Origin of the sequence: Streptomyces sp. NPDC005574 (assembly GCF_040605435.1) — a bacterium.
Taxonomy (GTDB): domain Bacteria; phylum Actinomycetota; class Actinomycetes; order Streptomycetales; family Streptomycetaceae; genus Streptomyces.
In genome coordinates this window covers 1-48,230 of sequence record NZ_JBEXCW010000011.1, presented here as the reverse complement: position 1 = coordinate 48,230, position 48,230 = coordinate 1, and the positions used below count along the sequence as shown (strand labels likewise).

Sequence of the window (48,230 nt, the reverse complement as noted above, 5' to 3'; positions counted from 1 at the left end):
GGTCCGCCGGGGGACCCAGGCCCGGCTGAACGGGACTGAGGTCCGCCGGGGGACCCAGGCCCGGCTGAACGGGACTGAGGTCCGCCGGGGGACCCAGGCCCGGCTGAACGGGACTGAGGTCCGCCGGGGGACCCTGGCCCCGCCTTATGGGAGAGCTGAGCGGCGCCGCTGAATCCGCCCGCCCGTGCCGACCCCGGTGCGCGGGGCGCCCCGACCCCGCCGTGCTCCACGTCACATGCGCAAGTCCCCGGAACCAGAAACTCCGGTGGGCGGCTACTGGCATGCTCATGCGCAGTTACCCGCCGGTAATACCGGGGGGTAACTCTCTGCCACCCCCACCTCCCTGGACCGACCTTGCGCAGACGCGAGGGGCACACGCGTGCCCTGTTGCCCACCCTGTCCGTGACCGCCCTCCTCCTCGCCGCGGGCTGCGCCTCGCCCGCCGCGCAGGCCGACCGCTCCACCGCGCAGCCCAGCCGGACCCACGCCACCGAGACGTCCGCGGCGGCCGTACACCAGCTCGCCGTCGCGGCCGCCCCCGCCGGAACCAGGACCGCCACCGCGAGCCCCCGTGGCTCCGCAGGCTCCGGGGGCCGGGCCCACCCGGCGGCGCTCTCCGTCAGCTCCTACGACAGCAAGACCCGGCGCGCGGTCATCTCCCCCGCGTCCGGGGCGAGTTCATCACCGACTCCCGGCGCCACCCGGGCTCCGGGCCGGACGGCCGTCGGGGACGTCATCGCCAGCGCCCCCGCCCCCGGCGCCCCCCGCGGACTGCTCGCCAAGGTGACGAAGGTGGTCGGCGAGACCGGCGCCGGCACCGAGGTGCAGACCGCACCCGCCACCCTGGACGCCGTGCTCGGCGACGAGTCCGCGCGCGGCACCGTGCCCGTGGAGCCCGCCGCTTTCGACGTGGACAAGCTGCTGCCCGACGTCGACGTCTCCTGGACGAAGACGGGCGACGTCTACGTCGGGCCCGAGGGAGCCGAGGTGCCGCTGGGCAGCCTGCGGCTCGACGTACGGGCCGACGTGCCCACCGCCCCCGGCTCCCCCGCCTCCGCCGACGCGTCCGTGTCCGGCTACGTCCAGGTCGCCCCGCAGGTCGACTTCCGCTACGGCGGCGGGGCCACCGGCGCCGCGCCCGACAGGGCCTACCTGGGCGTGTCCGGCGACTGGACCTCCGGCTGGACCCTGAAGGGACGGGCGGCCGCCTCCACGACGGCCCCGCTGCGCATTCCGTTCGCCAAGCTGCACGCCGACCCGGTGCTCCAGGTCGGACCGGTACCCGTCGTGGTGAACCTGGACCTGACCTGCTACTTCCAGGTCAGCGCCGACGGCGTCGTGACGGTCGACGTCGAACAGGACCTCAAGGGCGACTTCGCCGCGGGCGGCACCTTCGCCCCCGCCAGGGGCTGGACCCCGGTCAGCAGCGCGGACATGACGAGTACACCGGTGCGGACCTCGCTGACCGCCGCCGGCACGGTGAAGGCGGCGCTCGGCGCGGAGGCGTCCGTCGGTCTGTACGGCGCCGTGGGCGTCACCGCCGACCTGGCGCCGTACGTGCGTGCCGACGCCTCGGGCACGGTGACGGCCACCGGCGCGACGTCCGGCACGGGCACCGCCGCCTGGGCCGTCTACGGAGGCGTGGACCTGAGCGGCACCCTGCGCCTGCAGCTGTCCGTGTTCGGCACACCGGTGTTCCAGCGGAGCATCCCGCTCGGTGCGCTGAACCGCGAGTGGAAGCTCGCGGCCGGCGGCACACCGCCGACGTAGGTCCGGAGCGGGCCGCGTCGCGCCAGCGGTACGACGGGGAACAGGCCCCGGCCCGGCGGACCCCACGTCCACCGGGCCCGGGGCCGGCCGGCTGCATGCCCCGGGGTCCCAGCCGGTCGGTACAGCCCGCACGGGCCCGGCGGCCCGCCCGCGATCCCGGCTGGTCAGTACGGCCCGCACGGGCCGTGTGGCGTCCACAGAACCGGCGGGCATCGGGCCCCGCCCCTGACCTTGCGGATCCCGCACCCACCAGGCCCGCGCGCACCCGGCGGCATCCCCCCGGGCTCCCAGCCTGGCCGACACGCCCCGAACACGCGGTGTCACGCCCGCAGAACCGGCGGGCATCAGAACCCCGACCCGACGGACCCCACGTCCACCGGCCCCGAACCGACCCAGCGGACCCGGACGCACCGGGCGGTATCCCCCGAGGACCCGGCCTGGTGGTCAGCACAGCGCCCGCACGGGCCGTGTCACGCCCGCAGAACGGGCGCCCCCAAGCCCGCCGACCCGGGTCCGGCGGCCCCCGCGTCCACCGCGCCCGGACCCACCCGCCGGCATCCCCCGGGGTCCCGGCCTGGTCAGTACCGCCCAGGGGCTGGCAGGATCGCCCGCATGTCCAAGCTGTTCCCCCGTGCCGGCAGGCGGCGCGCTCTGCAGGGCTCGGCCGTCGGCCTCGTCGTCCTCGGCCTGCTGCTGTGGTGGCTGCTGCCCCTGGGCGAGGACCCGCCGAGCGGCACGATCACGTTCAGCACGGGGTCGGAGGCCGGGGTCTACCAGGAGTACGGCAAGCGGCTGAAGACCGAGCTCGCCAAGGACATGCCGGATCTGACGCTGAAGCTGGCTACCAGCAACGGCTCGCAGGCGAACGTACGGCGGGTGGCGACCGGCGAGGCCGACTTCACGATCGCCGCGGCCGACGCGGTGGAGACGTACGAACTGAGCCACCCGGCGGCCGCCGACCGGCTGCGCGGGGTCGCCCGGCTCTACGACGACTACGTCCAGCTCGTCATCCCGCCGGGCTCGGACATCCACTCCGTCGCCGACCTGCGGGGCAAGCGGGTGGCGATCGGCCTGCCGGACTCGGGGGTCCGGCTGATCGCCGAGCGGGTGCTGCGCGCGGCGGGCATCGACCCGGCGAAGGACATCACCCCCTCGTCGGACGGCATCGACACCGGTCCCCGGCGGGTGGGCCACGGGATCGACGCGTTCTTCTGGTCGGGCGGCCTGCCGACCGAGGGCCTGAAGTCGCTCGCCGAGACCACCGCCTTCCGGTTCGTCCCGATCGACGCCGCCCTGGTCGCGAAGGTGCACACCGAGGGCGCCGCCACCCACTACTACCGCGCCACGAACATGCCGGAGTCGGCCTACCCGACCGTGCAGAACGGGGAGACGGTCCCGACGATGGCCGTGTCGAACCTGCTGGTCACGCGCAAGGACATGGACCCCCGGCTCACCGAGTGGATCACCCGGACGGTGATCAAGAGCCGGGACGGCATCGGCGCCCACGTGCACTCCGCGCAGCTGGTCGACCTCCGTACGGCGATCTACACCGACCCGCTCCCCCTCCACGAGGGCGCCCGGCGCTACTACCGCTCCGTCAAGCCGTAGCGGGGCCCCCGGCCGGCGTCACGGCCTGGACCTGGGCACCGACACCGTCACCCGCAGCCCGCGCGGCTCGTGGTGGCCGTAGGCGATCGAGCCGCCGCCCGCCGCCAGCAGCGACCTGGAGATGGCCAGCCCGAGCCCGGAGCCCTTGATGTTCTGGTGGCGCCCGCTGCGCCAGAAGCGGTCCCCGACGCGGCTGAGTTCCTCGTCCGTCAGGCCCGGGCCGTGGTCGGTGACCACCACGGTCGAGGTGGTGCCGTTGGAGGCGACCGTGACCGCGACCTCCTCGCCGTCCGGCGTGAACTTCACCGCGTTGTCGATCACCGCGTCCAGGGCGCTGGACAGGGTGACCGGGTCGGCCCAGGCGGTGGTGGGCGGGCAGGTGCCCACCAGCCGGACCCCCTTGGCCGCCGCGGTCGGCGCCCACGCGGCGACACGCTCGGCGGTCAGCGCGCCGATGTCGGTCACCGTGAGGTCCGCCTCGGTGTGCTCGGCCAGGGCCAGATCGAGCAGGTCGTCGAGGACCTCCGCCAGGCGCTTGCCCTCGGTGCGGACGGAGGCGATCTCCTCGTTGTCCTCGGGCAGTTCGAGGGCGAGCAGCTCGATCCGCAGCAGAAGCGCCGAGAGGGGGTTGCGCAGTTGGTGCGAGGCGTCGGCGACGAAGGCGCGCTGCTGCTCCAGCACGTCCTCGACGTTGTCCGCCATCTCGTTGAACGACCGGGCCAGGCGCCTGAGTTCCGGCGGTCCGCCGGCGGCGGCGACCCGGGACTTGAGCCGCCCGGTGGCGATGTCGTGGGTGGTGGCGTCCAGGACGCGCACGGGCCTGAGCACCCAGCCGGTCAGCCGCAGGGCGGCGCCGACGGCCAGCAGCATCGCGGCGATCTCACCGGCGCCGACCACCAGCCAGCCGTGCAGGGTCCGTGAACGCATCGGCCCGGTGGGCGAGTCGGTCACCACGACCGCGACGACGTCACCGTCCCTGATGACCGGCGAGGCGACCACCAGACGGTGGCGCTGCCAGGGCCAGACCTGCTTCGGGTCCTGGCTGCGGCGGCTGAGCAGCGCCTCCTCGAAGGCGTCGCGGACCTCGCCCGTCCGGGGGAGGAACCAGGTGGCCGGTGCGTTCGCCATGGGGGTGTCGCCGGCGTAGAAGACACCGGCGCGGATGCCGTAGACCTCGTAGTAACTGGACAGTTCGTTGGTGAGCGTCTTCAGGCGCTCGGTGCCGCCCGGAGTGTCGTCGACGAACTGGGCGAGCGCGGCGAAGAACGCCGTGTCGTCGATCCGGTCGACGACCACCTTCTGCTGCTGGGCCGCGGCCACGCTCACCGCGAGCGGGACCCCGAGAGCGAGCAGCACGGCAGCCATCAGCACGATGAGCAGCGGGAGAAGACGTGTGCGCACCTGTGCCCGCTACGCCGCCGGGGCGACGAGCCGGTAGCCGACGCCGCGCACGGTCTCGATCAGGGCCGGCATCCGCAGCTTCGCGCGCAGCGACGCGACGTGCACCTCCAGGGTGCGTCCGGTCCCCTCCCAGCTGGTGCGCCACACCTCGCTGATGATCTGCTCCCGGCGGAAGACCACACCGGGGCGCTGGGCGAGGAGGGCGAGGAGGTCGAACTCCTTGCGGGTGAGCTGGACCACCGCCCCGTCCACACTGACCTGGCGGGTGGGCAGTTCGATGGTGACGGGACCCAGGCGCAGCGCCGTATCCGCGCCCGCGCCGGCCTCCTCGTGGACGGTGCGCCGGCTGACGGCGTGGATCCGGGCGAGCAGTTCCCCGGTGTCGTACGGCTTCACGACGTAGTCGTCGGCCCCGAGGTTCAGGCCGTGGATGCGGGAGCGCACGTCGGAGCGCGCGGTGACCATGATCACCGGGGTGCCGGTGCGCTTGCGGATCTTGCCGCAGACCTCGTATCCGTCCTGGTCGGGCAGGCCGAGGTCGAGGAGGACGACACCGAAGCCGGCGCCTTCGGGGACCAGTGCCTGGAGTGCTTCCTCGCCGCTGCGGGCGTGCGTGACGTCGAACCCGTGTCGCGCGAGGACAGCGGACAGCGCGGCGGCGACGTGGTTGTCGTCCTCGACGAGGAGGAGTCTCATCCCGGCCCCCTTCGGTTCATCGGTCGTACGCTGGTCATGGGTACACCTCGGGTGCACGCGCGCGTGCACCAAGGCAGTCACGCGGATGGACGCCGACGAGTCAAGTGGGTTCCGGTCGCGCCGGAGTACCGTTACCCGGCCGATACGCGCCCCGGCGGGAAGTGCTACCACACGTGTCCGATTGCTATCGGATCGTGATGCTCAGATCTCCCTCAGATGTGATGACCTGGTCCGACGGGCTCACTAGTGTCCTCCGCAACCGAGGAGGACGGAGCCCCAGAGCGATGACCGAAGTATCGGTGGCCAAGGAAGACATGGCCGCGACCGGCGATCTGGTCGTCCTGAAGAGCGTCAACAAGCACTTCGGCGCGTTGCACGTACTCCAGGACATCGATCTGACGATCTCCCGCGGCGAGGTCGTCGTGGTCATCGGGCCCTCCGGGTCCGGCAAGTCCACCCTGTGCCGCACCATCAACCGCCTCGAGACGACCGACTCGGGGACGATCACGATCGACGGCAAGCCGCTGCCCCAGGAGGGCAAGGCGCTGGCCAGGCTGCGTGCCGACGTCGGAATGGTCTTCCAGTCCTTCAACCTCTTCGCGCACAAGACCGTGCTCGAGAACGTGATGCTGGGCCAGGTCAAGGTCCGCAGGACCGACAAGAAGAAGGCCGAGGAGAAGGCCCGCGCCCTGCTCGACCGGGTCGGGGTGGGCACGCAGGCCGACAAGTACCCGGCGCAGCTCTCCGGCGGCCAGCAGCAGCGCGTCGCCATCGCGCGGGCGCTGGCCATGGATCCGAAGGTCATGCTCTTCGACGAGCCGACCTCGGCCCTCGACCCGGAGATGATCAACGAGGTGCTGGAGGTCATGCAGCAGCTCGCCCGCGACGGCATGACGATGATCGTCGTCACCCACGAGATGGGTTTCGCCCGTTCGGCTGCCAACCGGGTGGTCTTCATGGCCGACGGTCGCATCGTCGAAGAGGCTGTGCCGGACCAGTTCTTCAGCAACCCGCGCAGTGACCGTGCGAAGGACTTCCTGTCGAAGATCCTGCACCACTGACCGCCTCCCCCGCCCCTTCCGTCTTTGAGGGCCCGCATCCCTTCATCACCCAAAGGATGTCCAACATGAAGCTCCGCAAGGTCACCGCCGTCTCCGCCGCCGTGCTCGCCCTCGCCCTGTCCGCGACCGCGTGCGGTGGCAGCGACAACAAGGACTCCGGCTCGGGCTCCAGCGGTGGCGGCAAGATCAAGGTCGGCATCAAGTTCGACCAGCCCGGCCTCGGCCTGAAGCAGCCGGACGGCTCGTTCGCCGGCTTCGACGTGGACGTGGCGACCTACGTGGCCAAGCAGCTCGGCTACAAGCCCGACCAGATCGAGTGGGTCGAGACCAAGAGCGCCGACCGTGAGAACGCGCTCGCCCGTGGCGACGTGAAGTTCATCGCGGCCACCTACTCGATCAACGACGAGCGCAAGCAGAAGGTCGACTTCGCCGGCCCGTACCTGCTGGCCCACCAGGACCTGCTGATCAAGAACAACTCGGACATCACCAAGGCCACGGACCTCAACGGCAAGAAGCTGTGTTCCGTGACCGGCTCCACCTCGGCGCAGAACATCCACGACAAGATCGCCCCGAAGGCTCAGCTGAAGGAGTACAGCGGCTACTCGGAGTGCATCGCCGCTCTGCAGAGCGGCGCCGTGGACGCGGTGACCACGGACGACTCGATCCTCGCGGGCTTCGCCGCGCAGGACAAGTACAAGGGCCAGTTCAAGCTCGCCGGCCTCAAGCTGAGCAACGAGAACTACGGCGTCGGCGTGAAGAAGGGCGACACCGCGACCGTCAACAAGATCAACTCCGCGCTGACGAAGATGGTCAGTGACGGCTCGTGGCAGAAGGCGGTCGACGCCAACTTCGGCCCCGCGCACTACAAGAACGAGCCCGCGCCGAAGATCGGCAACATCGTCTCGTAACGCGGGGCTCCGGCCAAGCAAGCGCAGGATTCCATGGGGCGCCGCCGCCCGCCGCGACCGGGGGCGGCGGCGCCCCATGCCCTCCACGTACGCCTCACACCCGGAAGCGCGGGAGATCGTGTTCGACTTTCTAGATGGTTACGACGTCCTCGGGGCGTTCTGGATGACGGTGAAGCTCACCGCCCTCTCCGCCCTGGGCTCCCTGGTCTGGGGCACCCTGCTGGCCGCGATGCGCGTCAGTCCGGTCCCGCTGCTGCGCGGGTTCGGCACCGCCTATGTGAACATCGTCCGGAACATCCCCCTGACCGTCATCATCGTCTTCTCCTCGCTCGGTCTGGCCGACATCTTCGGCGTGACGATGGGCGCGGCCGACGACTTCAAGGTGCAGGGCTTCCGGCTCGCGGTGCTCGGATTCGTCGGCTACACCGCCGCCTTCGTGTGCGAGGCGGTGCGCTCCGGCATCAACACCGTGCCCGTCGGCCAGGCCGAGGCGGCCCGCGCCATCGGGCTGAGCTTCGGTCAGGTCCTGCGGCTGGTCATCCTCCCGCAGGCGTTCCGGGCCGTCATCGGCCCGCTGGCGAACGTCCTGATCGCGCTGACCAAGAACACCACGGTGGCGGCCGCGATCGGTGTCGCCGAGGCCGCCACCCTGATGAAGACGATGATCGAGAACGAGGCCCAGACGCTCGCCATCGGCGCGGTCTTCGCCCTCGGGTTCGTGGTACTGACCCTCCCCACCGGGCTGTTCCTCGGCTGGCTGGGCAAGCGACTGGCGGTGAAGCGATGAGCTCGGTCCTCTACGACACTCCCGGGCCCCGCGCCAAACGGCGCTACGTGCTCTTCTCGGTGGTCTTCGGCCTCCTGTTCGCCCTGCTGCTGTGGTGGATCTGGCAGACCATGGACGACAAGGGCCAGCTGAAGTGGAACCTGTGGGAGCCTTTCACCACCTCGCAGGCCTGGACGACCTACCTGCTGCCGGGCCTCGGCGACACGCTCAAGGCCGCGGCGATCTCCATGGTCATCGCCCTGCCGCTGGGCGCCGTCTTCGGCATCGCCCGGCTCTCCGACCACCGCTGGGTGCGGGGGATCGCCGGCACCGTCGTCGAGTTCTTCCGCTCGATCCCGGTCCTGCTGCTGATGCTGTTCGCCAACGAGTTCTACGTCCGCTCCACCAACGTCGGCAGCGAGGAGCGGCCGCTGTACGCGGTCGTCACAGGCCTGGTCCTCTACAACGCCTCGGTCCTGGCCGAGATCGTGCGCGCCGGCATCCTCTCCCTGCCCAAGGGACAGTCGGAGGCCGCGATGGCGGTCGGGCTGCGCAAGGGTCAGACGATGAGCAGCATCCTGCTGCCGCAGGCCGTCACGGCGATGCTGCCGGCCATCGTGAGCCAGCTCGTCGTCATCGTGAAGGACACCGCGCTGGGCGGCGTGATGCTCGGCTACACCGAGCTGCTCAACGCCCGCAGCACGCTGGCCGCCAACTACGCCAACGTCGTACCCAGCTTCATCGTGGTGGGGATCATCTTCATCATCGTGAACTTCGCCCTGACCACTTTCGCGGCCTGGCTGGAGGCCCGGCTGCGGCGCAGCAAGAAGGGCACGGGCACGGTGCTCGGCGAGGACATGGTGGAAGTCAACCCCGCGGCGGTGGGCGGCGCCTTCGGGACCGGTGCCGGCGAAGGCGTCTGACGGGCAGTCACCCGAGGTGACCGACACGGAGGCGGTGGCATGATCGCCACTGCCTCCGTCACTTGACGCAAGCACCGGCAATAGGTTGCATACGTTCTGTGATCGTGCACCCTGCTCCGACGTCCTGTTCACCCACGTCCCCCGGGACGTCACCGTGAGCGGGGGGCACCGCGCCGTGGACCCGGTGATCATCGTCGGCGCGGGGCCCGTCGGGCTCACCCTCGCCCTCGCGCTGGCCCGCCAGGAGGTGCCGTGCGTCGTCCTCGACGAGGGCCCCGGCAAGGACGAACCCCGCCCGGCCCGGACCGTCGTACTCCGCGAGGACACCGCCGCCCTCGTCGAACGGCTCACCGGCGCCCCCCTCGCCGAGGCCGGCTCCCGCTGGGCCGGATGGCGGTCGATGCGCCGCAAACAGGTGACGCGCGAGGTCACGTTCGACGTCACGGAACCCGGCGCACCGCACACCGACCCCCTCTCCTCCCCGCCCGCCGACCCCGCGCCCCTGCACATCGCCCAGCACGTGCTGACCGGCGTCCTGCGGGATGCCCTGGCCGCCGAGCGGCTCGTCAAGGTCGCCGTGAACAGCCGGCTCGACGCCGTCGAACAGGAGCCGTCCGGCGTCACCGCCCACACCCGCGGCCCGGGCGGCACCTGGTGGCGCGGCAGCTACCTGGTCGGCTGCGACGGCCCGCGCTCGACCGTCCGCAAACTCCAGGACATCCGCTTCCCGGGACGTACGGCGGTGGAACGGCACGCCGTCGCCGCCCTGCGCACCGAACTCCCCCGGCCCGACCACGCACTGCTGCACCGCATGCCGCCGTGGCGGACGGCCGGCCCGTCGGCCGGGGAGGTCACCGCGCGCCCGCTGCCCGACGGGGTCTGGCGCCTGGACTGGCTGCTGCCGCCCGGCAAGGACCTGGTCACACCCGAACTGCTGGTGTCCCGCATCCGCGAGACGCTGGCCGGCTGGAGCGGCGGGACCACGCCGCCGTACGAACTCCTCGACACCGGCGTCCACACCGTGCACCACCGGCTGGCCCGGCGCTGGCGCGTGGGCCGGATCTTCCTCGCCGGGGACGCGGCCCACCTGCTCGGCGCGCTCGGCACCCAGGGCCTGGACGAGGGGCTGCGGGACGCCGACAACCTCGCCTGGAAGCTGGCCCTGGCCTGGCACCACGGGCCGCACGAGGCCCTTCTCGACAGTTACCAGACGGAGCGCCGCACGGTCGTCGCCGCCCGGCTGCGCGCCGCCGACCAGGCACTTCCCCTGCTGCGCGGCAGCGGAGGCCCGCTGTCGTACGTCCGCGGCTCCGCCAAGGGCAGCGACGCGCTGTTCACGGACGGCCACCTGGGGCGCGGAGTGCTCGGCACACCGGGCTCGTACGCCGACTCGCCGCTCGCGCCCCCGCCCCTGGAGGGCGAGGCCCCCGTGGCCACCCTGCCCGGCGCCCCGGTCACGGACGTGCGGGTCACCGCGGAGGACGGTTCGTTCGTACCTCTGCGCGACCGGCTCGGCCGTGGCGCCCTGCTGGTGCTGCTGATCGCACCGGGCACCGGCGTGTGGGAACGCAAGCACTGGGTGACCGCCGGCATCATGCCCCGGCTGGCGGCCGCGGTCACCGCCCTGCCGCACCCCGCCGAGCTGCTCGTCGCCGAGACCTACCCCGGCGCCGCCCCGCACACCGTCCTGCTGATCCGTCCCGACGGCCACCTCGTCACCGCGCTGGCCGGCGTCCGCCCGGCCGACCTGTACGCGGCGGCCGAGGCCACCCTCGGCGGCCCGGCCAAAGCCGGGGCGGAGGCGACGGCCGGCTCGCACTGACACCCTCCGGCCCACCGTCCCGGCCGCGTTGTCCACATGGTGACGGTCAGTTGACCGGTATCCACCACCATGGTGTACTCCGGAACGTGACCGACACCTGTGTACGCCTGTGGCGGAGGGTCCATATGGACCTCGTCCGCTATGCGGGCTGCGTGTGTCGCCCGTCCTGCTGACTTCGCATCCCCCTTCTTTCTTGGCCCGCGCGCTGCTTCCCGCTGCCGCGCGCGCCCGCGAACGCTCCTCAGGACGGTGCCCGTGTCTTCCTCCCCCGCTGTGTCCGTCGCGCTCTCCGCGCCGACCCAGGCCGACCTCCTCGACTTCGTCCGGCGTACGGCCGCCGACCACGAACTCATCGCCTCCCTCCCCCTCGACCCCGAGGGCCGCACCTGGGTGCGGCTGGAGGGGCCCGGCGGCAGCGAGGCGTGGCTGATCGGCTGGCCCCCGGGCACGGGAACCGGCTGGCACGACCACGCCGAGTCGGTCGGCGCCTTCATCACCGCGACCGGTGAGCTCAAGGAGAACTCGCTCGCCGCCCGGCTGCCCGCCGACGGCTGGAAGACCCTGGAGCTCAGTGACGACGTCGACCGGGAACGCCGGCTGCCGTCCGGCACGGGACGCGCCTTCGGCCGTCACCATGTGCACGAGGTGCTGAACGAGTCCCCCGACCGGCACGCCGTCTCCGTCCACGCCTACTATCCGCCCCTGCCGCAGATCCGCCGCTACAGCCGCAGCGGCCAGACCCTGCGCCTCGAACAGGTCGAACGCCCGGAGGACTGGCAGTGAGCGGCACGGACGGGAGTGACGCGGACGTGAGTGACGTGGACGTGAACGGCGTGGACGGGCGAGGGGTGGACGGGCGAGGGGTGGCCTCGGCGAACCCTGGGAACGAGCAGCGGGTGGGCAGGCCTGCCGCGACCACCGGCGCGGCCGAACCCCCGCAGGGCATCGACGACTTGCTGGACCGGGTGCGCGCGGGCTACGAACGGATCGAACCGCGTGAGGCGTACGCGGCCGCGGAGCGCGGCGACGCACTCCTGGTCGACATCCGTTACGCGGCCCTGCGCGAGCGCGACGGCCTCGTTCCCGGCGCTCTCGTCGTCGAGCGCAACGAACTGGAGTGGCGCCTTGACCCGAGGGGCAGCCACCGCGCCCCGGAGGCGACCGGCCACGACCTGCGGGTGGTCGTGATCTGCAACGAGGGCTACGCCTCCAGCCTGGCCGCCGCCTCCCTTCACCAACTGGGGCTGCACCGGGCCACCGACCTGGTCGGCGGCTTCCAGGCGTGGAGGGCGGCGGGACTACCGGTCACGCCGTAGGGGGCTGCGGCGCCGGGCGTGAGTGGTACGGCAGCCGTCCGGGGTCCGGGGGCTGGCCTACGGCGATGCCGAGCGCCGGTCAGTGGTCGTCCGACGGGCGTGCGGACGGTGGAGCGGGGCCGTGTCCGCGTTGCCCCTGGTGCCCAAGCGTACGGGCGGGTCCGAGACCTTCTCCGCGTCCTCCCTGCGCAACGGCGAGTTGGCGTTCATCGCGGGTCAGGTCAGGCCGGCGGGAGTCATCCCCGCTCGAAAGGTCGAGGGGTGAGGGGCGAGACGCAGGACGGAAGAGGGCGCCACAGGCTCAGGCTGCGAGTCGGACTTCGCCTTCGCATCGGACTTCGGCTCGGAACCGGGCTATCGCTCGGAGCCGGCTTCGGCTCGGAACCGGGCTTTCGCTCCCGCGCTGACCCTTGCTCCAACTCCCGCTGGGTTTCCGGCGGCTGGGAGCTGAGTCGGGTCAGAACCCTCCGTCTCCGAAGTCCTCCGTGTCCTCGCCCTCCTGCTCCAGCGCCTGCCGGACCACGCGCAGGGCCAGGCCCTCGGGGTAGCCCTTGCGGGCGAGCATGCCGGCGAGGCGGCGCAGTCTCTTGTCACGGTCGAGGCCCCGGGTGGATCGCAGCTTGCGGGCGACGAGCTCGCGCGCGGTCGCTTCCTCCTGCTCGGGATCGAGCTGCGATACGGCCTCGTCGATCAGCGTGGAGTCGACGCCCTTGGTCCGCAGTTCCTGCACGAGGGCCCGCCTGGCCAGTCCCCGGTGATGGTGCCGGGACTCGACCCAGGCGTCCGCGAACGCCCCGTCGTTGATCAGGCCGACCTCCTCGAACCGCGACAGCACCTGCTCGGCCGCGTCCTCGGGGATCTCCCGCTTGCGGAGCGCGTCCGCCAGTTGCTTCCGCGTGCGCGGGGTCCCGGTGAGCAGGCGCAGACAGATCGCCCGCGCCTGCTCCACCGGGTCCGCTGGGGACTCCCCCTTCTCGGCCCTCGACGAGAAGGAGGGGCCTCCGTCCTCACCGGACGGGTCGCCGGAGCCACGCCGCCGGCGTCCACGCCCACCACGTGAGCCGCCCGCACCGCGTGACCCGCTCTCGCCACGGAGCCGATCGCCTCCACCCGCCCCCGCACGGGAGTAGGGATCGGACGCCTCGTCACCGTGGTGCCGACCGGCGTCCTCGCCCAGGCGGCGGTCGGCCTCTTCACCGCGGCTCAAGCCGCCGTCCGGCCGACCGTCGCCCCGGGTGAATCCCCCGTCGGCTTCGCTCCCCCGCTCGTGCGGGTCGCCCGGGTAGGCGGTGTACTCGGCCCAGCCGGTTCGCCGTGTCACGGATCAGCTCTTGGCCGCCGCGGCCTTGGTCTTGGCCGTCTTGGCCGCCGCCGAGGCCGGGGCCGGCACCGTCTTCGTGGCGTCGTCCGCGGGGGTGGAGACCGCCGCGTCGGTGCCCGGCTCGGCGGTCGGTTCGGCCGGCCGCACGCCCACGCCCAGCTTCTCCTTGATCTTCTTCTCGATCTCGTTGGCCAGGTCGGGGTTGTCCTTCAGGAAGTTGCGCGCGTTCTCCTTGCCCTGGCCGAGCTGGTCGCCCTCGTACGTGTACCAGGCGCCCGCCTTGCGGACGAAGCCGTTCTCCACGCCCATGTCGATCAGGCCGCCCTCGCGGCTGATGCCGTGCCCGTAGAGGATGTCGAACTCGGCCTGCTTGAAGGGCGGGGCGACCTTGTTCTTGACGACCTTGACGCGGGTGCGGTTGCCGACCGCGTCCGTGCCGTCCTTCAGCGTCTCGATGCGGCGGATGTCGAGTCGCACCGAGGCGTAGAACTTCAGGGCCCGGCCACCGGTCGTGGTCTCCGGGGAGCCGAACATCACGCCGATCTTCTCGCGGAGCTGGTTGATGAAGATCGCCGTGGTCTTGGACTGGTTGAGCGCACTGGTGATCTTCCGCAACGCCTGGCTCATCAGGCGGGCCTGAAGGCCGACGTGGCTGTCGCCCATCTCGCCCTCGATCTCGGCCCGCGGGACGAGCGCGGCCACGGAGTCGATGACGATGAGGTCCAGCGCGCCGGAGCGGACCAGCATGTCGACGATCTCCAGCGCCTGCTCGCCGTTGTCCGGCTGGGACAGGATCAGGTTGTCGATGTCGACGCCGAGCTTCTTCGCGTACTCGGGGTCGAGGGCGTGCTCCGCGTCCACGAAGGCCACCTGGCCGCCGGCCTTCTGCGCGTTCGCCACCGCGTGCAGCGTCAGCGTGGTCTTGCCGGAGGACTCCGGGCCGTACACCTCCACCACGCGGCCGCGCGGCAGGCCGCCGACCCCGAGGGCGACGTCCAGTGCGGTCGACCCGGTGGGGATGACCTCGATGGGCTCGTTCGGCCGCTCGCCGAGACGCATCACGGCGCCCTTGCCGAACTGCCGTTCAATCTGTGCGAGCGCGGCGTCCAGGGCCTTCTCGCGGTCGGTTCCTGCCATGGGTTCCACCCGATTTGCTTGAGTCGATCGCTTCACGTCAAAGACGCTAACGCCTGCCACTGACAATGGGCCCCGACGCCCGTCCGGCCTGTGGATAACTCGGGCGCAGCTCCGGCGAAACCGTGGCGAAACGCCCACCGGGAGCCTTGCCGGAGCCTCCATAAGAATGGATGTTCGAATTTCGTGTCAAGCGGACCACGCGGCACTTCCGAGACTACGTCCGCGATCCGACAACGAGCCTGATCCCTGGCGGCGCATCGTCCGCCACCCCTCTACTCCCGACGGCTACGCCCCGGGCGACGCCGTCGGCACCTGACGCTCGCCCGCCACGCCGACGACCCGTCGAGGAGGGCAAAGCCCTGGTCGCCATCGGATGAGTGTGGCCGAACAGCCCACCCGGAAGCCGCTGGGCCGCAGACCCACTTCCGCGGTCATCGCCGGGCTGTGGTGGGGATGGCGGTGTCGATGAGGACGGCGGCGATGGCGGCGGCGGTGGGGAAGGATTCGGCGTTGAGGACTCGGGTGCGGGCCGCGGCGCCGTCGAGGAGCAGCGCGAGTTGTTCGCCGAGTTGTTCGGGGTCGGTCGCGCCGGCTTCGCGGGCGGTTGCGGCCAGGCGCGCGGCGATGGCCTTCTTGTACTCGCGTGCGTATTGCGACGCGGGGTGCTGGGGGTCGTGGAGCTCGACGGCCGCCGCGATGTAGGGGCACATGGGTGTGAGGTCCTGCGTCCCGGCCGCGGGCAGCTCGAAGGCGGCTAGCAGCCGTTCGCGGGGGGTGAGGTCGGTGCGGTCGAACACTGCGGACATGAGGTCGGGATCGAACCGGCGCAGGTATTCGGCAACGAGTTCGTCCTTGCCGGCGAAGTGCTGGTAGGCCGTGCGCTTCGAGACCTGGGCCACCGCACACAGTTGGTCCATGCCGGTGCGGTTGATGCCCTGATCGCGGAACAGCTGCCGGGACGCGCCGAGGATGCGCTCGAACGCACCCCTGCCGCGGCGCCGGCCCTGCGGGCCCTTCTCCAACTCCGTCACGCCTCCAGCCTAACCCACTTGGGTACCGACCGGTGTGCATAGCTTGCGTTCCAGCCGACCCTCCCCTACGTTAAGAACACAGTGCGGTGTACATAAAGGCTGGCTGTTCCGAATACCACCAGTTCAATGGAGTGATCGTGGGAAAGCTCGATGGCAAGGTAGCGGTGATCACCGGCGGTACGACCGGCATGGCACTGGCCGGCGCTCAACTGTTCGTTGAAGAAGGAGCGCACGTCTTCATCCTGGGCAGGCGGCAGGAAGCGCTGGATGAAGCCGTCAAGCTGATCGGCCGCAACGTCACCGGCGTGCGGGGCGACGCGTCCGACCTGGACGACCTGGACCGCCTGTACGCCACGGTCAAGAAGGAAAAGGGCTCGATCGACGTGCTGTGGGCCAGCGCCGGGACGGGCGAGCCGGGCAACCTCGGCGAGATCACCGAAGCCCAGTTCCACGACGCCTTCCATCTCAACGCGCGCGGCACCCTGTTCACCGTACAAAAGGCGCTGCCGCTGCTCAACGACGGCGCCTCGATCTTCATGACCGGCTCGAACGCCTCCTTGAGGGGCTTCCCCGGATGGAGCGTGTACGCCGGCAGCAAGGCCGTACAGCAGGCCTGGGCCCGCGTATGGCTCAACGAGCTCAAGGACCGGCACATCCGCGTCAACGTACTCACCCCCGGCCAGGTCGCCACGGCCAAGCAGGAAGAACTGTTCGACGAGGCGACCATGAAGGCCTTCGAATCCCTCATCCCCCGCGGAAAGATGGGCCACCCCGACGAGATCGCACACGTCGCGCTCTTCCTCGCCTCCGACGACTCCAGCTACGTCAACGGCCTGGAACTCGTCACCGACGGCGGCGCCACCGTCATCTGACCACCACACACCGCCAGAAACCTGAACACACCTGCACTCACGTACACGGCCGGGCACATCCGACAACACACGAGCCTGCCGAACCTGTCCGCCGCGGTCCGCGCCCCCTGAGGTCCAGCGACGCCCGTACCACTGGACGCGCCCCTGCTGGACCGCACCGCCGGCGCCGAGCTTCGCGGCTCATCCGGCTGGGTGTCCCCTGCGGCAACCGTCGCACCGCCTCGCAGCCGACGCGCTGAGCCTGACCGGGCACGACGAGACGAAGCGAAAGCTCGAGAACAAGGAAAAGGGCATACCTCATGAGCAGCATCAGCATCATCGGCACCGGGAACATGGCCCGCACCATCGGCGCGCGGGCGATAGCGGGCGGCAACACCGTCGAGGTCATGGGCCGCGATCGGTCCAAGGCCGTTGCCCTGGCCGAGGCTCTCGGCGGCGGCGCCACGACAGGAGAGTGGGGCGCCGCCCCGGCCGGGGACCTCGTCATCGTGGCCCTGTTGTTCGACGGTGTCGTTCCGGCCGTCACCCGGTACGGAGACCCCCTCGCGGGCAAGGTCATCATCGACATCAGCAACCCCTTCAATTCCGCGTTCGACGGGCTGGCCCACGGTGAGGCAACCTCGATCGCGCAGGAAGTCGCCAAAGTGGCCCCGGCCGGCGCCAGCGTGGTGAAGGCGTTCAACACCGTCTTCCGTGACGTCCTGGAGAAGGGCCGGCCCGACGTCTTCATCGCCGGCGACAGTGCGCAGGCCAAGGCGGGCACCGAGGCGTTCGTCAAGAGCCTCGGTCTGCGCCCGCTGGACGTCGGCGACCTGAAGATGGCGCACTGGCTGGAAGGAGCGGGCGTGGTCACGATGGGCCTCGCCCGCCACGGAGTGGGGCACTGGGACTTCGCCCTCGGCGTCACCGAGTTCCACGGCTGAGCCGCACCGCCGCGGCCGCGGTCCGCGCACGCACCGGCTCGATCAGTCCTCGGGGTTCCCGGTTCCCGGTCGGGCGCCCACCTCCGGGCTCTCCGCGCCGGACCGGGGCTCCGTTCCGGCGTCGTCCTGGGGAGTCGTTCGCCGTTCCCACAGCTGACGCGCGCGGGCGAGCGGGCCGGGACCCGACGTGCCTCTGCGGTGCCCGTCCACGCGGGGATCGTCGGTGATCTCGTAGCGCTTCACGTACGCCCCCAGGAACGCCTGGAGCGTGGCGACCGCCGGGATGGCGACCAGCGCGCCGACGGCGCCCAGCAGGGCGGTGCCTGCGATGACCGAGCCGAAGGCGACCGCGGGGTGGATGTCGACGGTCTTCGAGGTGAGCTTGGGCTGCAGGACGTAGTTCTCGAACTGCTGGTAGACCACGACGAAGACCAGCACCCACAGCGCGTACCAGGGGTCGACGGTGAAGGCGATGAGCATGGGCAGCGCGCCCGCGAGATAGGTGCCGATGGTCGGGATGAACTGCGACACCAGGCCCACCCAGACGGCGAGCACGGGCGCGTAGGGCACGCCCAGGGCCTCCAGCAGGATGTAGTGCGCCACCCCGGAGACGAGCGCCATCAGACCGCGCGAGTACAGGTAGCCGCCGGTCTTGTTGACGGCTATCTCCCACGCGCGCAGTACCTCGACCTGTTTCGCGGGCGGCAGGACGGAACAGATCGCGCGGCGCAGCCGCGGACCGTCCGCGGCGAAGTAGAACGAGAACAGCGTGATCGTCAGCAGCTGGAAGAGCCCGCCGAGGACCTGCGCGGACACGTCCAGGACGCCGGTGGCGCTGTTCCGCACGTAGTTGCGCAGCCAGTCGGAGCGCAGCAGCCCCTCCTGGACGTCGACCCGTCTCAACTCGGTGTGGAAATGGGTGTTGATCCAGTTGATGACGGAGTCGAGATAGTCCGGGAAATCCTCGACGATCTTGATGATCTGGCCGGCGAGCATGGAGCCCAGCAGCGTGACGAAGCCCGCGGCCGCGATCATCACGGCGAGGAAGACGAGTCCGGTGGCCAGCCCCCTGCGCAGGCCGCGCGAGGCCATCCAGCTCACCGCAGGCTCGATGGCGAGGGCCAGGAAGAACGCGATGAGAATGTTGATCAGCAGGCCGGTGAGCTGGTGAAAGGCCCAACTGCCGAGCTGGAACACGGCGATGAGGGAGAGCGCCAGCACCATGGCGCGCGGGAGCCAGCGCGGCATGCGGGTGTTCGGCGCGGCGGCGCCGTCGACCGGGGGCCGGGTGGGCGGTGTCGTGCCGAGCGGGGATGCGGGCGGGGCTGTCTGCCCGGCGTCGTCAGTGGGTGCCACGGTGCAAGTCTCGCCCACGGGACCGACAATCAGTTCCCCTCATGCGATCTTCGTTACCGGTCAGCGCTTCTCACCCGGAACGTTCATGGCCGTGCAGACCACCCGCCACACGTCCTTCGCCTCCCAGCCCGCGTCCAGCGCCTCGTTCACCGTGCGCCCGCCCAGCTCCGTCATCACGTGGTCGCGCGCGAAGGTGTCGGCGTACACGGCACCGAAGTGCTCCGCCATCCGCTCCCAGAAGACCGTCAACCGCATGCGTCCAGTATCCCGCCCCTGAGAGTGGGCCTGCCTCGGGACCCCTTGCCGAGACCGCTTTCCGCCCTACGGTCTGACGCATGGCCGAATCAGGAGCTTCCCCACTCCCCCAGACGCCCGCGGCGCGCTCCCCGCTCTCCCTCGCCGAGCACTTCGTCTGGCTCACCGCGCGCGTGCTGGAACAACGGCTGTTCGCGTACCACTTCCTGAACGCGAGCGCCGATCCGGTGGAGACCGCGCTGGACGCACATCGCAACGAGGACGGCGGGTACGGCCACGCGCTGGAGCCGGACCTGCGCGGCCCGGTCAGCCAGCCGCTGCACACCGCTCGCGCCCTGAGCGTCCTGGACGCCGTCGGGCGTTGCGGCGGACAGCGCGTGGAACGCGTGTGCCGGTATCTGACCTCCGTGTCCACACCGGACGGCGCGCTCCCCGCGATCCATCCCAGCCAGCGGGGATATCCGGCGGCTCCCTTCCTGCCGATCGTGGACGACCCGCCGAGCGACCTCCTCGCCACCGGGCCGGTGGTCGGCCTGCTGCACCGCAACGAGGTCTGGCACGCCTGGCTGTTTCGCGCCACGGACTTCTGCTGGCAGGCGATCGAGCGCCTGGAGCGGTCCCATCCGTACGAGATCGAGGCCGCCGTGTCCTTCCTCGACTCCGCCCCCGACCGCCCGCGCGCGGAGGCGGTCGCCGACCGTCTGGGCCGGATGGTGCGCGAACAGCGCCTCGTGGTGCTGGACATGGACCGGCTCGACGCGTATCCGGTCGCACCCGGTTACGCCTCAGGCGAGCACCACTTCCCGCACGACTACGCGCGCAGGCCCAGCTCCCTCGCGCGCGCGTGGTTCACCGACGAGGAGATGACGCGCTCCCTGGACCACCTCCAGAGCCAACAGCAGGAGGACGGCGGCTGGCCGATCCGCTGGCGCCAGTGGGCGCCGGGCAGCGCCCTGGAGGCCCGCCCCATGGTGACGATCGACGCCCTGCACACCCTGCGGGCACACGGCCGCTTCCTGGGCTGACCGGCCGGCCCGCTGCCCGACCGGACGGTGACCGGTTCGCACGGAGGTGCCCGTCTCCATGGCGCGACGGAGGCGACGGGCGGAAACCGGCCTGGGTGGACCTGCCCGTCTCCGTCGCGCGACGGAGGCGACGACTCAGCCCGTGACGGCGCGCAAGCCGGCCGTCACCACCACCGCGACCGCGACGACGACCAGGAAGGGGGCGCGCAGCAGCAGCGCCACGGCGGCCGCGGCGAGTCCGGCGGCCCGGGCGTCGAGTACCAGCGTGCGCCCGTCGGCGAAGGTCTGCTGGGCCGTGAGCGCGGCGAGCAGGGCCACCGGCAGCAGAGCGGCGAGCCGCCGGACGAGAGGCCGTTCGAGGGCGCCCGCGGGCACGAGCAGTCCGGCGAGTTTGACGGCGTAACAACCGAGGGCGGTCACCCCGATGGCGATCCAGATGTTCAACGTTTGTCCTCCTGACCGTGGTGCGGGACGTCCTGTCCGTGGTGCGAGGCGTCCTGGTCGTGGTGCGAGGCGTCCCGCCCCCGGCGCGGTTCGCCCCGTTCACCGGATGGCGCGTCCCCCCGACCGTCCCCGCCCTCGTCGCCCTGCGCCGCCGTCCCGCGCGCGCTGCCCCGCGTCGCCGCCTCGTCCTCTCCGTCCGGTGCCTCCGCCCCCCGCGCGCGGTGACCCTGGGCCCAGAGGACCGCGGGCGCGGCGAGTGCGGCCACCAGGACGGGCACTCCGGCGGGCAGCGCGGGCAGCAGGCCCAGCCCCAGGAGCACGGCGAGGCAGGCGACGGCCCGCTCGGTCCGGGACGTCAGCATCGGCGCGAGCAGGGCCAGGAACACGGCGGGCCCGGCCGCGTCGAGGCCCCAGGCGGCCGTGTCCCCGATGGCTTCGGCGCCCAGGGCGCCGATCAGCGTGGTCAGGTTCCACAGCACGTACAGGCTGAGTCCCGTCACGGCGAACCCGATCCGGGTGCCGCGCCGGTCGGTCTGCGCGAGCGACACCGCCGTCGTCTCGTCGATGACCCACTGGGCGGCGAAGGGGCGCACCGCGCGCGGGAGGGCCAGCAACTGCGACAGGCGCAGCCCGTAGAAGGCGTTGCGCGCACCCAGGAAGAAGGCACCCGCGGCCGCGGTGAACGGACTGCCGCCGGCCGCGAGAGCACCCACCAGCGCGAACTGGGACGCGCCGGTGAACACCAGAAGGCTGAGCGCGCACGTCTGGAGCAGCGTGAGCCCGCTGCCGGCCGAGGTCACTCCGAACGCGAACCCGGACAGTCCTACGGCGACCCCGACTCCGAGGGCGTCGCGTACGACGGCCGCGTCAGGTCGTCCTCCGTCGCCGGGGCGGATGTCGGGGTGAGCTGTCTGTTCTGCCACGCGTCCGACGGTAGGACGAGCCGGCCGCGCGTGTCTTGTACGTTCTTGCGCTCGCGCTGGTAGGACCCCGGAGGCACGCCGACGATCCGGGAGAAGTGGCGGTTGAGGTGCGGCTGGTCGGTGAACCCCACGGTGACGGCGGCCTCCGCCGGCGTCGTCCCCGCGTCCAGCAGCCGCCTCGCCCGCCGTACCCGGGCGTCCGTCAGCCAGGTGTGCGGGGGCATGCCGTAGGCGTCCCGGAAGGCCCGCAGCAGGGCGAACGGGCTCGTGCCCAGATCGGCGGCGAGCGTCTCCAGGGCCGGTGGCCCGGCCATCCGCTCCTCCAGCACGGCACGCGCGCGAGCAGCGGTCCGGGCCCCGGCGGTCCGCACCTCCCGGCGGGCGAGCGGCCCGCCGTTCAGCCGCAGGAGCCGGGTCACGGCCACCCGCAGGAGGGTGTCGGCGGCCAGCGCGTTGCCCTCGTCGGCGGCCCGCAGCAGCCGGTGCACCAGGTTCACCGTGTACGGATCGTCGAGCACCGGCCGGACGAATCCCGGCGTGCCCCGGATCGCGGTGGTCTCGGCCGCTATCCCGGCCACGACCTCCGGTGACGGGTACACGGCGCCGTACCGCCAGCCTTCGGGGACACCGGCCCGGCCCGTGTGCGCGGTGTCCGGGTTGACCAGTGCGAGCGCCCCCGCCCCGGCGTACTGGTCGGCGCCGCGGTGGTGGAAGACCTCGACTCCGTCGGCGATGGCGGCGATCACGAAGTTCTCGTGGGTGTGCCGTACGAACGTCTTGCGGACGTACCGGGCCCGCAGCAGATCGACACCGGGCAGTTCCGCGTACTGCCAGTGCCTCGCCCGCTCGGTGCCCGACCCCGCCATGGGGTCGATTCTCCGCCACGAACCCTCCGGCCGGACCGCCGGGCCGGGCGCACGGCACGACAGCCCCCCGACTTCCGACTCATCACCGCAGGTCACAGCCATTGTCAGTGCCCGGGTGCAGGATGGACGCATGCCCAGCTCCGCTCACCGAGCCCTCGACGGCTTCTCCCCCGCGACCCGTGGCTGGTTCACGGGGGCCTTCTCCGCGCCCACCGCGGCCCAGGCCGGCGCGTGGCAGGCCATCGACGCGGGCTCGGACGTGCTGGTGGTGGCCCCCACCGGCTCCGGCAAGACTTTGGCGGCTTTCCTCGCCGCGCTCGACCAGCTGGCCTCGACACCCCCGCCGGCCGACCCGCGCAAGCGCTGCCGCGTTCTGTACGTCTCGCCGCTGAAGGCCCTGGCCGTGGACGTCGAGCGCAACCTGCGCAGTCCGCTGACCGGCATCCGCCAGGAGTCGATGCGTCTGGGCCTGCCCGAACCCGAGGTCAAGGTCGGCATCCGCTCCGGCGACACTCCCCCGGCGGAGCGCCGCGCCCTGGCCACGCGTCCGCCGGACATCCTGATCACCACGCCCGAGTCCCTGTTCCTGATGCTGACCTCCGCCACGCGGGACGCGCTCACGGGCATCGAGACGGTCATCCTGGACGAGGTGCACGCGGTGGCCGGCACCAAGCGCGGCGCGCACCTGGCGCTGTCCCTGGAGCGGCTGGACGAGCTCCTGCCGAAGCCGGCCCGCCGCATCGGCCTCTCCGCGACCGTCCGCCCGGTCGACGAGGTCGCCCGCTATCTCTCGCCCCAGCGCAAGGTGGAGATCGTCCAGCCGAAGTCGGACAAGGAGTTCGACCTCTCGGTCGTCGTCCCCGTCGAGGACCTGGCGGAACTCGGCGGCTCCCCGGTCGCCGAAGGCTCCGAGGGCGCGGAGAAGCCGTCGATCTGGCCGCACGTCGAGGAGCGGATCACCGACCTGGTCCAGGCCCACCGCTCCACGATCGTGTTCGCCAACTCGCGCCGCCTCGCGGAGCGGCTGTGCAACCGGCTCAACGAGATCGCCTACGAGCGGGCCACCGGCCAGCCCCTGGACGAACATCACGCGCCCGCCGAGCTCATGGGCGGCTCCGGGGCCGCCCAGGGCGCGCCGCCCGTCATCGCCCGCGCCCACCACGGCTCGGTGTCCAAGGAGCAGCGCGCCCTGGTGGAGGAGGACCTCAAGGCGGGCCGCCTGCCCGCCGTGGTCGCCACCTCCAGCCTCGAACTGGGCATCGACATGGGCGCCGTGGACCTCGTCATCCAGGTCGAGTCCCCGCCGTCGGTCGCCTCCGGCCTGCAGCGCGTGGGGCGCGCGGGCCACCAGGTCGGCGCCGTCTCCACCGGCGTGGTGTTCCCGAAGTACCGCGGCGACCTCGTCCAGGCGGCCGTGGTCACCGAGCGGATGCGCACCGGCTCCATCGAGTCCCTGAGGGTGCCCGCCAACCCGCTGGACGTCCTGGCCCAGCAGATCGTCGCGATGACGGCGCTGGACACCTGGCAGGTCGACGACCTGCTCGCCGCGGTCCGCCGCGCCGCCCCCTTCGCCTCGCTCCCGGAGTCGGCGTTCACCGCCGTCCTCGACATGCTCGCGGGCCGCTACCCCTCGGACGCCTTCGCGGAGTTGCGCCCGCGCGTGGTGTGGGACCGCGTCACCGGCACGGTCACCGGCCGCCCCGGTGCCCAGCGCCTGGCCGTCACCTCCGGGGGCACGATCCCCGACCGCGGCCTCTTCGGGGTGTTCCTCGCCGGTTCCGACCCGAAGAAGGGCGGCGGCCGGGTCGGTGAGCTGGACGAGGAGATGGTCTACGAGTCCCGCGTGGGCGACGTGTTCACGCTCGGCACCAGCTCGTGGCGCATCGAGGACATCACCCGCGACCGCGTCCTCGTCTCCCCGGCTCCGGGCGTGCCGGGCCGGCTCCCGTTCTGGAAGGGCGACCAGCTGGGCCGCCCGCTCGAACTGGGCCGCGCGGTGGGCGCGTTCCTTCGCGAGGTCGGCTCGCTGCCCAAGGAGGACGCCCGCCTGCGTCTCCTCGCCGCGGGCCTGGACGCGTGGGCCACGGACAACGTCCTGTCCTATCTCGACGAACAGCGCGAGGCATGCGGTCACATCCCGGACGACCGCACGATCGTCGTGGAGCGCTTCCGCGACGAACTCGGCGACTGGCGGGTCGTCGTGCACTCCCCCTTCGGTGCCCAGGTGCACGCCCCGTGGGCGCTGGCCCTCGGCGCCAAGCTCTCCGAGCGCTACGGCATGGACGCGCAGGTCATGCACGCCGACGACGGCATCGTGCTGCGGTTGCCCGACGCCGACCTGATGAGCCTCGACCTCCTCGACCAGGAGCCCATGAGGTCGGGCACCGAGTACGACGCCGACCACGCACCGGTCGGCGCCGCCGACGTCGTCTTCGACAAGGGCGAGGTCAACCAGGTCGTCACCGACCAGGTGGGCAGCTCCGCGCTCTTCGCGTCCCGCTTCCGCGAGTGCGCCGCCCGCGCGCTGCTGCTGCCGCGCCGCAACCCGGGCAAGCGCACCCCGCTGTGGCAGCAGCGCCAGCGCGCCTCCCAACTGCTCCAAGTGGCAAGCGAGTTCGGGTCGTTCCCGATCGTCCTGGAGGCCGTCCGCGAGTGCCTCCAGGACGTGTTCGACGTGCCCGGGCTGGTCGAGCTGATGGGCGACCTCGAATCCCGCAAGGTGCGCCTCGTGGAGGTCACCACCCCCGAACCGTCCCCCTTCGCCCGCTCCCTCCTCTTCGGGTACGTCGCCCAGTTCCTGTACGAGGGTGACTCCCCGCTCGCCGAGCGCCGCGCCGCCGCCCTCTCGCTGGACTCGCGGCTGCTGGCCGAGCTGCTCGGCCAGGCGGAGCTGCGCGAGCTGCTGGACGCCGAGGTGCTGGCCGAGTTGGAGCGCGAGCTGCGGTGGCTGACCGAGGACCGGCGCGTCAAGGACGCCGAAGGGGTCGCCGACCTGCTGCGGATGCTCGGCCCGCTGACCGACGCCGAGCTGGCCGAGCGGGGCGCCGAGCCCCAGTGGGCACAGGAGTTGGCCGCGGCCCGCCGCGCGATCCCGGTCCGGGTCGCCGGCGCGGACCACTGGGCGGCCATCGAGGACGCGGGACGCCTGCGCGACGCGCTGGGCACGGCGCTGCCGGTCGGCGTCCCGGAAGCCTTCACCGAACCCGTCAAGGACCCGCTGGGTGACCTCCTCGCCCGCTACGCCCGCACCCACGGCCCGTTCACGTCGGCCGCCGCCGCGGCCCGCTTCGGGCTCGGAGTGGCGGTCACCGAGGGCGCGTTGCAGCGCCTGGCCGCGGGGGGCCGGGTCGTGCAGGGCGAGTTCCACCCGGCGGGCATCGGCCAGGAGTGGTGCGACGCGACGGTCCTGCGCCGCCTTCGCCGACGCTCCCTCGCCGCCCTGCGCCACGAGCTGGAGCCGGTGCCGCCGCCCGCGCTCGCCCAGTTCCTTCCCCAGTGGCAGCACATCGGCAAGGGGCACGGTCTGCGGGGCACCGACGGACTGGTGCGGGCCGTCGAGCAGTTGCAGGGCGCGTCCGTACCCGCCTCCGCGCTGGAGAGGCTCGTCCTGCCGTCCCGCGTGTCCTCCTACACGCCCGCGACACTCGACGAACTCACCGCCGCCGGCGAGGTGTTGTGGGCCGGAGCGGGCGCTCTGCCCGGCAAGGACGGCTGGATCTCCCTGTACCTGGCGGACGCGGCGCCCCTGCTCCTGCCGCCACCGCACCCCCTTGAGCTGACGGTGCTGCACCAGTCCGTCCTGGACACGCTGACCGGCGGCTACGGACTGTTCTTCCGTCAGATCGCCGACCAGGTCCGCGCCACCACCCACCCCGACGCCACCGATCCCCAACTGGCGGACGTCCTCTGGGATCTGGCCTGGTCCGGGCGGCTCACCAACGACACGCTCGCCCCGATGCGGGCCCTGCTCGGCTCGGGCCGCACCGCGGGCTCCACCGCCCACCGCGCCAAACGCGCGGCCCCACGCGGACGCTACGGCTCGCTGACCGCAGCCGCGCGCCCCGCGTCCCGCGGTGGTCCGCCGACCGTCGCGGGCCGGTGGTCGCTGCTGCCGGGACGCGAGGCCGATCCCACCGTGCGGGCCCACGCGCTGGCCCGCACCCTGCTCGACCGGCACGGCGTGGTGACCCGGGGAGCGGTGTCCGCGGAGGGCGTCGAGGGCGGCTTCTCCGCGGTCTACCGCATCCTGTCCGCCTTCGAGGACAGCGGCCAGGCGCGGCGCGGCTACGTCGTGGAGGGTCTCGGCGCCGCACAGTTCGCGATGGACGGAGCCGTGGACCGGCTCCGCGCGGTGGCGAACGCCCGCGACCGCGGCGCGCCCCTCCCCGCTCCCGGTCCCGCCGCCTCCACCGCCTGGGCCGGCGCCCCCGGCGACTTCGGCTCCCCCGACGCGACCCCCGCGCCCCCCGCCCGGACGCAGACCGGCACCGGCACCGGCACCGGCACCGGCACCGGCACCGGAGTCCAGCCCTTCGACCCGTCCGCCTTCACCCCGTCCGACTTCGACTCACCCGACTTCGACTGGGCCGCCGAGCTGGGCTCCCTGGACGCCTCGAACCCCGGCGACGGCCGGGGTGCCGTCGCCGGCCACGGACCCGGCGCCGTCGACGGCTTCGAATCGCGCGGCACCCCGGGCTTCGCCCAGGACTTCGGCAGCCGTACGCGCGCCCCCGTGACCCCTCAGGCGGTCGTCCTCGCCGCGGCCGACCCGGCGAACGCGTACGGCGCGGCCCTCCCCTGGCCGGAACCGCCGACCGGCGCGGGACACAAGGCCGGCCGGAAGGCCGGTTCCCTGGTCGTCCTGGTGGAGGGCGAACTCGCGCTCTACATGGAGCGCGGGGGCAAGACAGTGCTGGCCTGGCCCACCGACCCGGACGGCACCCCCTCCGACGACGCGCGTCTGCGTGCCGCGGCGGAGGCCCTCGCCGCGGCGGCCCGCGCCGGCTCCCTGGGCACGGTCACGGTGGAGCGCGTCAACGGCGTCTCCGCCCTCACCTCGCCCATCGGCACCGTCCTGGAAGGAGCGGGCTTCATCGCCACCCCACGCGGCCTGCGCCTGCGCGCATGACTCCCCCGGCACCGCCCACACCTGCCAGGACTCCCCCACGGCAGCCCGCCCCTCCCCACCCGGCGCACGCCACCCCGCCGCCCACGCACCCGCCCGTGCCACCCTTGACCCATGCCCGAAGGTGACACGGTCTGGCAGACGGCGAAGCGGCTGCACACCGCGCTCGCGGGAGAGGTGCTGACGCGGAGCGACCTCCGCGTGCCCAGGTTCGCCACGGCCGACCTCACCGGCCGTACCGTCCTGGACGTCACCGCCCGCGGCAAGCACCTCCTCACCCGCGTGGAGGGCGGCCTGACGCTCCACTCGCATCTGCGGATGGACGGCGCCTGGAAGGTGTTCGCCGAGGGCCAGCGCTGGGTGGGCGGGCCTTCCCACCAGATCCGCGCGATCCTGGGCACCGCCGACCGCACGGCCGTCGGCTACCGCCTGCCGGTCCTGGAACTGCTGCGCACGGCCGACGAGCAGCGCGCCGTCGGGCACCTGGGCCCCGACCTCCTCGGCCCGGACTGGGACCCGGACCTGGCCCTGCACAACCTCCTCGCCGATCCCGCCCGCTCCCTCGGCGAGGCCCTGCTCGACCAGCGCAACCTCGCCGGCATCGGCAACGTGTACAAGAGCGAACTCTGCTTCCTGCTCGGCGTCACGCCCTGGCTCCCCGTCGGTGCGCTGCCCGTAGAGCGCGCCGCCAAGCTGCCCGCGCTCGCCAAGAAGCTCCTGGACGCCAACCGGGAACGCCCCGTCCGCAGCACGACGGGCCTGCGCGGCCAGGACCTGTTCGTGTACGGCCGCGCGCCCCGCCCCTGTCTGCGCTGCCGCACCTCGGTCCGCATGGCCGACCAGGGTGACGGCTCCCGCGAACGCCCCACCTACTGGTGCCCTGGCTGCCAGAGCGGCCCGGTACCGAGCGCGTCGGCATCCCGCAGAATGTCCCGCCGCACAGCCAATTGACGGACCGTCAGAAACCCTCGTACCGTCCCTTCATGGCCGTGAGCGCGTACGACCTCACCGGACGCACCGCCTTCGTCACCGGCGCCGCCGGCGGTATCGGCCGCGCCTCGGCACTGCTGCTCGCCGAGGCCGGTGCCACCGTGCACTGCGCCGACCGGGACCCGCGGGGCCTCGACGGGACGGCGGCGCTGATCAAGGACCGGGGCGGGTCAGCGCACACCCACTCCCTCGACGTCACCGACCGCGCGCGGCTCCAGCAGGCCGTCGCGTCCTGCGGCAGCCTGGACGTGATGGCCGCGATCGCCGGGATCATGCACAGCAGCCCGGTCCTGGACACCCGCGACGAGGACCTGGAGCGGGTCTGGAGCGTCAACTTCAAGGGCGTGCTCTACGCCTGCCAGGAGGCCGCGCGGCTGATGCTCGCCCACGGCACCCGGGGCAGCATCGTCACCATGGCCTCGGGCGCCGTCGACACCGGCGGCGCCGGCCTGCTCTGCTACGGCGTGACCAAGGCGGCCGTCGTCCAGCTGACCCGGACGCTGGCGACCGAGGTCGGCCGCCACGGCATCCGCGTCAACGCGGTCGCGCCGGGCTGGACACGTACGCCGATGACCGACCGCCACGAGGGCGAGGCCCAGGCGCGCACGGAGGCCCTGATGGCACGCATGTCACCGCTGGGCAGGGTCGGCGAACCGGAGGACATCGCCCAGGCCGTGCTGTATTTGGCCTGCGACGCGTCGTCGTTCACGACGGGCCAGATCCTGCGTCCGAACGGCGGGGTGGCCATGCCCTGGTAGGCCGGGCCGCTTCCCGCCATGCCTCGGCCCACCGCCGTGCGTCGACGGCTCCGGCGGCCCGCGTCTTCGGCACGCAGTGCACCGGCAGCAGGCTCAGCCCCCATCCACCGGCCGCGACGGCCCCTTCCAGGACCCCCGCGCCGGGCGCCAGCACGAGCCGCAGCACGGCCCACCACCACAGCGCCCCGAGTCCCAGCGCGGCGGCCCAGCGCACCACCCGCACCGACATGGCCGCCACCTCCAGCCCGACGCTAGAACGCCACGCTCACCGGCCGGGAGGGCGCACCGACGGCACACGGGCGCACCCGCGCCGCCCGACCGTCAGGGACGCCCGCACCGCCGACCTGTCCGGCCACCGCGCACGTCCGCCCCTCCACCATGACCGCGGCACCCCGGCCCGGCAAACGGGCCGGGAACGCTCGCGGGCCCACAGCGCCGCCCGGACAGCAGAAAACCCCGACCGCACTCTCCCGGGTCTCCCCGGAGGAGCCCCGGCCGGGGCCTCACACACGTGCTCGGCGCGATCAGCGCCCTGTCGGTCTCACACCCGCGCGGATCTCACGCGGCGACCACGTCGACCGCCTCCGCGGGGGCCTTGATGGTCACCCGCTCCGGTGGCACGCCGGCCACCGATACGGAACCCAGCATCGGACGGACCGAGGCGGGCACATGCTTACTGGGGGTGGCCGCAGCAGACTGGGCCAGCTCGGCGAGGGCGAGCTCGTCGCTCACTTCCCGCATGAGCTCGGACATCCGTACGTCCAGCGCGTCGCAGATGGCGGAGAGCAGCTCGGAAGAAGCCTCCTTCTGCCCCCGCTCCACCTCGGAGAGATAGCCGAGTGAGACTCGGGCGGACGAGGAGACTTCGCGCAGAGTACGGCCCTGGCGCTGGCGCTGCCGACGCAGCACGTCACCCAGCAGGCGACGGAGCAGAATCATCGGTGGCTCCCTCCTCGGACCGCGTAGCCGCATCCTTCACGCCCCACCGTACCGCCTTGCGCCGCGGCCGTGCGGGGAGCGATGTCGTGTTCACTCAGGGCTGCAAACATCAAAACCCCCCGTTCTGTTCCGTATCCTGTGCCCGCTCGTTCCCGGTCTGTTCGCCCGCCAGCTGCTCGATGAGCAGCGCGAGTACGCTGCGTACACTCTCTTTACGAATTTCCGCGCGGTCGCCGTTCAACCGCAGGGCCCTGACTTTTCCGCCACCGGCGGAACCGGAATTCGAGCCCGTCGGACCGTCCACGGCGACGAAAACCGTGCCCACGGGCCGGCCGTCCTGCGGCTCCGGACCGGCGACACCGGTGGTCGCGACACCCCAGTCCGCGCCGAGCGCCTTGCGCACTCCGGCCGCCATCTGCGCCGCGACCTGCGGATCCACCGCTCCGCGCTCCGCCAGCAGGGTGGCGTCGACGCCCAGCAGCTCGTGCTTCAGCTCGGTGGCGTACGCGGTGACCGAGCCCCGGAAGACCTTGGAGGCACCGGCGACGGACGTGACGTCCGCCGCGACCAGACCGCCCGTCAACGACTCGGCGACAGCGAGCGTCTCGCCTCTGACCGTGAGTAGTCGCACCAGGTGGGTGGCCGGGGAGGTCACGCTTCCGCCTCCTCCAACGCGGCCTGGCGCTCGGCGATTCCCTGCCGCCGCAGGACAATGGCCTGTCTCACGTAGTCGAGCCCGGTGACCACGGTCAGGACGACGGCCGCGGCCATCACCCAGAACCTCAGGGTGGCCAGCCAGCCCGTCAGCGCCAGGATGTACATCCCGACGGCCACGCCCTGCGTGAGGGTCTTGAGCTTGCCGCCACGGCTCGCGGGGATGACGCCGTACCGGATGACGACGAAACGCAGGAGGGTGATGCCGACTTCCCGGCCGAGGATGACGATCGTCACCCACCACGGCAGATCGCCCAGCCCCGACAGACAGATCAGCGCCGCCCCCATGATCGCCTTGTCGGCGATGGGGTCGGCGATCTTCCCGAAGTCGGTGACGAGGTTGTACGTGCGGGCCAGGTGTCCGTCGAACAGATCCGTGATCATGGCGACGGCGAACGCCGCCCAGGCGAGCGAGCGCCAGGCCGGGTCGTACCCGCCGTCGGCCAGCATGAGCGCGACGAACCCGGGCACGAGCAGCAGACGGAGCATGGTCAGCAGGTTGGCGACGTTGTAGACGCTGGCCTGGTTGACCGCCGCGGCGGCGATCTTCCCGCCCCGCGCGGACTTCACACCGCCCGGCTGCGACCCCGCGGCCGGCCCGGAGGTCTCGGCACCGGAGACACCGGAACCTCCCGACGCGTCAGGAGCGCCGGAACCACCGGGAGCGCCCGACGCGACCGGGGTGACGGCTTCCGGAGACACGGCCCCCGGGGCGACAGCTCCCCCGGCGACGGCACCGGGTGGGACGGTTCCGGAGACGGCGGCGGGAGCGGCGCCCTGACCCGGGCTCGCGGGCGCGCCGTTCGCGCCGGAGGGGCCACCCGCCGCCGATGCCGGTACTCCGGTCATCTGCCCGCCTCCTCACTACACGCGAGCGAGCCCTGCAGGGGCTCGGCGACCAGGTCGACACCTTCCGTACCGACCACCTTCGCCTCGACCATACGACCGACGCTCAGACCTTCGCCGCTCGTGAGCAGCACCTGGCCGTCCGTCTCCGGCGCCTGGTGCTCGCCACGGCCGTACACGCCCTCGTCGTCCACGGACTCCACGAGCACGTGCACGGTCTCGCCCAGACGCTCCTCGGCGCGCTGCGAGACGAGTTCCTCGGCGAGCCGGGAGACCCGGGCCAGCCGCTCGGCCACGACGTCCTCGTGCAGCTTGTGCTCGTAGGTCGCCGCTTCGGTGCCCTCCTCGTCGGAGTACCCGAAGACGCCGATGGCGTCCAGCCTCGCGCCGGTCAGGAAGCGCTCCAGCTCGGCCAGGTCGGCCTCGCTCTCACCGGGGAAGCCCACGATGAAGTTGGAGCGCACGCCGGCCTGCGGGGCCTTGCCTCGGATGGTGTCGAGCAGTTCCAGGAAGCGGTCGGTGTCCCCGAAGCGGCGCATCGCGCGCAGCACGTCGGGGGCGGAGTGCTGGAAGGACAGGTCGAAGTAGGGCACGACCTTCGGCGTCGAGGTCAGCACGTCGATGAGGCCGGGCCGCATCTCGGCCGGCTGGAGGTAGCTGACGCGCACCCGCTCGATGCCGTCGACCTCGGCGAGCTCGGGCAGGAGCGACTCCAGGAGCCTGATGTCGCCCAGGTCCTTGCCGTAGGACGTGTTGTTCTCGGAGACCAGCATGACCTCCTTGACGCCCTGCTCGGCCAGCCAGCGCGTCTCGTTCAGCACGTCGCTGGGGCGGCGGGAGATGAAGGAGCCGCGGAAGGAGGGGATGGCGCAGAAGGAGCAGCGGCGGTCGCAGCCGGACGCGAGCTTCACCGAGGCGACCGGGGCGCCGTCCAGCCGGCGGCGCAGGGGCGCGCGGGGACCGGAGGCCGGGGCGAGGCCGTCCGGGAGGTCGGCGGGGCCGTGTCCGGGCAGGGCGACCTCGGCGGCCGACTCCTGGCGCTGGGCGGGGCTGATCGGCAGCAGCTTGCGCCGGTCGCGCGGGGTGTGGGAGGCGTGGATGCCGCCGTTCAGGATGGTCTGCAGGCGGTCGGAGATGTCGGCGTAGTCGTCGAAGCCGAGCACGCCGTCGGCCTCGGGGAGGGCCTCGGCGAGTTCCTTGCCGTACCGCTCGGCCATGCACCCCACCGCGACGACGGCCTGGGTTCTGTTGTGCCCCTTGAGGTCGTTGGCCTCGAGGAGCGCGTCGACGGAGTCCTTCTTGGCGGCTTCGACGAAGCCGCAGGTGTTGACGACGGCGACGTCCGCGTCCGCGGCGTCCTCGACGAGGTCCCAGCCGTCCGCCTCCAAGCGGCCTGCGAGCTCCTCCGAGTCCACCTCGTTGCGGGCGCAGCCAAGAGTGACGAGTGCGACGGTACGGCGTTCAGGCATGGGCTCAAGACTACTTTGTCTCACCGACAGCCCATGTCGACGGGGTTGGCCGATCTTGGCCAACCCCGTGTTCACCGCTTCGCTCCGGCCGGTCAGCCGACCTGCGGGTCACCCTTGGTGTAGGTGAGCCGCTCGACTGCGCCTGGCTGGAAGTCGTCCTCGATCTTCTTGCCGTTGACGTACAGCTGGATGGCGCCGGCGTCCCCGAGGATGAGGTTGACCTTCTCGCTGTCCTGGAAGGTCTTCGACTGGCCCTGCTTGAGCAGACCGTCGAACAGCAGCCGGCCGTTGTGGTCCTTGGCGGAGATCCAGCTGCGTCCGTCGGCGGCGCTCACCTGGACGGTGACCTTGTCCTGCGGCGCCGCGGCGATGGCGCTGTCGGACGGTTCGGGTTTCGGGTCGGTGGGCTTGGCGCTCTTCGGAGTGGGTGTGGCGGACTTGTCGGCCGTGGCATTCGTGCCGTCGGCGACCTGCGTCTTCGACCCGCCGTCGTCGCCGCCCTTGACCGCCGTGAAACCGACGAAGCCGATGACCGCGACGATCGCGGCGACCATGGCCGCCGTCCAGTTGGGTCCGCGCCGCTCGGGGCGGATGCGTTCCGCCTCGAAGAGCGGGGCCGCCGGCGTGGGTGCCGGGCGCCCGCCGTGGTCGGCGTCGAACCGGGCGAGCAGGGGGGCGGGGTCCAGGTGGACGGCCTTGGCCAGGGTGCGGATGTGGCCGCGGGCGTAGACGTCACCGCCACAGGGGGTGAAGTCGTCCGCCTCGATGGAGTGCACGATGGCGATGCGGACCCGGGTGGCGCTGCTGACGTCGTCGACGGTCAGTCCGGCCGCGATGCGCGCCTGCTGGAGCGCACGGCCGACCGAGGGACGGGTCTCTTCACGATCATCTTCGAACGGACGCTCGTCTTCAGGGGAGTTGCCGATGGACACGGGGGCGCCTTTCGAGCGTTTTAGCCGCCTGTGCTGGAGGTTCAGTCTAGGGGGGGTACGAAAGGGTGGGGCAACCGGACGGCGGACTTTGTACGCCATCGGAATGGCCGGACATCCCGACGGTGGAGCACGTGCTTGTTGTTTCCTTCAACTTGACGTACGCCGATGGGAAACGGTTGCTCAGTGATTTCTTACGGGTGAGTCACGATTGGACGACGGCGTCGGGGGCTGCCTTCACCTTTCCCCTTCACGCCTCCCCCTTCACGCCCGCCCCCCTGCACGGCTTCCCTTACGACTCCCCGCGAATCACGGCGAGCACGCCGTCCAGTTCGTCGGCCTTCACCAGAACGTCACGGGCCTTGGACCCCTCGCTGGGGCCGACGATGCCCCGGGACTCCATCAGGTCCATGAGCCGCCCGGCCTTGGCGAAGCCGACGCGCAGCTTGCGCTGGAGCATGGAGGTGGACCCGAACTGCGTGGAGACGACCAGCTCGGCGGCCTGGCACAGCAGGTCGAGGTCGTCGCCGATCTCCTCGTCGATCTCCTTCTTCTGCTTGCTGCCCACCGTGACGTCGTCCCGGAAGACGGGCGCCATCTGGTCCTTGCAGTGCTGGACGACCACCCCGACCTCGTCCTCCGTCACGAACGCGCCCTGCATACGGGTCGGCTTGTTCGCCCCCATCGGCAGGAACAGCCCGTCGCCCTTGCCGATGAGCTTCTCGGCGCCCGGCTGGTCGAGGATGACCCGCGAGTCGGCGAGCGAGGAGGTGGCGAAGGCGAGCCGGGAGGGCACGTTCGCCTTGATCAGACCGGTGACGACGTCGACCGACGGCCGCTGTGTGGCGAGCACCAGGTGGATGCCGGCCGCGCGCGCGAGCTGCGTGATGCGCACGATCGAGTCCTCGACGTCCCGAGGCGCGACCATCATCAGGTCGGCGAGCTCGTCGACGATCACCAGCAGGTACGGATAGGTCCTGAGCTCGCGCTCGCTGCCCTCGGGCGTCTTCAGCTTGCCGTCGCGGATGGCCTGGTTGAAGTCGTCGATGTGCCGGTAGCCGAAGGCCGCCAGGTCGTCGTAGCGCAGGTCCATCTCGCGAACGACCCACTGCAGCGCCTCGGCGGCCCGCTTCGGGTTGGTGATGATCGGGGTGATCAGGTGCGGGATGCCCTCGTACGCGGTCAGCTCGACGCGCTTGGGGTCGACGAGGACCATGCGCACGTCCTCGGGGGTCGCGCGGACCATGATCGACGTGATGAGGCAGTTGATGCAGGACGACTTGCCGGACCCGGTGGCGCCGGCCACCAGGACGTGCGGCATCTTCGCCAGGTTGGCCATCACGTAGCCGCCCTCGACGTCCTTGCCGAGCGCGACCAGCATCGGATGGTCGTCCTCGGCGGCCGCGGCGAGCCGCAGCACGTCACCGAGGTTGACCATCTCCCGGTCGGTGTTGGGGATCTCGATGCCCACGGCGGACTTCCCGGGGATCGGCGAGATGATCCGCACGTCCGGGCTGGCGACCGCGTAGGCGATGTTCTTCGTCAGCGCGGTGATCCGCTCGACCTTCACCGCCGGGCCGAGCTCGACCTCGTAGCGGGTGACCGTCGGCCCGCGTGTGAAGCCGGTGACGGCGGCGTCGACCTTGAACTCGGTGAAGACGTTCGTCAGCGAGGCGACCACGGCGTCGTTGGCCGCGCTGCGCGTCTTGCCGGGGCCCCCGCGCGTCAGGAGGTCGAGCGAGGGCAGCGCATACGTGATGTCGCCGGACAGCTGGAGCTGCTCGGCACGCGGGGGCAGCTCGCGCGGCGCCTCGGGCGCGGACTTGGTGAGGTCGGGGACCTCGGCCTTGAGCTTCTCCTGCCGGGGGCGCGCGGCCGGCACGGCCTTCGGGGCGGGGACCGGCGTCGACTCCTCGCGCTCCCCCACGGTGACGCCCTGGGTGAGGTCGGCGACCACCGGCGAGGGCGGCATGCCGTGCATGACGGCGCCGTCGAGCGCGGCGGCGGCCGCCGCGGCGACGTCCACGGCGTCCAGCGGGCGGTCCATGTCGGGCTGCGGCACGGCCGACCGGCGCGGGCGGCCACGACGCCGGGTGAGGGCCTCCTGCTCGGCGCCCTCGGGGTCGTAACCGTCGGAGGCCGGGCCGCGCCGCCGGGAGCGGGCGGGGGCGGGCAGCGACTCACGCCACTGGTCCTCGTACCGCTCGTCGTCCTCGTCGAGTTCGTCGAGCACGGGGTCGTCGATGATGCCCAGCTTCACACCGAGCAGCCGCAGCCGCTGCGGGATGGCGTTGACGGGGGTGGCGGTGACGACCAGCAGCCCGAACACCGTGAGCAGCACGAGCAGCGGTACGGCCAGCACCTCGCCCATGGTGTACATCAACGGGGTCGCCGCTCCCCAGCCGATGAGTCCGCCGGCGTCCCTTATCTCCTGCATGCCGGCGCTGCGGGCGGGCGCGCCGCAGGCGATGTGCACCTGGCCGAGCACTCCGACGACGAGCGCGGACAGGCCGATGACGATACGGCCGTTGGCCTCGGGCTGCTCGGGGTGCCGGATGAACCGTACGGCGATCAGCGCGAGCAGTATCGGCACGAGCAGGTCGAGCCGGCCGAACGCGCCGGTCACCAGCATCTCGACGAGGTCGCCGACCGGGCCGCGCAGGTTCGACCAGGTGCCCGCGGCGACGATCAGGGCGAGACCGAGGAGCAGGAGCGCGACCCCGTCCTTGCGGTGCGCGGGGTCGAGGTTCTTCGCGCCCTGCCCTATGCCCCGGAACACCGCGCCGACGGCGTGCGCCAGGCCGAGCCACACGGCGCGCACCAGCCGGTAGACGCCCCCGGTGGGACTGGGAGCGGGCCTGGGCGCCGGCTTCCTCACCACCGCCTTCCTGGCGGGTGCCTTCCTGGGGGGCGCCTTTTTCGCGGCGGCCTTGCGCACCGGAGCCTTCGCGGGAGCTGCCGCCTTCTTCGCGGGCTGCTTCTTGGCTGCCGAGGGACGTGAGGCCATAGGTGCGAGGTTACCGGTGCGGAGGGCGACGGACACGTGTGACCGCCGCTTCACCCGTTCGTGTCGCCGCGGGGAGGGCGCCGAGCTGACGCGCGCTCACGCGCCGGGCCCGGCGCGTGAGTCAGTTCTGCGACGGCAGGGACGACGCGGTGCCCGTACCCGGCTCCAGCGCGTCCAGCGCCCGCCGCAGGCCCGTGAGTTTGCGCTCCAGATGAGCCGCCGTGGCCACCGCGGCCGCGTCCGCCGACTCGTCGTCGAGCTGCTTGGACAGCGCCTCCGCCTGCTCCTCGACGGCCGCGAGCCGCGCCGACAGCTCGGCCAGCAGGCCCGCCGGTTCCTTCGCCTCGCCCGTCACGGCCTTGCCGCTGCCCTCCAACTGGAGCCGCAGCAGCGCCGCCTGCTCCCGCAGCTGGCAGTTCTTCATGTACAGCTCGACGAACACGGAGACCTTCGCGCGCAGCACCCACGGGTCGAACGGCTTGGAGATGTAGTCGACCGCGCCCGCCGCGTATCCGCGGAAGGTGTGGTGCGGCCCGTGGTTGATCGCGGTGAGGAAGATGATCGGGATGTCGCGGGTTCGTTCTCGCCGCTTGATGTGCGCGGCGGTTTCGAATCCGTCCATGCCCGGCATCTGGACGTCCAGCAGAATGACCGCGAAGTCGTCCGTGAGCAGTGCTTTGAGCGCTTCCTCCCCGGACGATGCCCGCACCAGCGTCTGATCGAGCGCAGAGAGGATGGCCTCCAGCGCCAGCAGATTCTCCGGCCGGTCATCGACCAGGAGGATCTTGGCCTTCTGCACCATGGCCCGCCCTCCTCGTCCCGGAAGTGCACCGGGCGCCGCCCCGGGGGACGACTCCTTCGCGCCGCCCGCCCTTGTGCCGGTCATGGTAGCCGCACCCCGCCTGTCGCCACACCCTGTCACCGCGATGTCACTGTGCACGTAGCAGAAACGTAGCGGGAGACCAGAAGGTTCCCGGAATCCCGTGCTTCTACACGACCTCGGCCACACTGAGTCAGCAACTCCGTGTGAACTCCCGCCTTCCCGTTCCGCGCGCGGGAAACCCGCTCACACGGAACGGGACCGTACTCCGCCCCTTCCCGTCCCGCCTCACGCCCCCCGCATCCACTGATCCATCACCGTCAGCAGGTGATCGGGGTCGACCGGTTTCGTCACGTAGTCGGAGGCGCCGGACTCGATCGCCTTCTCCCGGTCGCCCTTCATCGCCTTAGCGGTCAGCGCGATGATCGGCAGCCCCGCGAACTGCGGCATCCGGCGGATCGCGGTGGTCGTCGCGTACCCGTCCATCTCGGGCATCATGATGTCCATCAGGACGACCGTCACGTCGTCGTGCTGCTCCAGGACCTCGATGCCCTCGCGGCCGTTCTCGGCGTACAGCACCGACAGGCCGTGCTGCTCCAGCACGCTGGTGAGCGCGAAGACGTTGCGGATGTCGTCGTCGACGATCAGCACCTTCTCCCCGCCGAACCGGATGCCGCGGCGCGGCTGCGGCGCCGGCTCCGGCTCGCCGGCCGCCCACTGCTCCTGCGTCCCCCGGTACTCCAGCGCGGGCACACCCCGGCGGCGGCGCCGGAAGAGCGCGGCGGCGCCGTTCTGCGTCTCCTGGTACGACTTCACCTCGGCCGGCGTCTCGATCTCCACGTCGGACAGCTCGGACTGGTCGGCCCGGTCGTGCGCGGAGGCCACCAGCTCCCGGGCCTCCAGCGCGGGGGCCAGCTGCTGGTAGCCCTGCGGCGGCAGTTCGCTCGGGTGCAGCGGCAGGTACAGGGTGAACGTCGAACCGCGTCCGGGCTCGCTCTGCGCGTGGATCTCGCCGCCGAGCAGCTGGGCGATCTCCCGCGAGATGGACAGCCCGAGGCCGGTACCGCCGTACTTGCGGCTGGTCGTGCCGTCGGCCTGCTTGAACGCCTCGAAGATCACCCGCATCTTGCTGGCCGCGATGCCGATCCCGGTGTCGGTCACCGAGAACGCGATCAGGTCCCCGTCCGCGTCCCGCAGCGAACCCGTCTCCAGCAACTGCTCGCGGATCGCCACCGGAACGTCACCGCCGGCCGGCCGGATCACCAGCTCGACCGACCCGGAGTCGGTGAACTTCACCGCGTTCGACAGCAGGTTGCGCAGCACCTGGAGCAGTCGCTGCTCGTCGGTGTGCAGGGTGGCCGGCAGTTCGGGCGACACCCGCACCGACAGGTCGAGGCCCTTCTCCGCGGTCAGCGGCCGGAAGGTGGCCTCCACGTAGTCCACGAGCTGGACCAGCGCGATGCGGGTCGGGGAGACGTCCATCTTGCCCGCCTCGACCTTCGACAGGTCGAGGATGTCGTTGATCAGCTGGAGCAGGTCGGAGCCGGCCCCGTGGATCGTCTCCGCGAACTCCACCTGCTTCGGGGAGAGGTTGCCCTCCGCGTTGTCCGCGAGCAGCTTGGCCAGGATCAGCAGCGAGTTGAGCGGTGTGCGCAGCTCGTGCGACATGTTGGCCAGGAACTCGCTCTTGTAGCGCATGGAGACGGCGAGTTGCTCGGCGCGCTCCTCCAGGACCTGCCGAGCCTCCTCGATCTCGGTGTTCTTCACCTCGATGTCACGGTTCTGCTGGGCCAGCAGCTCGGCCTTCTCCTCCAGTTCGGCGTTGGACGCCTGGAGTGCCTTCTGCCGGTTCTCCAACTCCGCCGACCGCTCCCGCAGTTGCTCGGTCAGCTCCTGCGACTGCCGCAGCAGCACCTCCGTCTTGGTGTTGACGGAGATGGTGTTGACGCTCGTCGCGATCATCTCGGCGATCTGGTTCAGGAAGTCCTTCTGGATCTGCGTGAACGGCGTGAACGACGCCAGCTCGATGACCCCGAGCACCTTGCCCTCGAAGAGCACCGGAAGCACGATCACCTGCGCGGGCGGCGCCTCACCGAGCCCCGAGGAGATCTTCAGATAGCCGCTGGGCGCGTTCTCCACCAGGATCGTGCGCTTCTCCTCGGCGGCCGTCCCGATGAGCGCCTCACCCGGCATGAAGGAGGTCGGCATGGAACCCATCGAGTAACCGTACGAGCCGAGCATCCGCAGCTCGTACTGCTCCTCGCTCTCCGCGCTGACGTCCTTGCCGTCGAGCAGCGGCATGGCGACGAAGAAGGCGCCGTGCTGCGCGGTCACCACCGGCGTCAGCTCGCTCATGATCAGCGAGGCCACGTCCTCCAGGTCACGGCGGCCCTGCATCAGGGCGGAGATACGGGCGAGGTTGCCCTTGAGCCAGTCCTGCTCCTTGTTGGCGATCGTGGTGTCGCGCAGGTTGGCGATCATCTTGTTGATGTAGTCCTGCAGCTCCTGGATCTCGCCCGCCGCGTCGACGTCGATCTTCAGGTTCAGGTCACCGCGGGTGACCGCGGTCGCCACCCGGGCGATGGCGCGCACCTGCCGGGTCAGGTTCCCGGCCATCTCGTTCACCGACTCGGTGAGGTCGCGCCAGGTGCCGTCGACGTCCCGCACCCGTGCCTGCCCGCCGAGCTGGCCCTCCGTACCCACCTCGCGGGCGACCCGGGTGACCTCCTCGGCGAAGGAGGAGAGCTGGTCGACCATCGTGTTGATGGTGGTCTTGAGCTCGAGGATCTCCCCGCGCGCGTCGATGTCGATCTTCTTGGTCAGGTCGCCCTTGGCGATGGCGGTCGTGACCATCGCGATGTTGCGCACCTGACCGGTCAGGTTGGACGCCATCCCGTTGACGGACTCCGTGAGGTCCTTCCACGTACCGGCGACACCGGGGACGCGCGCCTGCCCGCCGAGGATGCCGTCCGTACCCACCTCGCGGGCCACCTTGGTGACCTGGTCGGCGAACGAACTCAGGGTCTTCACCATGGTGTTGAAGGTGTCGGCGAGCTGCGCCACCTCACCGCGCGCCTCGATCGTCACCGTCCGTGTCAGGTCCCCGTTGGCGACGGCGGCCGCGACCTGGGAGATGTTGCGCACCTGCACGGTCAGGTTGTTGGCCATCAGGTTGACGTTGCCGCTGAGGTCCTTCCAGATGCCCGTGACGCCGGGCACGTGCGCCTGGCCGCCCAGGATGCCCTCGGTGCCCACCTCACGGGCCACCCGCGTCACCTGCTCGGCGAACGACGACAGCTGGTCGACCATCGTGTTGACGGTGGTGACGAGCTCCAGGATCTCGCCCTTCGCGTCGACGGTGATCTTCTTCGACAGGTCGCCCTTGGCGACGGCCGTCGTGACCTCGGCGATCTGGCGCACCTGGATCGTCAGGTTGTTCGCCATGAAGTTCACCGACTGGGTGAGGTCCTTCCAGGTGCCGGAGACTCCCTGCACCTCCGCCTGCCCGCCGAGCTCGCCCTCCGTGCCCACCTCGCGGGCCACGCGCGTGACCTCCTCGGCGAACGACGACAGCTGGTCGACCATCGTGTTCAGGGTGTTCTTCAGCTCCAGGATCTCCCCGCGCGCGTCCACGGTGATCTTCTGGGACAGGTCACCGCGGGCCACCGCCGTGGCGACCTGCGCGATGTTGCGCACCTGTGCGGTCAGGTTGCCGGCCATGCCGTTCACGGAGTCCGTCAGGTCACGCCACACACCGGCGACGCCCGGCACCTGCGCCTGACCGCCGAGCCGGCCCTCGGTGCCCACGTCCCGGGCCACCCGGGTCACCTGGTCGGCGAACGCGGAGAGCTGGTCCACCATCGTGTTGATGGTGTTCTTCAGTTCCAGGATCTCCCCGCGCGCGTCGACGTCGATCTTCTGCGACAGGTCGCCCCGGGCCACGGCCGTCGTCACCTGGGCGATCTGCCGCACCTGGGACGTGAGGTTGCCGCCCATGAAGTTGACGGAGTCGGTGAGCTCCTTCCACGTACCGGACACGCCCGGCACCACGGCCTGACCGCCAAGCCGGCCCTCGGTGCCCACGTCCCGGGCCATCCGCGTGACCTGGTCGGCGAACGCGGAGAGCTGGTCCACCATCGTGTTCACGGTGTTCTTCAGCTGCAGCATCTCGCCGGAGACGTCCACGGTGACCTTCTGCGACAGGTCGCCGTTGGCCACGGCCGTCGTCACCTGCGCGATGTTCCGCACCTGTCCGGTGAGGTTGCGGAACGCGGTGTTGACGGAGTCCGTCAGGTCCTTCCACGTACCCGCGGCGCCCGACACCTGCGCCTGGCCGCCCAGCTCACCCTCGACTCCGACCTCGCGCGCCACCCGTGTGACCTCGGCACCGAACGCGGAGAGCTGGTCCACCATCCCGTTGACGGTGTTCTTCAGTTCCAGCATCTCGCCGGCCACGTCCACGGTGACCTTCTGCGACAGGTCACCGCTGGCCACGGCCGTCGTCACGGCGGCGATGTCCCGCACCTGGATGGTCAGGTTCCGGAAGACCGTGTTCACCGAGTCGGTGAGGTCCTTCCAGGTCCCCGCCGCCCCCGGCACGTTCGCCTGCCCGCCGAGCCGCCCCTCGGCACCGACCTCGTTGGCCACCCGGGTGACCTCGTCCGCGAAGGTCCGCAGCGTCTCGGTCATCTGGTTGATCGTGTCCGCGAGCTGCGCGACCTCGCCGCGCGCCGACACCGTGACCTTCTGCGACAGGTCACCGTTCGCGACGGCGGTCGTGACCTGGGCGATCCCGCGCACCTGGGCCGTCAGGTTGCCGGCCATGAGGTTCACCGAGTCGGTGAGGTCCTTCCACACACCCGCCACACCGGGCACCTGCGCCTGGCCGCCCAGCTCGCCCTCGACACCCACCTCGCGCGCGACCCGCGTCACCTCGGAGGAGAAGGACGACAACTGGTCGACCATCGTGTTGACGGTGTTCTTCAGCTCCAGCATCTCGCCGGCCACGTGCACCGTGACCTTGCGCGACAGATCACCCTTGGCGACGGCGGTGGTCACCAGCGCGATGTCCCGCACCTGGGCCGTCAGCCGGTAGGCCATCGTGTTGACGGACTCCGTGAGGTCCTTCCACGAGCCGGACATCCCGCGCACCCGGGCCTGTCCGCCGAGCTTGCCCTCGGTGCCCACCTCGCTGGCCACGCGGGTGACCTCGTCGGTGAACGTCGACAACTGGTCGACCAGGTTGTTGACGGTCCTGCCGACCTTCAGGAACTCCCCGCGCAGCGGATGCCCGGTCCCGTCCGGGGCCTGCGTGCGCAGCTCCATCCGAGGCGACAGATCGCCCTCCGCCACCGCGGACAGCACCCGGCTGACCTCGGACACGGGCCGCGCGAGATCGTCCACGAGGGCGTTCGAGGCGTCGATGGCGGCCGCCCAGGAGCCCTCCGAGGAGCCCGTCTCCAGCCGTTCCGTGAGCTTTCCCTCACGGCCCACCATCCGCCGTACCCGCGACAGCTCACCCGTGAGGTGGAGATTGCGGTCGGCCACCTCGTTGAAGACGGCCGCGATCTCCGACATCACCCCGTCGCCGGACACCGTGAGCCGCTTGCGGAAGTTCCCGTCCCGCATGGACACCAGGGCGGCCAGCAGCCGGTTCAGGGCTGCCGTGTCCACCGGAGTGGTGCCGTTGCGTGGTGTACGCCGGTTACTCAGGGACTGTCCGCCTTTCGCGCGCGTTTTGGTGCCCCGCGTCGCTTCGCCAGACTCCACTGTGTCCCTCCCGCAGGGGTCGACCGTTACCGCTGTGCTCCGGCATCCCTGGTGGGCGTACCGGTTACTGCCGCGTGGTGGCGCCTGATGCCGCGCCCCACCGCGTTCTCCGGCCGGGCATGACGAACCACGTCACGGGGTTGCTGCCCGCCATACGCGGTGGACACTCGGCCTGCCCGGACCTTCTCCTGAAGCCTGCCCAGTGTTTCACCCCGGCCGAACCAGGCCATAACAGTTCGGCAGCTTCGCACATCGTCCGCACACCTCCGGGCGGAAACACCGGTGACCGGCATCCGCACGGGCAGGGAAGGTAAGTAACCTTGCATGCGGCTGTCCAGCCACGCCGGTCCGTCCGGCCTGGGCGGTGGCACGAAACGAGCGGGCATCGGAGGGGCGGCCGCACACATGACCACCGGACTGATCCCGGGGGAACAGCCCTCGGACCCCCGGCCGACCGGAACACTGCCGCAGCAGCGGCACGAACCGGTCGGCCAGGCAGCCCTGCACGCCGACAACCGGTCGAGGAGTTCAGTGATCACCGCGCGCGCGGCCGCCAGCTTCGAGCCCCTCGGACGATCGGTCGCGAGCGCCCGCTCCTTCGTCCGTGACACCCTCCAGGGCTGGGGCTTCGCCGACATCATCGACGACGCCGTGGTCCTCACCAGCGAGCTGGTGACCAACGCCGTGGTGCACGCCGGCACCGCCGCCGACGTCCTGTGTCTGCGCAGCGACGACGGCGTACGGATCGAGGTGGCCGACCACTACCCCGAGCGCGAGATCCCCCTGCAGGGCTCGCCCGTCAACATGGGCAGCCCCGACCGCGAGGGCGGGCGGGGCCTTCAGCTCTGCGCGGCGCTGGCGGGCCGCTGGGGGGTGGAGTACACGCCCACCCGCAAGCAGGTCTGGTTCCAGCTCGCTCTCCCCGGCCGCCCGGTGGGCGCCCGCGCCGCCGGCCCGCTGCTGCCGCCCGAGCTGCTTCCGCTCGCCGACGGCCGGGTCCGAGTCGCCGTCGTCCAGATCGACCGCACCGGCGCCATCACCGCCTGGAACGAGGACGCGGAGGAACTCTTCGGGTACGCCGCCGAACAGGTCACCGGCAAACCGCTGACCGACCTCGCGGCCTGGCCGCACACGCCGGGCACCGGCACCGGCATCGCGGACGCCCTGCGGCTCTCCCGCTGGGAGGGCAGCTACGGCATCAGGGACTCCAACGGCCGGGTCAGCTCCGTCTACGCCTCACACCTCCGGGTCCGCGACACGACCGGCGAGCCCTCCACGGTGTGCCTGCTGGTCCGGGACCACGAGCGGGCCGTCCTGCAGACCCCGCTGCGCATCCCCGTCACCGACACGGGTGGCGTCTCCGACGGGCAGAACGCCGACCCCTTCGAGGTGTTCATCGGCTCCCCCGCCCCCGACGACCTCGACGGCCTGCTCCAGCGCACGGTGGAACGCGCCCGCGACATGCTCGACGGCGACTCCGCGTTCCTGCTGCTCGCCACCGACGACGAGACGGAACTGGAGGTCCGCGCCTCCACCGGCCTGCCCTCCGCGCGCCAGCGGTTCGCCCGCGTCCCCGTCGAGGCCGGTCCCGGCCGCTACGGCTCGGCCCGCATGCCGGCCGTCCACGAGGACCTCTCCGCCGTACCGGGTGCCGTACCGCTCCTCAGCGGCACCGGCATGCGCTCGGTCGTGACGGTCCCCCTGAAGGTCGAGGGCCGCCTGACCGGCTCGCTCGGCGTGGCCGCCGAAGGCCCCGGCAGATACTCGAACGAGGAGGCCCTGCGCCTCCAGTTCGCCGCCGACCGCATCGCGCTGGCCGTCGAGTCGGCCCGCCTGGGCGAACTGGAACGCCTGCGCCGGGGTTCCCTCAGCTTCCTCGTCGAGGCATCCGACCTGCTGGCCGGCACCCTGGACCGCGATCAGACCCTGGCCCTGATGGCCCAGATGACGGTCCCGACCCTCGCCACCTGGTGCGCCGTCTACACGATCGCCGACCAGGCGTCCGAGCCGTACCTCTCCTACGTCCTGCACGAGGACGAGGAACTCATCGACGGCATCAAGTCCCTGCTCTCCAAGGTCCCGCCGCCCGACCCGGTGCCCACCCCTGGCGCCCGCGTCTGGTCGGCGCCCGGCGAGGCGGCGCACCGCGCGGCCCTGCGCAGTTCCATGCGCAGCCTCGGGCTGAGCGGCGGCCCCACGCACCAGGTCGCCTCGGGCATCGGCCCGACCCTCGCCACCGCGTCCGCGGTCGGCGGCGAGACGGTGGTCCTCCCGCTGGTCGCCCGCAACCGGGTCATCGGCATGCTGACCCTGGGCAAGCCCACCGACGAACACTTCCGCCAGGAGATCCTCGAACTGGCCGAGGACCTGTCCCGACGGGCCGCCCTGGCACTCGACAACGCCCGCCTGTACTCCGAGCGCACGGCCATCAGCCAGGCCCTCCAGCGCAGTCTCCTGCCGCCCGAACTCCCCATGATCGAGGGCGTCGAGGTGGAGGTCATCTACCGCGCGGCAGGCGAGGGCAACGAGGTCGGCGGCGACTTCTACGACCTCTTCCCCATCCGCGACGGCGCCTACGGCTTCGCCATCGGGGACGTCTGCGGCACCGGCCCGAACGCGGCAGCGGTGACGGGCCTGGCCCGCCATGCCCTGCGGCTCCTCGCCAGGGAGGGCCTCAGCGGTCCCGCGGTCCTGGAGCGCCTCAACTCCGCCATCCTCGACGAGGGTGCCCGCAGCCGCTTCCTCACCCTTCTCTACGGTGAGTTGTGGCCCCAGCCGGACGGCAGCGCGAAGCTGAAGGTCGTCTGCGCGGGCCACCCGCTGCCGCTCCGCCTCCGCCAGGACGGCACGGTCGAGCCGGCCGCCGAACCCCAGCCGCTGCTGGGCGTCATGGAGGACCTGGAGCTCTACGAGGAGACGGTCACCCTCGATCCCGGTGACGTCCTGCTCTGCGTCACCGACGGTGTGACGGAACGCCGGGAAGGCACCCGCATGTTGGGCGACGACGGCCTCAGCGACGTCCTGACGACCTGTACCGGTCTGACGGCCGGCGCGGTGGCCGCTCGCATCATGCGCGCGGTGGAGCGCTTCGCTTCTGATGCCCCGTCCGACGACATGGCCATTCTGGCGATGCGCGTACCGGGTCTGCAGAAGGACTGAAAGAGGGCATGCGAAAGGCCCCGCCCGAATGGGCGGGGCCTTTTCGTCGGAGCCCCCAAACGGAATCGAACCGTTGACCTTCTCCTTACCATGGAGACGCTCTGCCGACTGAGCTATGGGGGCCGGTCACCCGGCCGAGGTTTCCCTCGTGGCAACGGGATAGATCATACCCCGGCGGGACCGCTGCTCCCAACCACGATCATCAGTAGGCCGTCTGCAGCAGGCCGCCTAGCGCGTTGCAGGCGCCCACGATCCGTTGCATGTCCCGCTTGGTCAACGCGGCGTCCACGGGCAGCGCGAGAGTCTCGTCGGCGGCCCGTTCGGTGTCGGGCAGCGACAGGCACCGGCGGAACTCCGGCAGCCGGTGCACGGGCGTCTTCACCGGCACCCGGCAGTCGACTCCCCTGCCGCGCAGGGCCCGTGCGAAGGCGTCCCGGTCGGGCCGTCCGTTGCCGGGCACGCGGACGACGTACTGCTGGTAGGTGTGCCCGTCCCCGTCGTCGGGCGTCAGCACGCCTCGCAGCCGCGCGTCGAGATAGGCGGCCCGCTGCCGCCGCTGCGCGATCTCGTCGTACGGCGGCTCGGATTCGCGCTGCTGGAGCACCAGCAGCCCGTGCCGCTGCCCGACGTCGTGCAGCCGCGCCATGTCGGCGGGCCGGCCGAACCGGTGGACGACAACGACGGCCGCCGTCCGGGGAGTTATGGAGGCCTCGACGGCGGTCGCGTCGAGGCAGTACGTCGCCGGGTCTATCTCGGCGAACACGGGAAGCCCGCCGGCCAGCACCACGGCCTCGGCGACTTCCACGTTCCCGAAGGCCGGTACGACGACCTCGTCACCGACTCCGACGCCGGCGGCCCTGAGCATTGCTGCAGTACCCATACCGTGCATGCTGGGCGCGGAACGTGAACTGCAGGTGACGCACAACAAAAAAGGGTTGGACCCTGAACCGAAGTTCAGGATCCAACCCTTTTTGAATAATTGTTCGGCGGTGTCCTACTCTCCCACAGGGTCCCCCCTGCAGTACCATCGGCGCTGTAAGGCTTAGCTTCCGGGTTCGGAATGTAACCGGGCGTTTCCCTCACGCTATGACCACCGAAACACTATGAAACAGACAACCGCACCGTTGTGTGGCACAACGGGGTTGTTCGTGGTTTCAGAACCAACACAGTGGACGCGAGCAACTGAGGACAAGCCCTCGGCCTATTAGTACCGGTCACCTCCAGCGGTTACCCGCCTTCCAGATCCGGCCTATCAACCCAGTCGTCTACTGGGAGCCTTAA

The 48,230-nt window shown here is 71.5% G+C and carries 38 protein-coding genes, 1 tRNA gene and 1 rRNA gene; 18 read left to right on the top strand and 22 right to left on the bottom strand.

Translation table 11 applies throughout. The features are described from left to right. Nucleotides 1-402: 402 nt before the first annotated feature. Together ABZT03_RS10560 and ABZT03_RS10555 are read left to right on the top strand one after the other, a co-directional pair. A complete protein-coding gene (locus ABZT03_RS10560) occupies nt 403-1,770 on the top strand; it encodes a hypothetical protein (protein ID WP_356036411.1) in 1,368 nt (455 codons plus the stop codon). 612 nt (nt 1,771-2,382) lie between these two features. Continuing rightward, on the top strand, nt 2,383-3,378 hold the full coding sequence (locus tag ABZT03_RS10555) for a TAXI family TRAP transporter solute-binding subunit (RefSeq protein WP_356036408.1): 996 nt from the start codon (nt 2,383-2,385) through the stop codon (nt 3,376-3,378). 18 nt (nt 3,379-3,396) lie between these two features. On the opposite strand, the gene ABZT03_RS10550 is transcribed toward ABZT03_RS10555, so the two are convergent. Beyond that, nucleotides 3,397-4,779, bottom strand: a complete 1,383-nt coding sequence (locus ABZT03_RS10550) for an ATP-binding protein (protein WP_356036405.1) — start codon at nt 4,777-4,779, stop codon at nt 3,397-3,399. A gap of 9 nt (nt 4,780-4,788) precedes the next feature. Further along, the gene (locus tag ABZT03_RS10545) at nt 4,789-5,475 is read right to left on the bottom strand and encodes a response regulator transcription factor (protein WP_356036402.1); all 687 of its coding nucleotides are present in this window, start codon (nt 5,473-5,475) and stop codon (nt 4,789-4,791) included. A 284-nt stretch (nt 5,476-5,759) separates the two neighbouring features. Between ABZT03_RS10545 and ABZT03_RS10540 the strand changes: the two genes are divergently transcribed. From ABZT03_RS10540 to ABZT03_RS10500, 9 genes are all read left to right on the top strand, one after another. Next, nucleotides 5,760-6,536: an amino acid ABC transporter ATP-binding protein gene (locus tag ABZT03_RS10540; RefSeq protein WP_356036399.1), complete on the top strand. Its 777-nt coding sequence runs from the start codon at nt 5,760-5,762 to the stop codon at nt 6,534-6,536. Nucleotides 6,537-6,601: 65 nt separating this feature from the next. Further along, on the top strand, nt 6,602-7,444 hold the full coding sequence (locus ABZT03_RS10535; RefSeq protein WP_356036396.1) for a glutamate ABC transporter substrate-binding protein: 843 nt from the start codon (nt 6,602-6,604) through the stop codon (nt 7,442-7,444). 118 nt (nt 7,445-7,562) lie between these two features. Then, nucleotides 7,563-8,231 carry an amino acid ABC transporter permease gene (locus ABZT03_RS10530; protein WP_356036637.1) on the top strand — a complete coding sequence of 223 codons (669 nt, stop codon included), beginning with the start codon at nt 7,563-7,565 and terminating at the stop codon, nt 8,229-8,231. After that, nucleotides 8,228-9,133, top strand: a complete 906-nt coding sequence (locus ABZT03_RS10525) for an amino acid ABC transporter permease (protein WP_356036393.1) — start codon at nt 8,228-8,230, stop codon at nt 9,131-9,133. Before ABZT03_RS10530 ends, ABZT03_RS10525 begins: the two co-directional genes overlap by 4 nt. 175 nt (nt 9,134-9,308) lie before the next feature. Further along, a complete protein-coding gene (locus tag ABZT03_RS10520; protein ID WP_356036634.1) occupies nt 9,309-10,955 on the top strand; it encodes an FAD-dependent monooxygenase in 1,647 nt (548 codons plus the stop codon). An 86-nt stretch (nt 10,956-11,041) separates the two neighbouring features. Next, nucleotides 11,042-11,128, top strand: a complete 87-nt coding sequence (locus tag ABZT03_RS10515) for a putative leader peptide (protein ID WP_313960178.1) — start codon at nt 11,042-11,044, stop codon at nt 11,126-11,128. An 82-nt stretch (nt 11,129-11,210) separates the two neighbouring features. After that, a complete protein-coding gene (locus tag ABZT03_RS10510) occupies nt 11,211-11,738 on the top strand; it encodes a cysteine dioxygenase (protein ID WP_356036390.1) in 528 nt (175 codons plus the stop codon). A gap of 113 nt (nt 11,739-11,851) precedes the next feature. After that, a complete protein-coding gene (locus ABZT03_RS10505) occupies nt 11,852-12,271 on the top strand; it encodes a rhodanese-like domain-containing protein (RefSeq protein WP_356036631.1) in 420 nt (139 codons plus the stop codon). A gap of 121 nt (nt 12,272-12,392) precedes the next feature. Beyond that, a complete protein-coding gene (locus ABZT03_RS10500; protein ID WP_356036387.1) occupies nt 12,393-12,536 on the top strand; it encodes a hypothetical protein in 144 nt (47 codons plus the stop codon). A gap of 192 nt (nt 12,537-12,728) precedes the next feature. On the opposite strand, the gene recX is transcribed toward ABZT03_RS10500, so the two are convergent. The 3 genes from recX to ABZT03_RS10485 form a co-directional block, all read right to left on the bottom strand. Further along, nucleotides 12,729-13,592, bottom strand: a complete 864-nt coding sequence (gene recX / locus ABZT03_RS10495) for a recombination regulator RecX (RefSeq protein ID WP_356036384.1) — start codon at nt 13,590-13,592, stop codon at nt 12,729-12,731. A gap of 3 nt (nt 13,593-13,595) precedes the next feature. Continuing rightward, on the bottom strand, nt 13,596-14,729 hold the full coding sequence (gene recA / locus ABZT03_RS10490; protein WP_356036381.1) for a recombinase RecA: 1,134 nt from the start codon (nt 14,727-14,729) through the stop codon (nt 13,596-13,598). Nucleotides 14,730-15,160: 431 nt separating this feature from the next. Next, nucleotides 15,161-15,760, bottom strand: a complete 600-nt coding sequence (locus ABZT03_RS10485; RefSeq protein WP_356036378.1) for a helix-turn-helix domain-containing protein — start codon at nt 15,758-15,760, stop codon at nt 15,161-15,163. 137 nt (nt 15,761-15,897) lie between these two features. Here ABZT03_RS10485 and ABZT03_RS10480 point away from each other — a divergent pair, with 137 nt between their 5' ends. Both ABZT03_RS10480 and ABZT03_RS10475 read left to right on the top strand, forming a co-directional pair. After that, nucleotides 15,898-16,632 (top strand): SDR family oxidoreductase, encoded by a 735-nt coding sequence (locus ABZT03_RS10480; RefSeq protein WP_356036376.1) that lies wholly within the window; start codon nt 15,898-15,900, stop codon nt 16,630-16,632. A gap of 299 nt (nt 16,633-16,931) precedes the next feature. Next, nucleotides 16,932-17,555 carry an NAD(P)-binding domain-containing protein gene (locus ABZT03_RS10475; RefSeq protein WP_356036373.1) on the top strand — a complete coding sequence of 208 codons (624 nt, stop codon included), beginning with the start codon at nt 16,932-16,934 and terminating at the stop codon, nt 17,553-17,555. Nucleotides 17,556-17,597: 42 nt separating this feature from the next. On the opposite strand, the gene ABZT03_RS10470 is transcribed toward ABZT03_RS10475, so the two are convergent. After that, nucleotides 17,598-18,911, bottom strand: a complete 1,314-nt coding sequence (locus ABZT03_RS10470; protein ID WP_356036370.1) for an AI-2E family transporter — start codon at nt 18,909-18,911, stop codon at nt 17,598-17,600. Nucleotides 18,912-18,971: 60 nt separating this feature from the next. Next, on the bottom strand, nt 18,972-19,166 hold the full coding sequence (locus ABZT03_RS10465; protein ID WP_356036367.1) for a DUF3046 domain-containing protein: 195 nt from the start codon (nt 19,164-19,166) through the stop codon (nt 18,972-18,974). Between the two features lie 80 nt (nt 19,167-19,246). Between ABZT03_RS10465 and ABZT03_RS10460 the strand changes: the two genes are divergently transcribed. Further along, nucleotides 19,247-20,191, top strand: a complete 945-nt coding sequence (locus ABZT03_RS10460) for a hypothetical protein (RefSeq protein ID WP_356036365.1) — start codon at nt 19,247-19,249, stop codon at nt 20,189-20,191. 135 nt (nt 20,192-20,326) lie between these two features. Here the strand turns inward: ABZT03_RS10460 and ABZT03_RS10455 are convergent, their stop codons facing one another. From ABZT03_RS10455 to ABZT03_RS10445, 3 genes are read right to left on the bottom strand one after another with little or no spacing between them, the layout of a single operon-like run. After that, nucleotides 20,327-20,635, bottom strand: a complete 309-nt coding sequence (locus ABZT03_RS10455; protein WP_356036362.1) for an AzlD domain-containing protein — start codon at nt 20,633-20,635, stop codon at nt 20,327-20,329. Further along, complete coding sequence (locus tag ABZT03_RS10450) at nt 20,632-21,558, bottom strand: AzlC family ABC transporter permease (protein ID WP_356036359.1); 927 nt, start codon at nt 21,556-21,558, stop codon at nt 20,632-20,634. The genes ABZT03_RS10455 and ABZT03_RS10450 overlap by 4 nt, the downstream gene beginning before the upstream one ends. Next, the gene (locus tag ABZT03_RS10445; protein ID WP_356036356.1) at nt 21,459-22,424 is read right to left on the bottom strand and encodes an AraC family transcriptional regulator; all 966 of its coding nucleotides are present in this window, start codon (nt 22,422-22,424) and stop codon (nt 21,459-21,461) included. Before ABZT03_RS10445 ends, ABZT03_RS10450 begins: the two co-directional genes overlap by 100 nt. Nucleotides 22,425-22,554: 130 nt before the next feature. Here ABZT03_RS10445 and ABZT03_RS10440 point away from each other — a divergent pair, with 130 nt between their 5' ends. From ABZT03_RS10440 to ABZT03_RS10430, 3 genes are all read left to right on the top strand, one after another. Next, a complete protein-coding gene (locus ABZT03_RS10440; RefSeq protein WP_356036352.1) occupies nt 22,555-27,552 on the top strand; it encodes an ATP-dependent helicase in 4,998 nt (1,665 codons plus the stop codon). A gap of 111 nt (nt 27,553-27,663) precedes the next feature. Beyond that, the gene (locus ABZT03_RS10435) at nt 27,664-28,500 is read left to right on the top strand and encodes a DNA-formamidopyrimidine glycosylase family protein (protein ID WP_356036349.1); all 837 of its coding nucleotides are present in this window, start codon (nt 27,664-27,666) and stop codon (nt 28,498-28,500) included. A 32-nt stretch (nt 28,501-28,532) separates the two neighbouring features. Continuing rightward, nucleotides 28,533-29,297, top strand: coding sequence for an SDR family NAD(P)-dependent oxidoreductase (locus ABZT03_RS10430; RefSeq protein ID WP_356036346.1), 765 nt, complete (start codon nt 28,533-28,535; stop codon nt 29,295-29,297). Here ABZT03_RS10430 and ABZT03_RS10425 read toward each other — a convergent pair. The 9 genes from ABZT03_RS10425 to ABZT03_RS10385 all read right to left on the bottom strand — a co-directional run bounded on the left by ABZT03_RS10425 (nt 29,245) and on the right by ABZT03_RS10385 (nt 43,790). Beyond that, nucleotides 29,245-29,526 carry a hypothetical protein gene (locus ABZT03_RS10425; protein WP_356036343.1) on the bottom strand — a complete coding sequence of 94 codons (282 nt, stop codon included), beginning with the start codon at nt 29,524-29,526 and terminating at the stop codon, nt 29,245-29,247. The genes ABZT03_RS10430 and ABZT03_RS10425 overlap by 53 nt on opposite strands. 329 nt (nt 29,527-29,855) lie before the next feature. Beyond that, nucleotides 29,856-30,236 (bottom strand): helix-turn-helix transcriptional regulator, encoded by a 381-nt coding sequence (locus ABZT03_RS10420; protein ID WP_356036341.1) that lies wholly within the window; start codon nt 30,234-30,236, stop codon nt 29,856-29,858. Nucleotides 30,237-30,345: 109 nt separating this feature from the next. Beyond that, nucleotides 30,346-30,891, bottom strand: a complete 546-nt coding sequence (locus tag ABZT03_RS10415; RefSeq protein WP_356036338.1) for a CinA family protein — start codon at nt 30,889-30,891, stop codon at nt 30,346-30,348. Next, nucleotides 30,888-31,799: a CDP-diacylglycerol--glycerol-3-phosphate 3-phosphatidyltransferase gene (gene pgsA, locus ABZT03_RS10410; RefSeq protein WP_356036336.1), complete on the bottom strand. Its 912-nt coding sequence runs from the start codon at nt 31,797-31,799 to the stop codon at nt 30,888-30,890. Before pgsA ends, ABZT03_RS10415 begins: the two co-directional genes overlap by 4 nt. Beyond that, nucleotides 31,796-33,265 carry a 30S ribosomal protein S12 methylthiotransferase RimO gene (gene rimO / locus ABZT03_RS10405; protein ID WP_356036333.1) on the bottom strand — a complete coding sequence of 490 codons (1,470 nt, stop codon included), beginning with the start codon at nt 33,263-33,265 and terminating at the stop codon, nt 31,796-31,798. Before rimO ends, pgsA begins: the two co-directional genes overlap by 4 nt. A gap of 92 nt (nt 33,266-33,357) precedes the next feature. Then, complete coding sequence (locus ABZT03_RS10400; protein ID WP_356036330.1) at nt 33,358-34,197, bottom strand: RodZ domain-containing protein; 840 nt, start codon at nt 34,195-34,197, stop codon at nt 33,358-33,360. 289 nt (nt 34,198-34,486) lie between these two features. Beyond that, on the bottom strand, nt 34,487-37,201 hold the full coding sequence (locus tag ABZT03_RS10395; RefSeq protein WP_356036327.1) for a DNA translocase FtsK: 2,715 nt from the start codon (nt 37,199-37,201) through the stop codon (nt 34,487-34,489). A 121-nt stretch (nt 37,202-37,322) separates the two neighbouring features. Continuing rightward, nucleotides 37,323-38,003, bottom strand: coding sequence for a response regulator (locus tag ABZT03_RS10390; RefSeq protein ID WP_356036324.1), 681 nt, complete (start codon nt 38,001-38,003; stop codon nt 37,323-37,325). A 306-nt stretch (nt 38,004-38,309) separates the two neighbouring features. Beyond that, nucleotides 38,310-43,790, bottom strand: a complete 5,481-nt coding sequence (locus tag ABZT03_RS10385; RefSeq protein WP_356036321.1) for a HAMP domain-containing protein — start codon at nt 43,788-43,790, stop codon at nt 38,310-38,312. 405 nt (nt 43,791-44,195) lie between these two features. On the opposite strand from ABZT03_RS10385, the gene ABZT03_RS10380 reads away from it, so the two are divergent. Then, nucleotides 44,196-46,949 (top strand): SpoIIE family protein phosphatase, encoded by a 2,754-nt coding sequence (locus ABZT03_RS10380; protein ID WP_356036318.1) that lies wholly within the window; start codon nt 44,196-44,198, stop codon nt 46,947-46,949. A 50-nt stretch (nt 46,950-46,999) separates the two neighbouring features. On the opposite strand, the gene ABZT03_RS10375 is transcribed toward ABZT03_RS10380, so the two are convergent. From ABZT03_RS10375 to rrf, 3 genes are all read right to left on the bottom strand, one after another. Next, nucleotides 47,000-47,072 (bottom strand) — tRNA-Thr (locus tag ABZT03_RS10375). A gap of 79 nt (nt 47,073-47,151) precedes the next feature. Further along, a complete protein-coding gene (locus ABZT03_RS10370) occupies nt 47,152-47,814 on the bottom strand; it encodes a DegT/DnrJ/EryC1/StrS family aminotransferase (protein ID WP_356036628.1) in 663 nt (220 codons plus the stop codon). Between the two features lie 116 nt (nt 47,815-47,930). Then, nucleotides 47,931-48,047 (bottom strand): 5S ribosomal RNA (gene rrf, locus ABZT03_RS10365). Between the last annotated feature and the right edge of the window lie 183 nt (nt 48,048-48,230).

Coding starts and splice junctions, on each gene's coding strand:
- ABZT03_RS10380 (WP_356036318.1), top strand. CDS start 44,196: ATGACCACCGGACTGATCCCGGGGGAACAGCCCTCGGACCCCCGGCCG.
- pgsA (WP_356036336.1), bottom strand. CDS start 31,799: ATGACCGGAGTACCGGCATCGGCGGCGGGTGGCCCCTCCGGCGCGAAC.
- ABZT03_RS10445 (WP_356036356.1), bottom strand. CDS start 22,424: ATGGCGGGGTCGGGCACCGAGCGGGCGAGGCACTGGCAGTACGCGGAA.
- ABZT03_RS10545 (WP_356036402.1), bottom strand. CDS start 5,475: ATGAGACTCCTCCTCGTCGAGGACGACAACCACGTCGCCGCCGCGCTG.
- ABZT03_RS10435 (WP_356036349.1), top strand. CDS start 27,664: ATGCCCGAAGGTGACACGGTCTGGCAGACGGCGAAGCGGCTGCACACC.
- ABZT03_RS10430 (WP_356036346.1), top strand. CDS start 28,533: ATGGCCGTGAGCGCGTACGACCTCACCGGACGCACCGCCTTCGTCACC.
- ABZT03_RS10460 (WP_356036365.1), top strand. CDS start 19,247: ATGGCCGAATCAGGAGCTTCCCCACTCCCCCAGACGCCCGCGGCGCGC.
- ABZT03_RS10440 (WP_356036352.1), top strand. CDS start 22,555: ATGCCCAGCTCCGCTCACCGAGCCCTCGACGGCTTCTCCCCCGCGACC.
- ABZT03_RS10555 (WP_356036408.1), top strand. CDS start 2,383: ATGTCCAAGCTGTTCCCCCGTGCCGGCAGGCGGCGCGCTCTGCAGGGC.
- ABZT03_RS10475 (WP_356036373.1), top strand. CDS start 16,932: ATGAGCAGCATCAGCATCATCGGCACCGGGAACATGGCCCGCACCATC.
- ABZT03_RS10535 (WP_356036396.1), top strand. CDS start 6,602: ATGAAGCTCCGCAAGGTCACCGCCGTCTCCGCCGCCGTGCTCGCCCTC.
- ABZT03_RS10540 (WP_356036399.1), top strand. CDS start 5,760: ATGACCGAAGTATCGGTGGCCAAGGAAGACATGGCCGCGACCGGCGAT.
- ABZT03_RS10525 (WP_356036393.1), top strand. CDS start 8,228: ATGAGCTCGGTCCTCTACGACACTCCCGGGCCCCGCGCCAAACGGCGC.
- ABZT03_RS10420 (WP_356036341.1), bottom strand. CDS start 30,236: ATGATTCTGCTCCGTCGCCTGCTGGGTGACGTGCTGCGTCGGCAGCGC.
- ABZT03_RS10425 (WP_356036343.1), bottom strand. CDS start 29,526: ATGTCGGTGCGGGTGGTGCGCTGGGCCGCCGCGCTGGGACTCGGGGCG.
- ABZT03_RS10395 (WP_356036327.1), bottom strand. CDS start 37,201: ATGGCCTCACGTCCCTCGGCAGCCAAGAAGCAGCCCGCGAAGAAGGCG.
- ABZT03_RS10370 (WP_356036628.1), bottom strand. CDS start 47,814: ATGCTCAGGGCCGCCGGCGTCGGAGTCGGTGACGAGGTCGTCGTACCG.
- recA (WP_356036381.1), bottom strand. CDS start 14,729: ATGGCAGGAACCGACCGCGAGAAGGCCCTGGACGCCGCGCTCGCACAG.
- ABZT03_RS10390 (WP_356036324.1), bottom strand. CDS start 38,003: ATGGTGCAGAAGGCCAAGATCCTCCTGGTCGATGACCGGCCGGAGAAT.
- ABZT03_RS10465 (WP_356036367.1), bottom strand. CDS start 19,166: ATGCGGTTGACGGTCTTCTGGGAGCGGATGGCGGAGCACTTCGGTGCC.
- rimO (WP_356036333.1), bottom strand. CDS start 33,265: ATGCCTGAACGCCGTACCGTCGCACTCGTCACTCTTGGCTGCGCCCGC.